The 57,671-nt window shown below is 36.0% G+C and carries 52 protein-coding genes and 2 tRNA genes (2 of these 54 running past the window's edge); 42 read left to right on the top strand and 12 right to left on the bottom strand.

Going from position 1 to position 57,671, the window contains the following annotated elements; translation table 11 throughout:
* Nucleotides 1-76: the final stretch of a hypothetical protein gene (locus tag F5ESL0263_RS08700; RefSeq protein WP_199724288.1), read on the top strand. The gene continues 101 nt to the left of window position 1, outside the view; 76 of the gene's 177 nt are visible here — the last part of the coding sequence; its start codon lies beyond the left edge, outside the window; it ends in the stop codon at nt 74-76.
* A gap of 36 nt (nt 77-112) precedes the next feature.
* On the opposite strand, the gene F5ESL0263_RS03325 is transcribed toward F5ESL0263_RS08700, so the two are convergent.
* Nucleotides 113-1,123 (bottom strand): serine hydrolase, encoded by a 1,011-nt coding sequence (locus tag F5ESL0263_RS03325; protein WP_122034851.1) that lies wholly within the window; start codon nt 1,121-1,123, stop codon nt 113-115.
* 229 nt (nt 1,124-1,352) lie between these two features.
* Here F5ESL0263_RS03325 and F5ESL0263_RS03330 point away from each other — a divergent pair.
* The 7 genes from F5ESL0263_RS03330 to F5ESL0263_RS03365 all read left to right on the top strand — a co-directional run bounded on the left by F5ESL0263_RS03330 (nt 1,353) and on the right by F5ESL0263_RS03365 (nt 10,724).
* Nucleotides 1,353-1,424 (top strand) — tRNA-Glu (locus tag F5ESL0263_RS03330).
* A 7-nt stretch (nt 1,425-1,431) separates the two neighbouring features.
* Nucleotides 1,432-1,503 (top strand) — tRNA-Gln (locus F5ESL0263_RS03335).
* Between the two features lie 520 nt (nt 1,504-2,023).
* Nucleotides 2,024-3,637, top strand: a complete 1,614-nt coding sequence (locus F5ESL0263_RS03340) for an ABC transporter ATP-binding protein (RefSeq protein WP_122034853.1) — start codon at nt 2,024-2,026, stop codon at nt 3,635-3,637.
* A 354-nt stretch (nt 3,638-3,991) separates the two neighbouring features.
* Nucleotides 3,992-5,923, top strand: coding sequence for a beta-glucoside-specific PTS transporter subunit IIABC (locus F5ESL0263_RS03350; RefSeq protein WP_122034857.1), 1,932 nt, complete (start codon nt 3,992-3,994; stop codon nt 5,921-5,923).
* Between the two features lie 37 nt (nt 5,924-5,960).
* The gene (locus F5ESL0263_RS03355) at nt 5,961-7,367 is read left to right on the top strand and encodes a glycoside hydrolase family 1 protein (protein WP_122034859.1); all 1,407 of its coding nucleotides are present in this window, start codon (nt 5,961-5,963) and stop codon (nt 7,365-7,367) included.
* A gap of 27 nt (nt 7,368-7,394) precedes the next feature.
* Nucleotides 7,395-8,246: a PRD domain-containing protein gene (locus F5ESL0263_RS03360; RefSeq protein WP_122034860.1), complete on the top strand. Its 852-nt coding sequence runs from the start codon at nt 7,395-7,397 to the stop codon at nt 8,244-8,246.
* Nucleotides 8,247-8,567: 321 nt separating this feature from the next.
* Entirely contained in the window at nt 8,568-10,724 is a 2,157-nt protein-coding gene (locus F5ESL0263_RS03365; RefSeq protein ID WP_122034862.1) for an SLAP domain-containing protein, read from the top strand.
* A gap of 153 nt (nt 10,725-10,877) precedes the next feature.
* Here F5ESL0263_RS03365 and F5ESL0263_RS03370 read toward each other — a convergent pair whose 3' ends face one another.
* Nucleotides 10,878-11,492: a DUF3862 domain-containing protein gene (locus F5ESL0263_RS03370; RefSeq protein WP_122034864.1), complete on the bottom strand. Its 615-nt coding sequence runs from the start codon at nt 11,490-11,492 to the stop codon at nt 10,878-10,880.
* A 338-nt stretch (nt 11,493-11,830) separates the two neighbouring features.
* Here F5ESL0263_RS03370 and F5ESL0263_RS03375 point away from each other — a divergent pair, with 338 nt between their 5' ends.
* Nucleotides 11,831-12,502, top strand: coding sequence for a MucBP domain-containing protein (locus F5ESL0263_RS03375; RefSeq protein WP_122034865.1), 672 nt, complete (start codon nt 11,831-11,833; stop codon nt 12,500-12,502).
* 218 nt (nt 12,503-12,720) lie between these two features.
* On the opposite strand, the gene F5ESL0263_RS03380 is transcribed toward F5ESL0263_RS03375, so the two are convergent.
* From F5ESL0263_RS03380 to F5ESL0263_RS03395, 4 genes are all read right to left on the bottom strand, one after another.
* A complete protein-coding gene (locus tag F5ESL0263_RS03380) occupies nt 12,721-14,181 on the bottom strand; it encodes a glycoside hydrolase family 1 protein (RefSeq protein ID WP_122035604.1) in 1,461 nt (486 codons plus the stop codon).
* The gene (locus F5ESL0263_RS03385; RefSeq protein ID WP_122034867.1) at nt 14,174-16,066 is read right to left on the bottom strand and encodes a beta-glucoside-specific PTS transporter subunit IIABC; all 1,893 of its coding nucleotides are present in this window, start codon (nt 16,064-16,066) and stop codon (nt 14,174-14,176) included. The genes F5ESL0263_RS03380 and F5ESL0263_RS03385 overlap by 8 nt, the downstream gene beginning before the upstream one ends.
* 14 nt (nt 16,067-16,080) lie before the next feature.
* Nucleotides 16,081-16,908: a PRD domain-containing protein gene (locus F5ESL0263_RS03390; RefSeq protein ID WP_122034869.1), complete on the bottom strand. Its 828-nt coding sequence runs from the start codon at nt 16,906-16,908 to the stop codon at nt 16,081-16,083.
* Nucleotides 16,909-17,115: 207 nt separating this feature from the next.
* Nucleotides 17,116-18,468: a Mur ligase family protein gene (locus F5ESL0263_RS03395; protein WP_122034871.1), complete on the bottom strand. Its 1,353-nt coding sequence runs from the start codon at nt 18,466-18,468 to the stop codon at nt 17,116-17,118.
* 147 nt (nt 18,469-18,615) lie between these two features.
* On the opposite strand from F5ESL0263_RS03395, the gene F5ESL0263_RS03400 reads away from it, so the two are divergent.
* From F5ESL0263_RS03400 to F5ESL0263_RS03485, 18 genes are all read left to right on the top strand, one after another.
* The gene (locus F5ESL0263_RS03400; protein WP_109715384.1) at nt 18,616-19,215 is read left to right on the top strand and encodes a thymidine kinase; all 600 of its coding nucleotides are present in this window, start codon (nt 18,616-18,618) and stop codon (nt 19,213-19,215) included.
* 17 nt (nt 19,216-19,232) lie between these two features.
* Complete coding sequence (gene prfA / locus F5ESL0263_RS03405; RefSeq protein WP_122034873.1) at nt 19,233-20,321, top strand: peptide chain release factor 1; 1,089 nt, start codon at nt 19,233-19,235, stop codon at nt 20,319-20,321.
* Nucleotides 20,314-21,162, top strand: coding sequence for a peptide chain release factor N(5)-glutamine methyltransferase (gene prmC, locus F5ESL0263_RS03410; RefSeq protein ID WP_122034875.1), 849 nt, complete (start codon nt 20,314-20,316; stop codon nt 21,160-21,162). The genes prfA and prmC overlap by 8 nt, the downstream gene beginning before the upstream one ends.
* Nucleotides 21,162-22,166, top strand: a complete 1,005-nt coding sequence (locus F5ESL0263_RS03415; protein WP_122034877.1) for an L-threonylcarbamoyladenylate synthase — start codon at nt 21,162-21,164, stop codon at nt 22,164-22,166. Before prmC ends, F5ESL0263_RS03415 begins: the two co-directional genes overlap by 1 nt.
* An 84-nt stretch (nt 22,167-22,250) precedes the next feature.
* On the top strand, nt 22,251-22,880 hold the full coding sequence (upp, locus tag F5ESL0263_RS03420; RefSeq protein WP_046306643.1) for a uracil phosphoribosyltransferase: 630 nt from the start codon (nt 22,251-22,253) through the stop codon (nt 22,878-22,880).
* 118 nt (nt 22,881-22,998) lie between these two features.
* Nucleotides 22,999-23,712: a F0F1 ATP synthase subunit A gene (atpB, locus tag F5ESL0263_RS03425; protein WP_122034879.1), complete on the top strand. Its 714-nt coding sequence runs from the start codon at nt 22,999-23,001 to the stop codon at nt 23,710-23,712.
* Nucleotides 23,713-23,730: 18 nt separating this feature from the next.
* Nucleotides 23,731-23,955: a F0F1 ATP synthase subunit C gene (gene atpE, locus F5ESL0263_RS03430; protein ID WP_046306646.1), complete on the top strand. Its 225-nt coding sequence runs from the start codon at nt 23,731-23,733 to the stop codon at nt 23,953-23,955.
* Between the two features lie 41 nt (nt 23,956-23,996).
* Complete coding sequence (atpF, locus tag F5ESL0263_RS03435) at nt 23,997-24,509, top strand: F0F1 ATP synthase subunit B (protein ID WP_046306647.1); 513 nt, start codon at nt 23,997-23,999, stop codon at nt 24,507-24,509.
* Nucleotides 24,509-25,057, top strand: coding sequence for an ATP synthase F1 subunit delta (atpH, locus tag F5ESL0263_RS03440; protein ID WP_074425481.1), 549 nt, complete (start codon nt 24,509-24,511; stop codon nt 25,055-25,057). The genes atpF and atpH overlap by 1 nt, the downstream gene beginning before the upstream one ends.
* A gap of 14 nt (nt 25,058-25,071) precedes the next feature.
* Nucleotides 25,072-26,583: a F0F1 ATP synthase subunit alpha gene (atpA, locus tag F5ESL0263_RS03445; RefSeq protein ID WP_122034881.1), complete on the top strand. Its 1,512-nt coding sequence runs from the start codon at nt 25,072-25,074 to the stop codon at nt 26,581-26,583.
* 10 nt (nt 26,584-26,593) lie between these two features.
* Nucleotides 26,594-27,556, top strand: a complete 963-nt coding sequence (locus F5ESL0263_RS03450) for a F0F1 ATP synthase subunit gamma (protein WP_122034883.1) — start codon at nt 26,594-26,596, stop codon at nt 27,554-27,556.
* A 24-nt stretch (nt 27,557-27,580) separates the two neighbouring features.
* Complete coding sequence (gene atpD, locus F5ESL0263_RS03455) at nt 27,581-29,020, top strand: F0F1 ATP synthase subunit beta (protein WP_109715392.1); 1,440 nt, start codon at nt 27,581-27,583, stop codon at nt 29,018-29,020.
* 11 nt (nt 29,021-29,031) lie between these two features.
* Entirely contained in the window at nt 29,032-29,469 is a 438-nt protein-coding gene (locus F5ESL0263_RS03460; protein WP_046306658.1) for a F0F1 ATP synthase subunit epsilon, read from the top strand.
* Between the two features lie 71 nt (nt 29,470-29,540).
* Nucleotides 29,541-29,771: a DUF1146 family protein gene (locus F5ESL0263_RS03465; RefSeq protein WP_046306660.1), complete on the top strand. Its 231-nt coding sequence runs from the start codon at nt 29,541-29,543 to the stop codon at nt 29,769-29,771.
* 82 nt (nt 29,772-29,853) lie between these two features.
* Complete coding sequence (locus F5ESL0263_RS03470) at nt 29,854-30,843, top strand: rod shape-determining protein (RefSeq protein ID WP_046306663.1); 990 nt, start codon at nt 29,854-29,856, stop codon at nt 30,841-30,843.
* Nucleotides 30,844-30,861: 18 nt separating this feature from the next.
* On the top strand, nt 30,862-31,155 hold the full coding sequence (yidD, locus tag F5ESL0263_RS03475; protein WP_122034885.1) for a membrane protein insertion efficiency factor YidD: 294 nt from the start codon (nt 30,862-30,864) through the stop codon (nt 31,153-31,155).
* An 8-nt stretch (nt 31,156-31,163) separates the two neighbouring features.
* Nucleotides 31,164-31,394, top strand: coding sequence for a DUF2969 family protein (locus tag F5ESL0263_RS03480; RefSeq protein WP_046306667.1), 231 nt, complete (start codon nt 31,164-31,166; stop codon nt 31,392-31,394).
* A gap of 16 nt (nt 31,395-31,410) precedes the next feature.
* Nucleotides 31,411-32,604 (top strand): FtsW/RodA/SpoVE family cell cycle protein, encoded by a 1,194-nt coding sequence (locus tag F5ESL0263_RS03485; protein ID WP_122034887.1) that lies wholly within the window; start codon nt 31,411-31,413, stop codon nt 32,602-32,604.
* Nucleotides 32,605-32,661: 57 nt separating this feature from the next.
* Here the strand turns inward: F5ESL0263_RS03485 and F5ESL0263_RS03490 are convergent, their stop codons facing one another.
* Nucleotides 32,662-33,114 (bottom strand): universal stress protein, encoded by a 453-nt coding sequence (locus F5ESL0263_RS03490; RefSeq protein WP_109715396.1) that lies wholly within the window; start codon nt 33,112-33,114, stop codon nt 32,662-32,664.
* Nucleotides 33,115-34,091: 977 nt separating this feature from the next.
* Here F5ESL0263_RS03490 and F5ESL0263_RS03500 point away from each other — a divergent pair.
* Entirely contained in the window at nt 34,092-44,261 is a 10,170-nt protein-coding gene (locus tag F5ESL0263_RS03500) for an SLAP domain-containing protein (RefSeq protein WP_122034889.1), read from the top strand.
* A gap of 70 nt (nt 44,262-44,331) precedes the next feature.
* Here F5ESL0263_RS03500 and F5ESL0263_RS03505 read toward each other — a convergent pair whose 3' ends face one another.
* The 3 genes from F5ESL0263_RS03505 to rpsD form a co-directional block, all read right to left on the bottom strand.
* On the bottom strand, nt 44,332-45,636 hold the full coding sequence (locus F5ESL0263_RS03505; protein ID WP_122034891.1) for a replication-associated recombination protein A: 1,305 nt from the start codon (nt 45,634-45,636) through the stop codon (nt 44,332-44,334).
* Nucleotides 45,636-46,106, bottom strand: coding sequence for a YueI family protein (locus F5ESL0263_RS03510; protein WP_046306679.1), 471 nt, complete (start codon nt 46,104-46,106; stop codon nt 45,636-45,638). Before F5ESL0263_RS03510 ends, F5ESL0263_RS03505 begins: the two co-directional genes overlap by 1 nt.
* Nucleotides 46,107-46,179: 73 nt before the next feature.
* On the bottom strand, nt 46,180-46,791 hold the full coding sequence (rpsD, locus tag F5ESL0263_RS03515) for a 30S ribosomal protein S4 (RefSeq protein WP_046306681.1): 612 nt from the start codon (nt 46,789-46,791) through the stop codon (nt 46,180-46,182).
* A 420-nt stretch (nt 46,792-47,211) separates the two neighbouring features.
* On the opposite strand from rpsD, the gene ezrA reads away from it, so the two are divergent.
* On the top strand, nt 47,212-48,927 hold the full coding sequence (gene ezrA, locus F5ESL0263_RS03520) for a septation ring formation regulator EzrA (RefSeq protein WP_122034893.1): 1,716 nt from the start codon (nt 47,212-47,214) through the stop codon (nt 48,925-48,927).
* A 316-nt stretch (nt 48,928-49,243) separates the two neighbouring features.
* Here ezrA and F5ESL0263_RS03525 read toward each other — a convergent pair whose 3' ends face one another.
* Both F5ESL0263_RS03525 and F5ESL0263_RS03530 read right to left on the bottom strand, forming a co-directional pair.
* Nucleotides 49,244-50,401, bottom strand: coding sequence for a site-specific integrase (locus tag F5ESL0263_RS03525; protein ID WP_122034894.1), 1,158 nt, complete (start codon nt 50,399-50,401; stop codon nt 49,244-49,246).
* Nucleotides 50,402-50,526: 125 nt separating this feature from the next.
* Nucleotides 50,527-51,183: an XRE family transcriptional regulator gene (locus F5ESL0263_RS03530; RefSeq protein ID WP_122034896.1), complete on the bottom strand. Its 657-nt coding sequence runs from the start codon at nt 51,181-51,183 to the stop codon at nt 50,527-50,529.
* Between the two features lie 160 nt (nt 51,184-51,343).
* Between F5ESL0263_RS03530 and F5ESL0263_RS03535 the strand changes: the two genes are divergently transcribed.
* The 13 genes from F5ESL0263_RS03535 to F5ESL0263_RS03590 form a co-directional block, all read left to right on the top strand.
* Complete coding sequence (locus F5ESL0263_RS03535) at nt 51,344-51,547, top strand: helix-turn-helix transcriptional regulator (protein WP_122034898.1); 204 nt, start codon at nt 51,344-51,346, stop codon at nt 51,545-51,547.
* Nucleotides 51,548-51,594: 47 nt separating this feature from the next.
* On the top strand, nt 51,595-51,801 hold the full coding sequence (locus F5ESL0263_RS03540) for a hypothetical protein (protein ID WP_122034900.1): 207 nt from the start codon (nt 51,595-51,597) through the stop codon (nt 51,799-51,801).
* Between the two features lie 10 nt (nt 51,802-51,811).
* Nucleotides 51,812-51,973 carry a hypothetical protein gene (locus tag F5ESL0263_RS08675; RefSeq protein WP_158593018.1) on the top strand — a complete coding sequence of 54 codons (162 nt, stop codon included), beginning with the start codon at nt 51,812-51,814 and terminating at the stop codon, nt 51,971-51,973.
* Nucleotides 51,974-52,043: 70 nt separating this feature from the next.
* Entirely contained in the window at nt 52,044-52,955 is a 912-nt protein-coding gene (locus F5ESL0263_RS03545; RefSeq protein WP_122034901.1) for a DUF1351 domain-containing protein, read from the top strand.
* Between the two features lie 12 nt (nt 52,956-52,967).
* Nucleotides 52,968-53,642: an ERF family protein gene (locus F5ESL0263_RS03550; RefSeq protein ID WP_122034903.1), complete on the top strand. Its 675-nt coding sequence runs from the start codon at nt 52,968-52,970 to the stop codon at nt 53,640-53,642.
* 44 nt (nt 53,643-53,686) lie between these two features.
* The gene (locus tag F5ESL0263_RS08720; RefSeq protein ID WP_233558446.1) at nt 53,687-54,481 is read left to right on the top strand and encodes an HTH domain-containing protein; all 795 of its coding nucleotides are present in this window, start codon (nt 53,687-53,689) and stop codon (nt 54,479-54,481) included.
* A gap of 10 nt (nt 54,482-54,491) precedes the next feature.
* Nucleotides 54,492-55,331, top strand: coding sequence for an ATP-binding protein (locus tag F5ESL0263_RS03560; RefSeq protein WP_158593019.1), 840 nt, complete (start codon nt 54,492-54,494; stop codon nt 55,329-55,331).
* Complete coding sequence (locus tag F5ESL0263_RS03565; RefSeq protein ID WP_122034907.1) at nt 55,306-55,509, top strand: hypothetical protein; 204 nt, start codon at nt 55,306-55,308, stop codon at nt 55,507-55,509. Before F5ESL0263_RS03560 ends, F5ESL0263_RS03565 begins: the two co-directional genes overlap by 26 nt.
* Nucleotides 55,481-56,287 (top strand): phage regulatory protein/antirepressor Ant, encoded by an 807-nt coding sequence (locus F5ESL0263_RS03570; protein ID WP_122034909.1) that lies wholly within the window; start codon nt 55,481-55,483, stop codon nt 56,285-56,287. The genes F5ESL0263_RS03565 and F5ESL0263_RS03570 overlap by 29 nt, the downstream gene beginning before the upstream one ends.
* A 2-nt stretch (nt 56,288-56,289) precedes the next feature.
* Nucleotides 56,290-56,826, top strand: a complete 537-nt coding sequence (locus F5ESL0263_RS03575) for a helix-turn-helix domain-containing protein (RefSeq protein WP_122034911.1) — start codon at nt 56,290-56,292, stop codon at nt 56,824-56,826.
* Between the two features lie 16 nt (nt 56,827-56,842).
* Nucleotides 56,843-57,043 carry a hypothetical protein gene (locus F5ESL0263_RS03580; RefSeq protein WP_122034912.1) on the top strand — a complete coding sequence of 67 codons (201 nt, stop codon included), beginning with the start codon at nt 56,843-56,845 and terminating at the stop codon, nt 57,041-57,043.
* Nucleotides 57,043-57,228 (top strand): hypothetical protein, encoded by a 186-nt coding sequence (locus F5ESL0263_RS03585; protein ID WP_122034914.1) that lies wholly within the window; start codon nt 57,043-57,045, stop codon nt 57,226-57,228. The genes F5ESL0263_RS03580 and F5ESL0263_RS03585 overlap by 1 nt, the downstream gene beginning before the upstream one ends.
* Nucleotides 57,228-57,671: the 5' portion of a hypothetical protein gene (locus F5ESL0263_RS03590; RefSeq protein ID WP_122034915.1), read on the top strand. It continues 39 nt past the right edge of the window; the window shows 444 of its 483 coding nt (coding positions 1-444); its start codon is at nt 57,228-57,230; its stop codon lies off the right edge, out of view. The genes F5ESL0263_RS03585 and F5ESL0263_RS03590 overlap by 1 nt, the downstream gene beginning before the upstream one ends.

Here is a 57,671-nt window from a genome sequence, read left to right on the forward strand (position 1 = left end):
TTGGATGGCAGGCGGTATGTTTGCTCAAGCCTTAGTTGATCTAATTTATCACTTCTGGCCAAAGAAGAAGTGTTAATACTAAAAAACAGCTTTTTCTATAAAAAGCTGTTTTTTACTGGTCATTTTCTTTTAAAAAGCTCTGAATGATTTTTTCCCGCATGGCAAGAAAAACTTGGTTGTGTCCCGTGGGATGAACACGGTTAGTTAAAACGATCATTCCGGATTTTTTTACTCGATCTAGGAGAATTAGTGTTCCAGTGAAACCTGTATGTAAGATAATTGGGTAATTGAATTCAGGGGCAAAGCGTAAGTCCCAACCCCAAGAACGTGGCTGAACACCGGCAGGATTTTTATTTTCAAAAAGCTTAGTTACAGTCTCTTGGTCATATGGAAGAATATTATCGTCTAAGCCAATGTAACCTTTCGAAATTTTAATTAAATCAGACATTGTAGAAAAGAGGCCAGCAGAGCCACAATCACTCCCAAGTTGTCTTGCTTTAGGGTCATGAGGTACTCCTTGGAGGACAGAACCGTTTACCATTGCTGTTGGGACACAGTTATCCTTATCAGGCGAAAAAGTGGTTTCTGTGAGTTTCATAGGCCTGATAATTTCATCTACTCCAACTTCCTGAACAGGCTTACCATAGATTCTTTTAATTACTAAGCCCAGAAGAATGAAGTTGGTATCAGCATACCGCATTTTATGCTCAAATTCGTCAGTTACAGGTAAGTTAATAATTGCATGTATTAACTCATCATGGTTTAGCTGGTCACGATTCTCAATCCAACCGCGAATTCCACTAGTATGGGTGAGAAGATGAAAAAGGCGAACTCGTTGGTCTTGAAACTCTGGAATAAAATCTTGAAGTGGCTCAGTAAAGTTTAATTCATCGTTTTGATAAAGCTTTAATAAAATATTTTCAGTAATTAGCACTTTAGTTAGACTTGCCAAATCATATTGGGCAAATGGACTGAGTTGAGTTACTTTGGGGTATGTACTAGCAAAACCAATTGTTGAAGTAAAAATTTGCTTGTCTTTAATAAAAGCGTAGTTAACGCCTGGAACAATCCTTTCGGAAACCATTGATTCAATTAAATTTTGTGTGGTTGAATAATCAAGCATAAAAAATTCCTTCATAAAATACTTTACCTACTATTATATACAATTAAAGTAATAAAATTGTAGCGAAAAGACAATAATTGTATTTTTATGCTAAGAAGAAGTTTATCAAAACTTAGAAAGTAAAAAATATTGAGGATATGTGATTTTTAAGCTGAAAATCTTTGGTGTAAATGCGTCAAAAGCACTTGACAACAAGGGCTGTATAAAGCATAATAGTTACTGTTGATTTTGCCCGTTGGTCAAATGGTTAAGACGCCACCCTCTCAAGGTGGAGTTACGAGTTCAATTCTCGTACGGGTGATTAACACTGGGATATAGCCAAATGGTAAGGCACAGGTTTCTGGTTCCTGCATGTTTCGGTTCGAGCCCGGATATCCCAATATAAAAATGGCTTAACAGCAAGTTTTTAACGAATTGAAAAGCTGGTTTGCCTATCAAATGCCCATCAGGGTGTCTAAGTTAAAAAAGCTAGATGAATAAATCATCTGGCTTTTTATTTTTTCGAATTTTCTGTAATTAGTTCAAGACAAGTTAAAAAACTTTATATTTTTAAGTAGACGTGCAAGTGGGCTAATCTTAGATATTTAGCTAAATCGGTACAGTTGGTTAATTGATTTAGACACCAAATGCCAGAACCTATGAGGGTTCCGGCTAGTTTTAGTGCTTTCAGGTTTCATAATATAAATAAAAGTTTATTGACAATTCAAAGTTGCTCAATTAACCTTTAATTAACTTTGTTTTAACTAAATATTAAATTAGTATTTAATATTTTTTGGAAGGTATTTTTTTGCCAAATTATAAAAAAGTAATTCAGTCATAGGTGGCTCTGAAAGAAAATTATAAAAAGAAGTACAATCCTTAGAAGATATTATCCTTTAATTAAATTATGTAGGTGATTTTATGCGTGCTGTTCTAAAAGAGCTTAATAGCAAGTACAAGTTTGAGTATTTTCTCTTTTTAGGAATGAGTATTGTTAGTACGTGCATTGAGACATCTAATGTTATTTTGGAAGGTATGCTTTTAAATTCACTAGTATATAAGGCTGATAGGACATCATTTATACGTAATATAATAGTGATAATAGTTTTAAACCTAATAAGATTGTTTTTATCTTTTTTTATAAACAAAATTCAAATTCTAAAGTTCAGAAAAATAAACATAGAAGTAAACGATATTATAATAAAGAAGCTTTATTCAAAAGATACGTTAGAAGTCTTAAAACTTGATCCTATTCAAACTGCAGATAGAATTACGGAAGATACTAATGAAATCTTAAATTTCTTGTTTCAAACAGTAAATCAAATCGCTTCAGTTATTATTTCCTCGATTATAATTTTTATTTATATTATTAAGGCTAAATCCCACTTTTTCTTGCTAGTAATGATTTTGCTACCAGCCTATATTATTTTGTACCTTTTTTTAAAACCAAAAATATTCAAAATAAACTTAGAATTAAGACGAATTTACAATGAATACTTTTCTGGATTTGCTGAATGGCTGAATAGATATGTTGAAATTAAAGGTAATAAACGGGAAGAGATAGAATCTAGAAGATGGAAAAAGACCAAAGTTTCTCTTTTAAATATTACAAGAAAAAACTTTCTTCTTAATTTGGGTATGTCTACTTGTGAAATCGTCTTACAATTGATTTTCCAGATAATATTGTTTATTAATGGCGGATTGGCCGTAATATCAGGAAGTATGACAATTGGATCTTTTTCTGTTCTTTTTCAATACTTTAATCAATTATTAGGACAAGTGGATGAAATCTTTTCTATTTTATTTAACTTTGAGTCTTTTCGAGTTGCATACATGAGAATTGATCAATTGATGTCTATCCGAAATGAAGTAGACGGAGCAATAGTCATTCCTAATGTTGAAAATATACAAGTTCATAATTTCAATATTAGTTTGGATGCACAAAAGACTTTATTTTCAAATGAACTTACATGTACTTTTAATAATCCTGGTTTTTATGTTATTAGAGGCAAAAATGGAATAGGAAAATCTACTTTTTTAAGGACGATAATTGGACTGTATACGTCAGCAAAAAAAGGGACAATTTTAATAAACAATATAAATATTGACTTAATAAATAAGGAAAAATTGAGAGAAGATAATATGAGCTGTTTATTCCAAGATACGGTTCGTCCAAATTGTCTTGTAAGAGAATATTTAGATATGTATGTAAATGAGAGTAACGAAAACTGTATTTCTGGTGATCAATATTTCCAAAAAGTATTTAGCTCTGCTCAATTTAATATAAAAAAAGTGTTAGATAAGAAAATGACTGAGCTTTCAACGGGTGAAATACAATTAGTAAAGCTTTACTCTGCTATTTTGAAAAAGAAAGCACACTGCTTTTTATTAGATGAGCCACTAGCTAATATTTACCCTGAATTGCAATCAGATTTATTATGCTTATTGGAAAAAATTGCACAAACTAATCTAGTTATAATCATTAGTCATGACCTTGAAATTGAGGAAAAAGCTAAAAACATAAGGATAAGATAACTATGAAATCATATTTAATAATGCTGTAATTCAAAATAAAAATGTAATTAACTATCATACAAATAGAAGCATCATTAGTCTCTTTCTTTATTTTCTCGAATTTTCTATCATTAGCTCAATAAGTACAAACGTCATGTTAAATGTAAAAAATAGTTTAAATGATTTATTTCCTGTAATCGCTTGCACAAAAGGAACAGTAGTGTTAAATTTTAGATTATAAATAAAAATAGTTTTTATTTGACGTGTTACTGGTAATGCAGGCAAGATCAAATGTACGTAAATAATGACCAAAAATTGTTGGTCTATTTTACGCATATTTGGTCTTTTTTTATTTGAGTAAAAGAGGAAAAAGTAATGGATAACCATAAAGTTGCGCTGCAAATCCTGAACGGAGTTGGTGGAAAGGAAAATGTTTCAGGTTTGACTCATTGTTTCACCAGACTAAGATTCGTTTTAAAGGATGAAGCTAAAGCAAACAAAAAAGAAGTGTCTAGTATAGAAGGAGTAATTCAGGTTGTAGAGGCAAGTGGTCAATTTCAAGTCGTTTTAGGAAATAAAGTTGAGGCGGTTTATGATGAAATCATGCCGATGCTTGAAGCTACTGCTGATACTCAAAATGATGAACAAGAAGAAAAAGTTGGCATAGGAACAAAGATTCTAAATATGGTTACAGCTATTTTTACGCCAACTATTCCAGCAATTGCTGCATCGGGAATGTTAAAAGGTATTTTAGCTATAGCTGCAATAATTGGATTAAATATGTATCATGTCGATATCAAGACATTTAATACCTATATAATTTTGAATGCAGCCTCGGATGCACTATTTTATTTTATGCCGGTGATCTTGGCTAAATCCGCTGCCAAAGTTTTCAAAACAAATGAATACATCGCTATGACGCTGGGAGCAACGCTATGTTATCCCACCTTAGTAGAGTTGATGACCGGAAAGAATGCAGTAACGTTATTTGGGATTGGGATTACCAAGGCAAATTATGTTTCCTCAGTTGTGCCCATCATCATAGCAGTTTTTGTATTGGCATACGTTGAAAAATTTGTTAAGAAAATAATGCCAGATGTTCTGAAAATCATTATGGTTCCAACGCTGTCTTTACTTATTATGGTGCCTGCAACTTTAATGATTTTTGGACCAATTGGTATTTACATTGGTAACGCAGTTAACTGGGCATACCACTACATCATGAATTTGAGTCCAATTTTACTAGGTGCTTTCGTCGGTGGCATTTGGTGCGTATTGGTCATTTTTGGTGCTCACAGAGCAATTATTCCGATTGGTATAAACGATGTTGCTAAAACAGGACGCCAAAACTTACTTGCTTTTGCGGGTGCGGCTAATTTTTCGCAAGCAGGTGCAGCATTAGGTGTTTTCTTAAAAACCAAAAACAAAAATCTTAAAACTGTGGCTGCTTCCGCTACAGTTACAGCCTTATTTGGCATAACTGAACCAGCTATTTATGGTGCTAACTTACCTCTGAAAAAACCTATGGTATATGCAGTAATTAGTGGTGCTTTAGGTGGTGCCTTAATGGGCTGGGGTGGCTCTTACGGTAATGCTTTTGCTAATCAAGGAGTTTTAACTATTCCAGTTTATGCTTCTGCAGGAACCAAGGCATTTATTTGCTACATTTTAGGTTGCTTAATTGCATTTGCTGGAGCATGTATTTTAACGGTTATATTTGGTTTCAATGATTTACCTAGTGATACAGTTCCTGAAGGTAAAAATAGTAAAGAAATAAAGCAGGTTGCAGATAACCAGAACGAAAATTCTACTAAAACGATTGACGAAGGTTTGGTTACAAATGATTGTGATTTATTTGTAAATTCTCCGGTTGAGGGTAAGACACTTCCTCTAGCGCAAGTTTCAGATGAAGTTTTTGCATCTGGAGCTTTGGGTAAAGGTATTGCTGTACAACCTACACTAGGAAAAATTGTAGCTCCTGCTGATGCAACAGTTAGCATGATATATCCAACTTTACATGCAATTGGTTTGATTTTGGATAACGGAATTGAAATGATGATTCATATTGGAATTGATACTGTTAAACTGAATGGGCAATACTTTGAAAAGCATGCTCAAGACGGTGATCATGTTAAGAAGGGGCAGCTAATAGTGTCATTTGACATTTCAAAAATTGAGCAGGCAGGGTATGACTTAACAACCACAATTATCGTTACTAATTCAAAAGATTATGCAGCCATTGGTTCAACAAAGAAAAATGCTGTTACTAATAACGATCAGTTGTTGTACCTCTTGTCAAAATCATAAAATTAAGTCTGAAGCATAATTATCGGAGGAGTAAAATATGAAAAAGTTTGACCCTAATTTCTTGTGGGGCGCGTCATCATCGGCATTTCAAATTGAAGGCGGATGGAATGAAGATGGTAAGGGTGAATCAGTAGCAGACTATAATTCTTTTGTTCATGCTGGTCCCGGACAAGCAGATACAAAGGTAGCCAGTGATTTTTATCATCATTATCGAGAAGATATTTCTTTAATGAAAGAGCTAGGTCTTAAAGTTTATCGTTTTTCCGTTGCCTGGTCGAGGATTATTCCTGATGGAGACGGTAAGGTAAATCAGAAGGGCATAGACTTTTACAACAAAGTGATTGATTGTTTAATCGAAAATGGAATTGAACCTTTTGTTACCCTATATCATTTTGATTTGCCACTAGCTTTGGTGGAAAAATACAATGGCTGGGAAAATAGGGCTTGTATTTCAGCTTTTAGAAGATATGCCCAAATATGTTTTAAGGAGTTTGGTGACCGAGTTAAAAATTGGCAAGTATTCAATGAACAAAACCTCATGGTTCGTGTAGACGAACGCATGAACATGTATCATATTGAAGAAAAAAATAAAGAGCGTGTCAGAGCACAAATGGACTACAATATGTTTGTAGCAAGTGCATACGCTATGGAAGATTGTCATAAATTAATTCCGAACAGTAAAATTGGCCCTGCAGTCTCGTCCACAATGACTTATCCGGCTTCTAGCAAACCCTTAGATGTTTGGGCAGCAAAAATGAATGATAATTTTAAAACAAATTATGCACTAGAGATGTATTGTAATGGCCAATATCCCGGTTATTATATTAATTATCTTAAAAAAGCTGGCATTTTCCCATCTATACAAGAAGATGATACTCAAGTATTAAGGGATGCAAAACCAGATTTCATAGCAGTTAATTATTACCGGACGCTCGTTGCTAGTTACTTACCAAGTGATTCTAACCATCCATATGGTACAAGGGAAAATGATGTGGATTTTAACTTGTATGGCTATTTTAAAATTGAACCCAATCCTAACTTGTCAGCTACAGAATATGGTGCTCAAATTGATGCGATGGGGTTAAGAATCGTATTAAATGAATATCATCGTCAGTTTCGTCTACCGATGATTATTACTGAAAATGGTTTGGGTACACCTGATATTTTGGCACAAGATGGCAAAATTCATGACCAATATCGCATAAAATATCTTGCAGATCATATTCAAGCTTGTTATGATGCCATTCAAGACGGAGTAAATCTAGTGGGCTATTGTCCATGGTCAGTTATGGATTTACTAAGTTCTCACCAGGGATTTAAAAAACGTTATGGTTTTATCTATGTAAACAGAACTGATGATGATTTAAAAGATTTACGTCGGATTCCCAAGGACAGTTTTTATTGGTACCAAAAAGTCATTGCAAACAATGGATTGACCAACTAAACAAATATGCAATTAGGCGGTGAGCTGATGAAAGTACTAAAAGTTTTAAATAATTCGCTCATTTTGGCATTAGATGATTCGGGAGCAGAATGTATTTTAATGGGAAAAGGAATTGGCTATCACAAAGCAATTGGTTATCCCGTTAAAAACGAAGAGATTCAGAAAATATTTGTTTTAACTGATAATAAAATGTTAAAAAACTTTATTCAGTTGGCTAGTACAATAGACGAAGTTTATTTAAATATGGTCAAGGAAATAATAGATGTTGCCGCCAAAGAATATCACATTAAAGTGAAAGACTACCTTTATTTATCCTTGGCTGACCATATTTCTTTTGTAGTAAAGCGATTTAAAGAAGGCAATATTGGTGAAAATTTCAACTATCCTGACGTTTTGCTCCATCATAGGGATGAATATCAGGTAGGCTTGTTTGCTGTCAATTTAATCAATAAAAAAATGCATGTTTCATTACCTGATAGTGAAGCAACAGCCATAGGCTTACATTTTGTAGATGCTGAAGTTGACCATAGCAATCAAGAGAAGAATATGAAAATAGCTGATCTGGTAAATAGTCTTGAAAAAATAACTCAAAGGGTTATCGGAGGAAAGATTGATCAAAGTACTTTCACTTATTCTCGCTTTTTAACGCATTTAAATTATTTTTGTGAAAGAGTCTATGAAAACAAACTTTTTTCAGATGAAGACCGAGAAGGACTTTATCAGGATTTGGCCGCAAAAATGCCAAAAGAAGTTGAGATTATTGATGCTTTCGATAAGTTTATTAATAAAAAGTTTGCTTTAAAAATCACTAAGCAGGAAAAAATATACTTGTTGGTTCATTTGCACAAAATAGTTGAAGAAAACTGCAAAAAAGTATAATTGGCTAAAAACATTATCTAAAACCTCTGGATTAAAAAATCTCCAGAGGTTTTTCTTAGACTTATAAATTCTAATCAGTAATAGTAGAATAGGGAAAATCATGTTTGGTGCGTAGGTGACATTTTTAGCAGATATTGTCTTATAAAGTTCTTAGATGTACATATATTATTGAGCTTTTAGTCCTATATCTTTATAGAATGCTGATTAACTATTTTACTAATAGTCAATATCACAAGCTAATTTAAAGGTACTTTTCTTAGTTTGTGCTAAGTTTATTGTAAAGATAATAATTAAGAGTGCCTAGTGCAGAGGAAGCTATATATGAGTACAAGAAGAAAAAGTACAATGTTAGGTAGCAGCTTAACTGTGGCTACACTTAGCTTATTGCTCTTTACAAATAATAATGTGATTAAAGCCGATAGTTTGCCTGTTAACCAGACAAATAGTGAAGAGAGCTCAGACAAAAGGAATTCTGCCACTTCTAATACGCAAGGGCAGGTCAGCAAAAATACTGATAACCCAGGAAAACAAAGTGAACAGGTAGAATCTCAAACTGAGCCGACTATTGTTAAAAGTGGTATGTGGGGTGAAAATGGTCCAAAATGGAGCTATGACAGCAATGACTGCTTAAAGATTAACGGGGGTACAATTACCGGTGAAAATGATAGTAAGGGTGCTTTTGCTGATCAAGACATTTTAAAAAACGTCAAAAAAATTGAGTTTGTAGATCAGATAAAATTGAGCGGCGATTTTCAGTACTGGTTTAGATATGTAAAAGATACGCGGTTAATGAATCTCACGGAAATAAGTGGATTAGATAAAGTAGATACTTCCCAAGTCACTAATATGCGAGGGATGTTCTACGCAAGTAAAATTAAATCACTGGATTTGTCTAGCTGGGATACTTCTTCTGTAACAGATATGAGTTACATGTTTACTGATATGTTTGCAGATGGGGAAGATGGTTTGATAAACATTGGAGGTAAGTTTGGACAAAATTCAAAGAATGTTCAGGATATGACCTTCATGTTCAATGGCTGTGTGGGTTTGAGTAAAATTGAAGGAGTATCAAGCCTTAACACTAGTTCCGTAACTTCGATGAGAAATATGTTTCATGGTGCTTATAATTTAACTGAATTAGATTTAAGTCATTTCAATACTGAAAAAGTGACTAATATGGATGACATGCTAAGTTTTATGCTTAGTCTAGATTATTTAGATTTAAGTTCATTTGATACTGCGAATGTTGTTAGCATGAAAAACATGCTGGCAAATGATGTTGTGGTAAAAGTTGCAGTTATGGATAATGGCAATGTCGTTACTCAGTTCCTTCCTGGTATCACAACGATAGTATTAGGCCCAAAAACTAAGTTAAAAAGTGAAGTGGCCTTGGGCCAGCCTGATCCTATTAAGTTGTCCAACAAGAGCGACTATATCGATAAATGGCGAATGGTGGAAAACGACAATGAACCGCAGCTTACCAGCAGTGAACTACTTCAAAAAACTCAAGCTGGCACACTTATGCCTGGCACCTATACTTGGAAAAAATTTGTACCATCATCAAACGGCAATGACAGTAATAACACAAGCTCCGTTAATTCAGGACAAGGTCAAAGTCCAATCCCAGAGGTTAAACCTGATGATCACACTGATAAAGCAGCCGACAAGAATGAAGATAACCTAAGTAACATGCAAGAATACACTTTGATGCATAATGCTTATTTATACGACGATGCTGGCAAGCGTACTAATGGAGTCATTTTGGGAGTCGGTTCAGTTATTACAACTTATGGTGAAAAGACTATCAATGGGCACGATTTTTATATTGTAATCGATAAAAATGACAACAATATGAAGTACTATGTTCGATTTGGTAATGTTCAGTCTGTTGTTAGAAAGCTAAAGCAAAACGCCTATCTTTATAATCAATATGGAGAAAAAACTAACAATACTGGCAAGCTCAAAAGGGGGCAAAGCATTAAAACGTATGGTTCACCTGTTCGTATTCGAGGCATTAAATACTACATTATTGCTAAAAATCGCTATGTCAAATTGAGCAACTTACTAGTAAATACTCAGAAAACTGCATCTACTTCTGAAACTGTATTAAAATCTTCGCAGATTTTTGATGGAAAACTGCTAATGCATAATGCCTATCTATATGATAAAAATGGAACCCGCGCTAATCGTTTAATTCTTACTTCTGGATCAATAGTTAAAGTTGTCGGTAAAAAGATAAATAATGAAAGAAGCTATTATGAACTGTCAAATGGTTTGTATATTGCAGCGGGAAACATTGACGCAAAGCAATCTAATTTGAAACATAATGCATATCTTTATAATCGATATGGCAACCGCACAAAAACAAAAATAAAGAAAAACAGACTGGTAAAGACTTATGGTGCGCCTATTAGAATAAAGAATAAGGAGTACTACATTGTGAATGTGAACAGCTTTATAAAGAAAGCAACTTTGTAAGTCCTACTAAGCAATGTTGTCATAAAAAATAATCAGGGCATATTAAAAGGTCGCAGTCCACAATTAAATTGTTGGAATGCGACCTTTTTGATTGAATAATTATTAATGCTTAAATTTTGAATTTAAAGCTAGTTTATTTGGTCATACTTTAAATTACTTATCCAGTTCAACTTGTGTTTTTGAGATAAGTTTGTTGTCTGAGAAAACAAAAGTGGCACGGTTACTGTTGTTATCGGATTCTGACTTGGTTTTGGTTTGGTAAAGAGCAACTTTGTTCTTTTTACCCATTACGATATTATCGTTTAATGTATCCGGTTGACCGTACTTTTTAACTAAACTGGTATAAGAACTATTTTCTTTGATTTTATTATATGTTTTTAGAGTTAATTTATTAGGCGCTTTTTCCCATTTAAAATTATTAATGGTCTTTGTGATTGCCTTTTTATTATAGAATTGGACTACAAGTATAGCACCTGATGTTTTCCAACCTATGGTTTTAACTTTAAGTCCGTTGACTGAAGTTGTTTCAGTAGATTTTGGCTTTCCTAAAAGCTCAGTAGTTTCTGTAATAGAAGCACCGCCGTTGCCTTTTTCGGAAATATCTCCAAGTTTAATTTCGTCATACTTTTCCTTGAAAGCTTTCTTCTGCTGTTCAGTCTTAGTGAGTGTGTTGGAGTCGCTCGACTTGTTATTAGAAGAGCATCCAGCCAATGTAATTGCTAAAAAGCTGATTCCAACAACTGATAGTACTTTTTTTATTTTGATCATTAAGATCTCCCTTCAAAAATATGCCATAGGTTTAGTGTCACTGGCGTTGTGGACAATAAAAATATATGACCGTAGCTATTATATATGTATATTTAAATTTTTGGAAGATATTATTTTTTGCACCGCTAAATCTACGCCATTTTAATCATATTACGTACGGTATGATTAAAATAAAACAATAGTGATAGGCTTTTGACAGAACATTTCTCATACCTGAAATAATAAAGAAATAAGAAATGACCGGTTTAAATTAGACTTAGAAAATTTCTAGGTATGGGGAACAAGTTGTGATATTATAATTGTATTAAAGAATAGAAAACGCTATTAGGAGAGTAATTATGAAGAAAATTGAAAGCTTAAAAATCAAGAAAAGCTCTGCTTTATTGACTGCCGGAGCTGCAGCACTATTTGCTTTTGCTGGTGTTAATGGAACTAATGTTGTTAAAGCTGATGCTACCAATCCTGCTGCTACAGTAGTTAACGATGGAAGAACTGCTACAGTTGTTGCTCATTATCAAGATGAAGCAGGAAATAAGATTGCTGACGATCAAACTATTGCCGGCCATACACAAGTTAGCTACGGAACAATGCGTAAGGCAATTCCTGGATACACTTTAAAGGATTGGCAAGGACCAACTGAAGGTTACTTTGAAGACACACCTAAAGAGGTAATCTACATTTATACTAAGGACAATGGCTCAAATGAGACCAATGTAACTGACAATTCAGGACAAATTCAAAACCCAATTGAAAAGCCTGGTACAAGTTCTGATCAAAAGGATCCTAGCAAAGATAAGAAGGACCCAGCAGCTTCAACTGATACTGCCAAAAAAGATGAGAACAAGAGTGACAATGTAAATACAACAACTAAGGATCCTGCCGCTAAACCAGCTGTTTTGCCACAAACTGGTTCTGATAAAACTAACTCTTTAAAGATGTTATTAGCTGGTATTTCTGCCGTTGCAGTTTCATTTCTAGGAATGGTTGCAGCATTTAAAAAGCGTATCTAATCTGTTAAGCAGCAAAATATTTGTATAACTGAATAACATTTAAATACACGATTTGGATTTAACCGAATCGTGTATTTTAGTTTGCTCAAAAATGTAATTACTCTGTTGCATCTGAATTAGCGGATTTCACAAAATATTAGCATATTTGCTCATGAAAAAAGAGCTCCAAATAGCCAGATTGAAAACCAACTATTATGAAGCTCTTTTATTTTGTGTTGTTAATCGTCTATTGCATTGCTTGCAATAACATTTTTGTACCAATTAAATGATTTCTTTTTGTATCTGTTATAAGTTCCAGTACCATCATCATTTTTATCAACATAGATAAAGCCATAGCGTTTAGTCATTTCACCTGTACTTGCTGATACAAGATCAATACAGCCCCAAGGGGTGTAGCCAACTAAGTTAACGCCGTCCTCAATTGCTTTAGCCATTTCAACAATATGATCATGAAGATAATCAATCCGATAATCATCTTCGACAGTATATTGACCATCTTTTTCAATTAGTTGATCAGCTGCTCCCAGCCCATTCTCAACGACCATTAGTGGAATTTCATAACGTTCGTATATTTGATTTAGTGCTGTTCGAAGTCCAACAGGATCGATTTCCCAACCCCAAGCACTACGTTCAACATATGGATTTTTAACACCGTTAAAGAAGTTACCAGCTGCTTTTTCAGCATCGTCTTGGGTAACAGTGACAGTAGATGACTGATAATAAGAAAAAGTATAAAAATCAACTTTTCCTTTTTGTAACAATTTTAAATCATCGTCAGTGATATCTAACTTAAGATTGTGGTCATTCCAGAACTTTTGCGCAAAGTAAGGATATTTTCCCTTAACCTGTACGTCACCACAGTAAAAATTATTAATTTCAGTCATATATTGAGCATAGCGAACATCGTCAGGATGGCTGGTTAGAGGATAGATCATGCGGTAGGCCATCATGCAGCCCATTTTTAATGAAGAATCATAGTGATGTGCCCAATCAACAATTTCGGCGCTCGCTAAGAACTGATAATGTAGTGCTTGATAACGTAGTTGGGTAGAGTCTTCCTCAGTATTATTGAAAATCTCTGAATCACCTAAGTACATTCCGCCGCCCATATACGCCCCAAGCGGTTTGGCAAGCATGTTGATTTCATTAAATGTAAGCCAGTATTTAACATCTTTGTGATAACGTTTGATTATAGTCTTAGCAAATTTAGCATACTGGGGAATCATTTTACGAGAGGCCCAAGCATTGAACTCTTGTGTTAATCCAATGGGATTTTCAAAATGTGAGATGGTTACTAACGGTTCAATATGATATTTTTTCAATTCAGCAATTAAGTTATCGTAAAACTCTAAACCTTTTTCATTAGGCTCGTTTTCTAAACCATTAGGGTAAATTCTTGACCAAGCAATTGAAAAACGGTATGTTTTGAAACCCATTTCGGCAAATAACTTAACATCTTCTTTGTAATGATGATAGTGATCAACGGCCATATGATTAGGGTAGAGGGTGTTGTCTTCGATTTGACGTGTGATTCTTCGCGGTGTCTGATGATCACCACCAGTAAGTAAATCCATCGTGGATAACCCTTTACCGTCTTCATTGTAGGCACCCTCAAGTTGATTAGCGGCTGTTGCTCCGCCCCATAAAAAGTCTTTGGGAAACGAATAAGTTTTACTCATTATCATCTTGTCCTTTAATTCTAGTGCTGAAGATTCGATCATCAACAGTTACCTGATCTACTGAGTCATAGTTTAACTGGTTGTCTGGTTTATTGAGCGCAATTATTAAAACAGTCGGATCATATCCTGCTTGTTTAATTTTAGCAAAGTCAACTTGAACCAAAGGATCTCCCTGTTTTACTTCTTGTTGCTCTTTAACTTGAACGTTGAAACCTTCACCCTTTAAGTTAACTGTGTTAATTCCAATATGAATCAGATATTCATTACCATTATCTGATGTGATTCCAATTGCATGACCAGTTTGATAGGTCATAGTAACTTTACCGGCTAGAGGAGAAACAATTAGATTAGTTTCAGGGTCAATCCCGCGACCTGAACCAAGCGATCCACTTGCGAACACTTCATCGTTAACTTGATCTAGAGGAATAACTTTACCATCAACTGGAGCGTTAACAGCTTCAAATTCAGCGTAATTTTCAGTATTAGATGAATTTAATGTATCTGATGTTTTTGACGCACTTGAATCAATTTTTTCAACTTTTGCGAGTATAAAGGTGAAGATAAAACCTAAAACAAAGGCAATAATAGCAGTAATAATGGCATTTAAAAAATTGCCAGGCTTACCAATGAAGTTAACAATAGTGAAGATACCAGGTGAACCGAATGAATATCTAACAACTTGAGTGATACCAGCATAAAAACCAGCTAGTCCACCGGCAGCCATAACTGCGTAAATTGCTCGTTGGTATTTTAAGGTAACACCGTAAAGAGCGGGTTCAGTGATTCCTGATAGGGCAGTTACACCAGCAGAAAGTGCCAATTGACGATTTTGTGAGCGTTTATCCTTTAAAGCAATAGCAAATGAACAGCCAGCTTGAGCGATATTCGAGGCTAGCATACCAGGTCCAAGAATATTTTCACTTCTTGCAGGGCTAGCAATACCTAAAGATGCTATTGGCACTAGTGCTACGTGCATACCTATCATAACTAGAAGAGGTGAGAAGGCACCCATTAAAGTTGGAACTAGCCAAGGTGCGTATTTGTTTAAACTATTGATTAGTAATGCTAATAAGTCACCTAACCATGAGCCAATTGGTCCAATAACAATTAAAGCAAGAGGAGCCATGATGATAAAAATTAAAAGTGGCTTAAGCATTGTTTTAATGACGTTAGGGGAGACTTGTTCAGCGAATTTTTCAACATAGGATTGAATCCAAACACACAAAATGATTGGAATAACAGTGCTGCTGTATGTAGCTAAAGTTATTGGTGCCCCAAACAGTGTTACAGGCTTGCCTGCAGCAACTAACGTTGCCCAGTTGGGATGTAAAAGCACACCTGCAATAGCAATTGACAAAAATTTATTTGTCTTAAAGTGTTCTGCAGCACTAACTGCCAGCATCATCGGTAGGAAGTAAAAGACGGCATCAGCCATAAAGCTTAAAATAGCATAGTTCTGGGACTTGACTGAGATTAGATTAAAAGTAGTTAAAAGTGAAATAACCACTTTAAACATACCGCCAGCAATTAATGGCGTGATGATTGGTGCCATAATTGTAACGATAATATTAATTAGGTTTCTGAAAAAGCCAACTTTTTCCTTATCGGCTGAAGGCTCCGAAGGATTATCTCCAGAAATGTGATAATCACTTTGAATCTGTTTAAAGTATTCACCAACTTTTGCGCCAATGATAACTTGCGATTCTTCACCAGCTTGAACAGCACCCAAGATTTCAGGTTGTTGTTTTAAAAACTCAGCATTAAATTTGCTTTTATCCTTTAATGTGAAGCGAATTCGCGTCGCACAATGATAAAAGCTAGAAATGTTATCGGGACCGCCAACATTTTTGACGATCATATCGGTAACTTCTTTGTTACTTCTCATTTGTTCTTTTCCTTTCAATACATGGTCACACGGTGAATATGAATAATTAAATAAGCAAGCTCTTCCTTAGTAATAGGCTTACTATAAATAATTTCAATTGTTTGCTTAAGCTTCATGGCAATTTTACTAGCCTCAGGATAAAGATTCATCACTTGTTCTAGTAATTCTGGATCATTTGAAAGCATCTGATCACTGATATATCTTTCAGCAAAAAACTTAATATGAGTAACGAAGCGCTCATAATTTAAACCTTCCGTTGCGAGGTTACCGTGGCAAAGAACACGCAGTGTTTGCAAGATATTATCAATTAGACGAGAAACTTCAAGCACATTGCTGCTTTCCTGATTACTGGAAGCATTAATAATGTGAAAAGCAATGTTAGCAGCTTCTTCTTGAGGTAACTTTACGCCTAAATTGTCTTCGATAATATCAAGTGCATGTAATCCTACTTTGAACTCAGGCTGATAATAAGTTTTCATTTCCAGATATATACGGTTGCCTAACGATAAGTTATTCTGCAAACGTTGAATTGCAAAATATAAATGGTCAGACAAAGCATAATAAATACTTGCATCGAGCTTTTCGTGCAGACTTCGCTCTGCATATTCAACTATTTCAGTTGTTGTTTCAATAATCTTGGCTGGAATTTTTTGTAGTGACTGAACGAGCTCGTTTTGTTTGTTATCATCAACCGGAATATACTTCCGACTAATTTTTTCTTCAGGCACTTCGCTACCAACTTTAGCGTGGTAGCCAATCCCTTTACCAAAAGCAATATATTCATTTCCATCGTGATCAATAATTACAACATTAACATTTAGTATCTTTTTAATTTTATTCATTCTTGTACCCATCAAAAAATGCAGACAGGACGACAAAAATAACTAATACTTAAAAAAGCAAAATGTTAGTTATCAATGTAGTCTTGCCTGCATTACCAGTAACATGCGCTATCATTAACTCTTTTAAAGTTAACAAAAAATTTATCTTTTTGCAAGCGCTATCTTTAAAAACTTTACAAAAATAGTTTTAGCTGTTAATTATGTCAATTACATGCCAGCTTTAATTATCTTTTTCTCTGCCATTGTCTTGCGGAGTGAAAGAAGGGCAGTGTAGGTAGATAAAATGTAAACCTTTTTAGTTGGAAGCTTGGCAATTTCTTCAATTACTGCTTCGTTATCCGGACAGGTAGTCGTTTGTTCTGGTGAAAAGCCAGCAACTTCTAAGCGAAATCCCATGTCATGCCAACGCTGTCCACCAACTAGAATTTGTTTAATTTGCTCGTGATTTAAATCTTCAAACTGACCATCCCAAATCCATGAAGTATCAATTCCATCAGCATGATTAGCATTAAGTAGGGCAACTAGAGAATAGTCATCCTTTTCGGTGTTAAGCATATGTAAAACTTCGTCTAGACCAACTGGATTTTTAACCAAAATGAGATCAATGTCCTTATCAGCGTATTGAATTAACTCTTGGCGACCAAAAACGCGTTTGTTTTTGGCAAAGGCACTAGCAATTTCTTCATCGTCAAGATCAAAATGACGTGCGACAGAATAGGCTGCTAAGGCATTGTAAATGTTATATGTTCCACCAATATTGATGTGATAATCTTTGGTTCCCATTCGAAAGCTGAGGTGGTTCGGATCCTGAGCGATAATCTTGCTGACTGAATAAGTTAACTCCGGACGGCGATAGCCACAGTTGGGGCAGAAAAAGTCGCCTAAGTTAGCATAAATTCGGTCATGGTAGTGTAATATATGGTCGCATTCAGGGCAAAGGACACCATCAGTATTAACCGGAGCTTTAACATCATTTTGTGAATGGTCACTTGGAAGTTTGAAGCCGTAAAAAATTTTTGGATTTGGCAGATCAACTGATGAAAAAATACTAGCATCACCGTTAGCAATGACGGTTGCATCAGGAGCTAACTTAATACCTTCAATAATTTTATTATAGGTAGTATAAATTTCGCCGTAGCGATCCATTTGATCACGAAAGATATTAGTTAAAACAAAAACACTCGGCTTAACTAGTTTAGTAACCATTTTGACATTGGCTTCATCAACTTCTAAAACAGCAATGGGTCGCTTAGCTTTGCTCTTTTTATTAGCTAAAAAAGCAGTAACAATTCCTTGTTGCATGTTAGAACCAGACGGATTGGTCAAAACCTCACCGTATTTTTCTCGTAAGGCTTCAACTATCAATGCAGTGGTCATAGTTTTACCATTTGTCCCGGTTACAATAACTGTTTCGTAATTTTGAGCAAGTGTGTTCAAAATATCTGGATCAAGTTTCATTGCAATTTTTCCTGGGAAGCTAGTTCCACCTTTTAGTACATTGTGAAGAAACCAGTAACTTGATTTTCCGGCAAATTTGGCAACATCAGATTTTAGATTCATGTTTATCCCTCGCTTTAAAATCTGTAACAACTATAGCATAGCACGCAAACGAAAACGAGTTTTTAACTACTATTTTAACTGCACTTATTTTGATTTTCATCTATACTAGATAAAGTCAGGTGGATATAATTATACAAAGGAGCAAAAATGGCACAATTATTTTTTCACTACGGCACAATGAGTAGTGGCAAAACGCTTGAAATTCTGAAAGACGCACATAACTATGAGGCTCAGGGTCGAAAAATTGTGCTGATGACAAGTGGCGTAGATAATCGGAGTGGGGTAGGAACTGTTGCTTCCCGAATAGGTCTTCATCGCAAGGCTATTCCAATTGAGCATGACATGGATATTTTTGCTTATATCGAAAAAATCAATGATCAGGAAAAAAAGCTTGGTGATGGTCCAATTGCGTGCGTTTTTGTTGATGAAGCACAGTTTTTGGAACGGCACCATGTTTTTGAGTGTGCTAGAATTGTTGACGAATTAGGCATTCCAGTAATGGCTTTTGGATTAAAAAATGATTTTCAGAATAACCTATTTGAAGGGTCAAAAAATCTGTTGATTGTTGCTGATAAAATCAACGAAATAAAAACCATTTGCCACTATTGTGGACGTAAGGCTACAATGAACTTGCGTATTCACGAAGGGAAACCAGTTTATGAAGGTGAGCAGGTCCAAATTGGTGGTGATGAAAGTTACTATCCGGTTTGTCGCTTTCATTATTTTCACCCAAATGAACAAAGATAGAGAGGGACTGATAAAATATGGATAAAATTATGGCACAGCTTGAAGGACTTGTGGCTCATTATGATGAATTGCAAGAAATGATGGCCGATCCAGAGGTTATCAACGATACCAAACGGTATATGGAAATTTCCAAAGAAGCATCTGACTTACATGATGTTGTAGAAAAATATCAAAAATACAAAGCAGATAAAAAAGAAATAGCAGACAATAAAGAAATTATTTCAAGCGAAAGCGACTCTGATTTAGTTGAAATGGCTAAAGAAGAAAATAGTAGCCTAGAGCAGGAAATAGTTGATTTGGAAGACGAAATCAAAATTTTAATGCTTCCTAAAGATCCTAATGATGATAAAGATATCATTATGGAAATCAGAGGTGCAGCTGGTGGTGACGAAGCCTCACTTTTTGCTGGTGACTTACTCAGAATGTATGAAAAATATGCTGAACGACAAAATTGGCAAGTCTCCATTGTTGATAGTGAACCTACTGAAGTTGGTGGCTATAAGCGTGTTGCAATCATGATTACAGGTGACAAAGTTTACTCTAAATTAAAGTATGAAAATGGTGCTCACCGTGTACAACGTATCCCTGTAACTGAATCTCAAGGGCGAGTACATACTTCAACTGCAACTGTTGCTGTAATGCCAGAATATGAGCAAGTTGATTTTGAGCTTGATCCAAAGGACATCAGAGTTGATGTTTACCGTTCTAGTGGTGCAGGTGGTCAGCACATTAACAAGACCTCTAGTGCTGTTAGAATGACTCACTTACCTACTGGAATTGTGGTGGCAATGCAGGATCAACGTAGTCAGCAACAAAACCGTGAAAAAGCAATGCAAATTTTAACCTCACGTGTTTATGATTACTATGAAAGTGAAAATCGTGATCAATATGACGAAAAGAGGAAAAATGCGGTTGGTACGGGGGATCGTTCTGAAAGAATTAGAACCTATAACTATCCGCAAAACCGTGTAACTGACCACCGAATTGGTTTAACACTCAACAAGTTAGATCGAATTATGAATGGTGAGTTGGACGAAGTCATTGATGCATTGATTTTATATAACCAAACTAAGCAATTAGAGGAGTTGGCTGATCAAAATGGCTAAAATTGCTACTTTGAAGGACTTAAGTATTTGGGCAACCGAAACGGCTGCTGATCAGCGTCAAGAAGACGTTGATTTTCTTTTAGCTGAAAGACTTGGACTAAGTCCAAGCGAATTTGAGTTAAAACAAGAAATGGCGCTAACCGACGCTCAAATTAAGCAAGCCCAAAAAGATGTCAAAAAACTTGCTAAAGGAATTTCACCTCAATACATTTTGGGTTATTCCTGGTTTTATGGTTACAAGATATTAGTTGAACAAGGTGTTTTAATTCCGCGATTTGAAACTGAAGAACTAGTTGCTTGGACGGTTGAAGAATTAAAGAGCGGTGAAACAGTACTTGATTTAGGTACTGGTTCAGGCTGTATTACTGTTGCTTTAGCAAAAGAAGCAGCTAAAAAAGGAATTACGGATTTAAATTTGTTTGCTTCTGATGTGACAGATGCTGCTTTAAGAACAGCGGAAGAAAACTTTTTAGTCTATGATTTAGACGTCACTGTGCGCAAAGCTAACGTTTTAATTGGATTAGAAAAGTTTGATAAGATAATTTCTAATCCACCATATATCAAAGAATCTGAAAAAGATGTGATGGATCAGAATGTTTTACAAAATGAACCTAAAGAAGCATTATTTGGTGGTGAAAGTGGTATTGCATTTTATCAAAAATTTGCCAAGCAGGTACGTGAACATTTGAATCCAGGTGGAGAATTCTTCTTAGAATTTGGCTTTAGTGAGAAACAGCAATTACAAGAACTATTTGCTAAAGAATTACCTGATTTTACAATTGAATTTAAGGATGATATGGCAAGTAAACCACGAATGGTATTTGGGAAGTGGAATAAGTAATGGAAACGAAAATTTTTCAGCAAGACCAAATTGACGAAGCCGTTAAACTTTTAGGAGCTGGTGAATTAGTGGCATTTCCAACCGAAACAGTTTATGGCCTTGGCGCTATCGCAACTAATGAAAAAGCTGTGAAAAGTGTTTATGCCGCTAAGGGAAGACCTAGTGATAATCCGTTAATTGTAACTGTTTCAGATGAAGCAATGGTTTCGGATTATGCAAAAGAAATTCCTGAACGTGCGCAAAAATTAATGAAGCATTTTTGGCCGGGTCCGCTGACTATTTTGCTTTTTGTTAAACCTAATGCTTTGCCAAAAGCTGTTACTGGTGGGTTAGATACTGTAGCTTTTCGTTGCCCAGATGATAAGTTGACACACGATTTGATTTCTAAACTGGGCTATCCAATAGTTGGGCCTTCTGCGAATACTTCTACTAAACCAAGCCCAACCACTGCACAGCACGTTTATCATGATTTAAATGGTAAAATTGCGGGCATAATCGATGGTGGACCAACAAGAGTAGGTTTGGAATCAACTATTATTGATTTGTCCGTCGAAACGCCGGTTGTCTTACGACCTGGTGAAATTACACCACAAGAGCTAAGCGAAGTACTTGGTGAAAAGGTCTTGATTAACAGTGGACAAGTGAAAGATCAAGATGTACCAAAGGCTCCGGGGATGAAGTATCGTCATTATGCTCCAAGTGAACCAGTAATAATTGTTGATGACACGAGTGATTTTGCAAAAATTGAGTTTAATGAGCATACTGGCGTAGCAGCCTTAGATTCTGTTTTAGTTGGGTTGAATGTATCAGAGCAAAATAAGTATAGTTTGGGTAAAAATCTGGTAGATGCCGATCATAACTTATTTGGTGCATTGCGCTATTTTGATGATAAGCGGTCAATTGATCAAATTTATGTTCAAGGTTTTAGTGGCAGCGAGGCCACCTTGGCATATATGAATCGTTTAAATAAAGCTGCGGCTGAGAACCATTTTCATGTAAAGTAAAAAAATAAAGCAAAGGGCTTTAAACCCTCTGCTTTTTTGATTAAAATAAGCGAGAAAGTATATTTGTTTTATAGGAGGAAAAGAATGGGTAAATTTACAGTGTTAGATCATCCGTTGATTCAACACAAATTAACAATCATTAGACGTAAGGAGACAAGCTCCAATGAGTTTCGTCAAATTGTTGGTGAGATTGGCGGATTGATGACATATGAAATTACTAGGGATTTACCATTAAAGGATGTTGAAATTGAAACACCAATGGGCAAAACAACGCAAAAGGAAATAGCTGGTAAAAAGATGACGATTGTTCCTATTTTGCGTGCAGGTATTGGTATGCTCAATGGTGTGATGGAAATGATTCCTTCAGCTAAAGTTGGTGTCATTGGGATGTACCGTGATGAAGAAACATTAGAACCACACGAATACTTCTGCAAGATGCCTAAGGATGTAGCAGATCGTGAGTGTTTAGTAGTTGACCCAATGCTTGCCACTGGTGGCTCAGCTAATATGGCTATTGGCGCCTTGAAAAAACGTGGTGTTAAGGACATTAAACTTGCAGTTTTAGTTGCTGCACCTGAAGGCGTAAAAGCTATTCAGGAAGAAAATCCTGATGTAGACATTTATGCCGCAGCAGAAGATGAGAAGTTATTACCAAATGGCTACATCACCCCAGGTCTTGGTGATGCCGGTGACCGCTTGTTTGGCACTAAATAGCGATATTTTTACAAATAGTATACGGAATTCGCTTACAATTTTTCACAAAAGGTTTGTTTGGTGTTAATATTGTAGGAGTGTTCGATAAACTGGGCACAAGAAGGGAGGTCACGAAGTAATGGAGAAATCATTTGTTTTTAAATTTTTGGGTTTAAACTTTGATCTCGCTGGGATGATTGGCTCAACTTTAATGGCTGCAGTGGTTTTATTCGTCTGCATTTGGCTCTCGCGCAAAGTTGAATTGAGACCGAACAAGAAGCAAAATGTGATTGAATACTTATTGGATTTCACTGATGGCATTGTTAAAGATAATGTCAGTGATCCTGATGCACGTAAGCATCTATCACTTTATGCTTTTGTTTTGTTCCTATTTATCTTTTGCATGAATCAATTGGGACTCTTCTTAGAAGTCAAAGTTGGTGACAATATGTTTGTTAAGTCACCAACAGCTGATCCAGTAACGACGATGTCGTTTGCAATGATGACCTTGCTTCTATCATTCACATTTGGAATGCAAAAATTTGGCGTAGGTGGCTATTGGCGCAATTATGCAGAGCCAGTTAGCTTTTTGTTCCCAATCAATATGATTGAGGAAATAACTAACTTTTTGACTTTGTCTTTACGTTTATACGGCAATATTTATGCTGGGGAAGTTCTATTGACATTGATTGGAAATAGTTTAGCTCCTAGCTTTGGTATTACAACCATGGTTTTGGCTGCCCCACTTGCGATGATTTGGCAAGGTTTCTCTGTCTTCATTGGCTCTATCCAGGCATATGTTTTCGTAACCTTATCAATGGTTTATATTGGTAAGAAAGTTACAAAAGAATAATTTTTCGGAGGTTTAAATATGTCACAAGCATTTAAATATATTTCTGCAGCGTTAGCCGCTGGTATTGCTGCTTTAGCTGCTTCTTGGGGTAACGGTAAAGTTATTACTAAGACTGTCGAAAGTATGGCTCGTCAACCTGAAAGTGCAGGTAACTTGAGATCAACAATGTTCATCGGTGTTGGTTTGATTGAAGCCGTTCCAATTTTGGCAATTGTTGTTGCTTTTCTGATTCTCTTCCTTTAATTTTTAAAAGTAATTAAGTTGAAAAGAGAGAAGGGCAGTAAATGACATTTCAAACTTTATTTGCAGCCTCATCAGGTCATATTTACATTGGTAATACCATTTGGTATTTGATTGTTTTTGCAATTTTGCTTGTCTTGGTTAAGCACTATGCTTGGGGACCAGTTTCCGAAATGATGGAAAAAAGACGGCAAAAAGTAATTAGCGATTTAGATTCAGCTGCAGACAACCGCAAAAAAGCCGAAGTTTTGGCTAATGAACGTGAAGCTGCCTTGAAAAATTCAAGACAAGAAGCAACACAAATTCTCTCTGATGCAAAAGCTAATGCGCAGAAGACAAGTAGTCAAATCGTAGCTGAAGCTAACGATGACGCTGCTTCGATTCATGAAAAGGCAAAAGCAGATGCTGCACAAGCCAAAGCAGATGCATTAGATGAAGCACGTGCGCAGGTAGCTGACATATCAGTTACAATTGCTGAAAAGGTAATTGCTAAAAACTTATCTGCTGATGATCAAAAAGATTTGGTTGATCAGTTTATTAAGGGGCTGAATAAATAATGGCCTTAAGTAGAGAAGAAATTGTTGCACGTTATGGAACTGCGCTATTTAATTATGCGCAAGATATGAACGCTTTGGATACTGTTAAAGAAGAATTATGTGAATTAAGAAAAGCCGTTTGTACAAATCCACAGATCCTTAGTGTTTTTAGTGATCCAATTTTAAACAGTGATGAAAAGAAAAAATCGTTGTCAGCAATTGAACAGGGCTTCAGTACAGAAGTTCAAACTTTTTTAAATTTGCTGCTAGATTATAATCATTTTCTTGAACTTGTTGATATTATCGATTTCTTTAATAAATTGTATAATGACAGCAAAAAAATAATGGTTGGAACTGCAATAACTGCGGTTAAACTCGATGAAGATCAATTAAGTGCTCTAGGAGATAGTTATGCCAAAAAATTTGGTTTAGCCAGTGTTACCCTAGAAAACAAAGTAGATCCAGAGATAATCGGCGGTGTAATTCTAAAAGTTGGCGATTGCGTTATCGACGGTTCAGTAAAGAACAAACTGAAAAAGATTCGTGCGCAGTTAATTAGTAAAAATTAAAAGAGGTGAAACCATTGAGCATTAAAGCAGAAGAAATTAGCTCTTTAATCAAGCAACAGCTTGAACACTATGATGACAAACTCGACATTAATGAGGTTGGGGTTGTAACTTACATAGGTGATGGTATCGCCCGGGCTCACGGATTGGACAATGTTCTATCTAATGAATTGTTGGAATTTGACAACGGTTCGTATGGTATTGCTCAAAACCTTGAGTCAAATGATGTTGGTATCATTATCTTGGGTAACTTTGATGATATTCGCGAAGGTGACCAAGTAAAAAGAACCGGTGAAATCATGCGTGTGCCAGTTGGCGAAGAACTGATTGGTCGTGTAGTTAATCCTCTGGGTCAGCCAGTTGACGGACTTGGTGAAATTAAAACCACTAAGACTCGTCCAATTGAAGATGCTGCACCTGGAGTTATGCAACGACAATCAGTTAATCAACCACTTCAAACTGGTATCAAAGCAATCGATGCATTGGTTCCAATTGGTCGAGGTCAGCGTGAATTAATCATTGGTGACCGTAAAACTGGTAAAACAAGCTTGGCTGTTGACACTATTTTGAATCAAAAAGGACAAGATGTAATTTGTATTTACGTCTTTATTGGTCAAAAGGAGTCAACTGTTAGAACGCAAGTAGAAACTTTGAAACGCTTTGGCGCAATGGATTATACAATTGTTGTCGAAGCTGGACCAAGTGAACCGGCCCCAATGCTTTATATAGCACCATATGCTGGTACGGCAATGGGTGAAGAATTTATGTACAACGGTAAGGATGTTTTAGTCATTTTTGATGACCTATCCAAACAAGCCGTTGCTTATCGTGAACTCTCTTTGCTCCTTCGTCGTCCGCCTGGTCGTGAAGCTTATCCTGGTGACGTTTTCTACCTGCATTCCCGTCTGTTGGAGCGTAGTGCGAAGTTGAGTGATGAACTTGGTGGAGGTTCAATGACTGCCATTCCGTTTATCCAAACTGAAGCGGGAGATATTTCAGCGTATATTCCAACCAACGTAATTTCAATTACGGATGGTCAGATTTTCTTGCAAAGTGATTTGTTCTTTGCAGGAACTCGTCCAGCTATTGACGCTGGTAATTCTGTTTCCCGTGTTGGTGGTAGCGCTCAGATAAAAGCAATGAAAAAAGTTGCCGGTACGTTACGTACTGATTTGGCAGCTTATCATGAATTAGAGAGTTTCGCTCAATTTGGCAGTGATTTGGATCAGGCAACCCAGGCTAAATTAAACCGTGGTCGTAGAGTTGTTGAAGTTTTAAAACAACCATTACATGACCCAATTCCAGTTGAAAAGCAAGTTGTCTTACTATACTCACTAACTCATGGCTATTTGGATTCTGTTCCTGTTGAAGATATCAGCCGATTTGAAAAAGAATTGTATGATAACTTTGATAGTCAACATTCAGATTTATTGGATCACATCCGTGAGACAGGTGAACTGCCGGATGAAAGTGAGTTAAAGACTGCAATTTCTAAATTTGCAGATAGTTTTTCACCAAGTAATAAATAGGAGGTAGCTTATGCCTGCATCTTTACTTGAGTTGAAGAAGAAAATTGCTTCAGTTAAGCAAACTGGTAAAATCACAGAAGCAATGAGAATGGTTTCTGCGTCAAAACTAAATCAAACAGAAAAAAGAGATGAAGGATATACGGTTTATAATGACCATGTTCGACAAACTCTTTCGCGTTTGATGAGTGCACAAGTGGTTAGTCACTTGCACAAAGAAAATGTTGCAATTGATGAAGACAGCATCAGTAAGATTGATTATGAAAGTGTTTTTGGCTTAGGTGTCATTTCAGACATGGTTCAAGCTCGTAAAGAAGTAAAGTCTACTGGTTATCTTGTAATTACGGGTGATCGAGGACTTGTTGGATCATATAATAGTGCCGTCATTAAAAATATGATGGGCTTAGCTGAAGATGCGAAAGCAGAAAATAAAGACATTAAAATTCTTGCTGTTGGCTCAGTTGGAGCTGAATTTTTTAAGAAAAACAACTTGAATGTTGTTTATGAAAATGCTGCAATTTCCGATGTGCCAACTTTTGACGAAGTTTTACCAATTGTTTCAACTGCAATCAAAATGTACTTAAACGGAGTTTATGATGAGCTATACGTTTGTTATACGCACCACATAAACTCTTTATCATCAGCATTTCGTGTTGAAAAAATGCTTCCTATTGTTGATATTGATATCGGCCTTAAAGAAGCAAAGGAACACCGAGATCTAGAATATGATATTGAGCCAGACATTAATACCGTGTTGACTACACTAATTCCTCAATATGCCCGTTCAACTATTTATGGGGCAATTTTGGATGCTAAAACTGCAGAACATGCTAGTTCAATGACAGCAATGCAGAGTGCAACCGACAACGTAAATGACTTGGTTTCAAGTTTAACTACAAAATTAAACCGTGCAAGACAAGCTGAGATCACTACTGAAATTACTGAAATTGTCAGTGGTGCAAATGCTTTGAAATAATTAAGAGAAAAGGAGGTAGATGTTTTGAGTGAAGGTGAAGTTGTTCAAGTAATCGGCCCTGTAGTCGATGTGAAATTTCCACTTGACAAAAACCTACCTGATATTAACAATGCTTTGCGCGTCGTTAAGTCGGATGATGAATCAATTGTTCTTGAAGTTACACTTGAACTCGGTGATGGTGTATTAAGAACAATCGCGATGGAATCTACCAACGGACTCCGGCGCGGAATGAAGGTCCAAGATACTGGAGGTCCTATTTCAGTACCTGTTGGTTCCGATACCTTAGGACGTGTTTTTAACGTTTTAGGTGAACCAATCGATAATGGTCCAAAATTTGATAAGGATCATCCTCGTAACAGTATCCATCGAAATGCACCAAAGTATGATGAATTAACTACCAGCCAAGAAATTCTGGAAACAGGGATTAAGGTTATTGATTTACTTGAACCTTATGTTCGTGGTGGTAAAGTTGGTTTGTTTGGTGGTGCCGGAGTTGGTAAGACTACTATTATCCAAGAGTTAATTCACAATATTGCTCAAGAGCATGGTGGTATTTCGGTCTTTACTGGTGTTGGTGAAAGAACACGTGAAGGTAATGACCTTTACTTTGAAATGAAGGCATCTGGTGTTTTAAGCAAAACAGCGATGGTCTTTGGTCAAATGAACGAGCCGCCTGGTGCCAGAATGCGTGTAGCTTTAACTGGTTTAACCCTAGCTGAGTACTTTAGAGATGTTGAAGGTCAAGACGTTTTGCTCTTTATCGACAACATTTTCCGGTTTACTCAAGCTGGTTCTGAGGTTTCTGCTCTGTTAGGAAGAATGCCTAGTGCCGTTGGTTATCAACCAACATTGGCAACTGAAATGGGTCAATTGCAGGAAAGAATTACTTCAACTAAGAAGGGTTCAATTACTTCAATTCAAGCCGTTTATGTTCCTGCCGATGACTATACCGATCCAGCCCCAGCTACAACTTTTGCTCACCTTGATGCTACAACCAACTTGGAACGTAGCTTAGTTGAGCAGGGTATTTATCCAGCCGTTGATCCACTGGAATCAACTTCTAGTGCGTTGGATCCTGAAGTAGTTGGTCAAGAACATTACGAAGTTGCTACACGTGTACAGCACATTTTGCAACGCTACCACGAATTACAAGACATTATCTCAGTGTTAGGTATGGATGAATTATCTGATGAAGAGAAGGTAATTGTTAGTCGTGCTCGTAAAATTCAGTTCTTCTTATCCCAAAACTTCTTTGTTGCTGAACAATTTACTGGTGTACCTGGTTCATATGTTCCAATCAAAGAGACAATTAAGGGCTTTAAGATGATTTTGGATGGTCATTTAGACGATTTGCCAGAAGATGCTTTCCGTAGCGTGGGTCCTATCGAAGATGTTTTGAAAAAAGCTCAAGATATGGGTGTAACCGCCAGTGATCCTGAAGCAAAAGCATTATTAGAAAAGTAGGGTGATGTCAAATGGCAGATCCAGAAAAACTTTTCATGGTAAATGTTGTAACACCTGATGGCGTAGTTTTTTCTCATCATTGTAGTATTGTTGAGATGCGTGCAATCGATGGACAACGCTCAATCATGTATAATCACTTGCCTATTTTAACTCCACTTTCAATTGGTGAAATTAGGGTTAAAAGAAGTCGTGAGATGAATGAAGTTGTTAATCACATAGCAGTAAGCGGTGGCTACTTTGAGTTTTCTGATAATGTAGCAACGATTATTGCTGATAGTGCGGAACGTTCAAATAAAATTGATGTGTCTCGTGCTGAAGCAGCTCGAAAGCGTGCTCAAGATGCTTTGAAGGAAGCAAAAGCAACGCATGATCAAAGATCGCTCGAAAGAGCACAAGTTGCATTGAGAAGGGCTGTCAACCGGATTAGTGTTTACAATTCAGGTAAATAGTATTAAAGTTTAACGGATACACAAAAGTGTGTATCCGTTTTTTATTTGACTAAAGAAAAGTGGGAAATTAAATGTTTCAACTTGGTGTTCATGCTCTGATCAGTATTATTATTTACCTGATAACAATAGGGCTATCATTTCAAATTATGAAGAGTGTTAGAATCGAAAAAATTATTAGAACTAATAAGGTTTTTGAAGCGCAATTGCTACTGATTTTTGCGGCAATTGCGTTAGGCTTTTTAGTGGGTAATTTTTTCATTACGCTGATAGATACTTCTTTACAATTAAGTAATTTCTTTTAAGACTTGTTAAAACGCCTGAAGAGTGCAGCAAACTAGCTTTCTTTATGGTAAAATGTACAATGAATATTTATGGAGGATTATCGTGGCACGAGATATAGGAATTGATTTAGGGACAGCCAACGTGCTCATCAACGTTTCTGGTAAGGGAATCGTTTTGAATGAACCATCAGTAGTTGCTGTCAATACAAGTACAAATAAAGTAGTAGCTGTTGGAACTGAAGCATACAAAATGGTAGGTAGAACGCCTGGTAATATTCGTGTGATTCGCCCATTAAAGAATGGGGTAATTGCCGATTTTGACATTACAGAAGCGATGCTATCTTACTTCATTGAAAAATTAAATGTTAAGGGCTTTATGTCAAAACCTAACATTTTGATTTGTGCTCCAACTGGAGTAACTTCAATTGAACAAAAAGCTATTATTCAGGCAGCTGAAAAATCAGGTGGTGGTAAGGTTTACCTTGATTTTGAACCTAAGGTTGCAGCTGTTGGTGCAGGGCTAGATATTTTTAAGCCACAAGGTAATATTGTTATCGATATTGGTGGTGGTACTACTGATATTGCTGTTTTATCAATGGGTGAAATTGTTACTAGCCAATCTCTTCGCTATGCTGGAGATCATATGAACCAAGCTGTTGTTTCTTACATTAAAAACAAGCATAACTTGCTTATTGGTTCAAGAACAGCTGAACAAATTAAAATTGAAATTGGTAGTGCCTTTGAGCCGGATAAGGATCAGACGATTACTGTCCGTGGACGTGATGTAGTGGATGGCCTTCCTAAACAGGCAACTGTTTCTGCTCCTGAAATTCAAGAGGCTTTGCATGATGGTTTGATGACAATTATTGCAGCTACTAAAGATGTTTTAGAGAAGACTCCACCTGAGTTATCTGCCGACATTATTGATCGCGGTATTATGTTAACTGGTGGTGGTGCGATGTTAAAGAACTTGGATAAATTAATTTCGTACTATCTTAAGGTTCCAGTTTTGACTGCTGATCATCCTCTTGAAGCTGTTGCATTGGGAACAGGCATTTTGCTTAAAAATATCGAAAAGCATCAACGTCATTAATTCAACTGGAGGTGTGGTTTGCGTAAGATTTTAATTTATCTAGTTAGAATTTATCAGAAATTTATTTCGCCGGCTTTACCTAAGTCTTGCCGTTATTATCCTACTTGCTCAACTTACATGATTGATGCGTTGACCAAATTTGGTCCTTTTTTAGGATTAATTATGGGTATTAGCAGGATTTTGCGTTGCAATCCCTTTGTTCGCGGAGGGGTTGATCCGGTACCTGATAATTTTACTATTTTCCGTAACCCCCACCCAGAGAGATATGAAGATGAAATTATTGCTAAAAAATTTCATCCTGATGTGAAATAGGAGTATTTATGTCAAAGAAACCAGAGAATATTAATATTGAAATTAATGAAATCAACGGGAAAGATAATCCGACTTGGGAAGTAGTCATTCCACAGAAGAAAAAAGCTATTGGTTTAATTGAAAAAATTGATGGACGTTATCGTGCAACTACTAATAAAACTAATAGTGTTCTATATGCAAAGACGTTAGAAAGTAGCATCAATGATTTGCTATCGTACTTTGCTTTACATGAAAAATAGTGGACAGTGATGATTAATGGTAAAAGTACAAAATAAAACTGATTTGTATGATCAAATAGCCTGGAACATTGTTGTTCCTGTGCTGATTCTGGCAGCTGTTGGTTTATACTCGATTTACTTTGCTGCAATAGATGATCCAAGTCATATGGGAAGTCCAGTAAAAGCGGTTTTAATGCAAGGGCTTTGGTATCTGATTTCTTTAGTAATAGTTGTTTTTGTAATTCAATTTGATGCAGAACAGTTATTTCGAATTGCACCATATGCCTACGGTCTAGGAATTGTCCTTTTGATTGCAGTTTTATTCTTTTATAATCGAAGTATAGCTGCTGATGCTGGTGCCAAAAGTTGGTTTAAGCTAGGGCCGATTTCCTTTCAGCCATCCGAGGTAATGAAACCAGCATTTATTCTAATGTTAGCTAGAGTAGTTCGAGAGCACAATCAGAAGTTCGCACACACAATTCGAAATGACTGGGTTTTAATTGGCAAAATAGTTGGTTGGATGCTACCAATTGCAATTCTACTGAAATTACAAAATGACTTTGGTACGATGCTTGTCTTTTTCGCTATAGTTGGTGGAGTAATTATTGTTTCGGGAATTTCTTGGAAGATAATAACACCAATGTTCATCATAGTTGCAATTATTGGTGTGATAGTGATTTTTATGGTCACTACACCAGGCGGCCAAGTTATTCTAAGTCATTCTTTTCAACCGTACCAATTTGCTCGTATTATGTCCTGGTTGAATCCATCTACGGATACATCTAAGGCAGCATATCAGTTGTGGCAGAGTATGCAAGCGATTGGATCTGGACAGATTTTTGGTAATGGGTTTGGGAATCTAAGTGTTTACGTACCAGTTCGTGGCTCAGATATGGTTTATTCAGTAATTGGTGAATCATTTGGTTTTGTTGGTAGTGTAGCAGTTATCTTGCTTTACTTATACCTGATTATTCAGATGGTGCGTATTACATTTGATACCAAAAATGCATTTTACTCATATGTATCGACTGGGGTCATTATGATGATCTTGTTCCATGTTTTTGAAAATATAGGAATGAGTATTGATCTCTTGCCATTGACAGGTATACCATTACCATTTATTTCCCAAGGTGGTTCAGCCTTAATTGGGAATATGATTGGTATTGGTATGATTTTATCGATGAAGTTTCATAATAAAGATTATATGTTTAGCCAGGCAGGCGACTTTTAATTAAAAATAAAAAGCACTTCTTTTAAAAGAAGTGCTTTTTTGTATGCCCAGTTTATTTTAATTTTGATTTTCTGCGGTACGACAAACTAGTACATCACAATCTGCTGTTCTGGTGACATACTCGGTTACGCTACCGACTAAAATTCGTTCTACAGCATTTAAGCCAGTTGCACCAACTACGATTAAATCAATTTGATGCTTTTTAGGAAAGTCGTGTGCAATGATTGCCTTAGGAGAACCGAATTCAATTGAAAAGTGAACATCGTCAATTCCCGCTTCTTTTGCATCATTGTAATATTTTTGCAGCTTTTCCTTAGCATCATTTGAAACTTGCTCAACCATTTCGGAGTCAAAGCTTGAAACATTTTGGAAGGATCTAGTATCAATGACATGCAAAATTTCTAAGCCTGCATTATTACCCTTAGCTAGTAAAATTGCTTTTTTAAAAGCTAAATCTGCTTCTTTTGATCCATCAACGGCGACTTGTATGCGGTGATATTGTTTCATCATTTAAAACACCTCTCTTATATATTCATTTTACCAAACTTTTGGCCAATTAATCATTTTCGTGATTAATTAATAAGCTAAAAATTAGAATAGTAATTGAACTAAGAAGTAGGGTAACCAAATTCAAATACTTATTACTTTGGAATAAGATGATGATCCCAATAATGCATTCCAACAATAAGATAATTGCTGTCCAAGACATAATAGGGCGGAAATTCGTATTACTTTTACTACTAAAAACCAAAAAGTGTCTATCTCGGTTATGCCAAAGATAAAAGGCGGTTAGAAGAAGCACGGCTAAATACAGAATAATAACAATTTTTAAGATCATAAAAGTCTCCAAATAAAAAAGCGGTCAATAGACCGCTTCCTAAATTTCTAAAGAAATCCGAGTCGACCGAATATAGCAAAAGAATGCTTGTTGAACCCGCAGTGTTCAAAAAAATGAGACGTATCGCAATGAATATGGATCCTATTAACTAAATAATAGTATTCCGATTCAAAAGTTATTTACAATCTCGCATGTCTTATGTTTGACCGGTCAACTATATACAATTAAGCTAGTCGATCAACTCAGATCAATTATTATACTACCTACCATTAAAGCATTTGTCAAGATTTAAACAGTAGGCAGATAGTATTGCGAAAAAATCACAATGTTATGGGTTAAACTGTTACTTTTATTCATATTTTAATATTTATACATAATAAAGCTGTTAAAATAAAATTTAAGCAAACGAGTAATTGTCAAATAAAATGCACTTTTTTATATTTGAAGTATTAAGCATCAATCCCGAAGTATAGTAACAAATCCTTATATAATAGTAATTACTTGCAGAACGCACAGCGCAATTTCCCTTTTGAAAAATCACTTAACTCATTATTTATAAAATACATATCAAGTGTAAGCACTATATTAGCAAATTATTAATAGTGGTCATACAATGTAGTTGTAACATAGATTTTGAGAAAGGAATATCATGCTAGGGAAAAATAATAACAATGAAAGATTAAAGAAAATGGAAATGCAAGATAAGCAGGACCACTTTTCAATTCGAAAATTGACAATTGGTACTGCTTCTGTGCTATTGGGCTTTACCTTTTTTGGCCTAAATACCCAAACGGCTAAAGCAGATACGGTAGATGCTTCTCAAGAAGTTAGCAAGAAGACAGATAGTTTGAGTACTTCTGATAGTCAAAAGGCTAACTCCCAAGATGATAACACTCAAAATGCTAATCACTTGGTTGATGTAAGTACCTATTCAGGTTTAAGTTCATTTTTAAGAGATGGCAGTGTACCTCCAACCACTAATTCAAGTTCTTCAACTAGTCAGACAGGAAAGACCAATGCAACAAATGGTTCTGACACAGCTGATTCTAAGGATCAAACTAGTACAGGCAATTCTGATACCAATCAAACTGGTGGAACCACTGACACCTCAGGTAAAGGAGGTACGACGACTAAACCCGTTGATCCAACTGATCCAGCGGCTAAAGTTCCAGATACTGCTAAAACGACAGAAATTAAAACTAAGGATGCTAGTGTAGCGCAGGTCCATAGCTTTACTGAACTTATAGCTGCTTTTCAGAATGAGTCAATTTCAGAAATTGATGTCATGAACGATATTACAGACGGACCAGAGAATGGATCACAAGCCTTCTACTTTTACGGAAGAAAAATGTTGATCAAATCCGGTGGCACCGGTAATACCAGATTTAAAGTTGATTTGAAAGGTAATCACCTTCAATTAAATGGTGGAAGTACGAAAGACTTAGATATTACTTACGATAACCTTGATTTATGGAGTGCTGATATTTGGGGCGTAATCATGACTGATGATTACAATCAAGACGGCCATTTTTCAAAAATCACCTTTAATAATGTTAATTTCCATGGATCGCAAATGGTTCACTGTGGTAATAATACTAAAATTTACTTCACAGGGACTAACTACGGTGAAGTAACGCATACACCGTATCCAGGGATCACAATTTCAAGTGGTGACGTTCAACAACTATTTGAATTTACTGGTTCAAATAACTCAATCGATTTTAGCGGTACTTTTACCGGTAAAACTGTTGGTGGTAATGTGCTCGAAATGGCAGGCAGCAACAACGTTGTTAATATTGCTAAGGACGCTAAGGTTACACTTTCGCCGCGAATCTATTTTCCTAATAATGGTTTAGGCTCAAATGCGGCTGAGCATACTGGGCTTCCGTTGGCTATTGCCATGTTAGGTAATAATGAAGCAGTGAATGTTGATGGTGAATTAAACATCATAGTTGGTAGTGATCACTATAATGGTACAAATGACAATGATCAGTCTAGTGCGATTCTTATCAATGATGGCAATTCTGTTTTCAATATTAATAGCGATGCGAAAGTCAATATTACTACTAACGGTGATATAGCCAATAACTGGGGTAACAGAAATCTGATTTATGATGGTGGTAACTTTAACATCTTGCCGCGAGGTTCGTTAAACATTAATGGCTCAAATATGGGTGACTATTCTGGCACGTTAGTTCTTATTAAGGGTACGGCTAATATAGAAAACGGTGGTTTCAATATTATTCTTGGTCAGCCAGATCCAAGTGGCAAATATGTAAATGGTGGTACTGGTCAAATACTACTGGTAGATGTCCAAGGTGGAAAACTAGTTGTTAATAATCCTACTTCATTAATTTTAAATGCTCAAGGTAATACTAATCCTAATACCAGTATCATTGGCACAATGCCAATTACCTTAACTAATGTTCGGCAGCAGTTTGATTTGAGCTCAATTCAAAGCGGGCTAGGTAAAGTAACTTTGCCGCCATTTCACGTTTTAACTGTTAGGAAAACTGATAGCACGATTGCGGTGGATAATATCGAATTGCTTAATGGCCAAGAGAAGTTAACTGCAGATAGATTGGCAGAAATTAAGGCGCAAGCGGCTAAAGCTAATATTTCATTCGATAAACTGCCTGAAGACGTTCAAACTTCATTGGCTGATGGTATCAAAAACGGTTGGACTTACGATCAGATTTTTTCAGATATTATTCAAAAGGCATTTAATAATAGAAGCAATTTTGGTTATAACAACATTAGTTTTGTTCCAGCCAATCCAAGCGGCTTTTTAGATATCGATCCTGGTAAGGTTAAAATAACTAGAAATTCTGATGGTTCACAAACAATTTCTGGTGAGCCAGGCAGCGTAATTAATTATAATTCTGCTGTTGATGGTCCTGATTCAGATCCACAAAATTTGAAAAATCCATTTAGTTTAATTTTACCTGTTGCAACTAAAGCATACATTATGGCTAATTTGATTGATAGCATGGGTAGAAAGACAGCATGGACACCAAAGGATCAAGATGGTAAGAACATAATTGACAATCCATATGCGCAAACAAAAGACACTATAAGAGACTCAAGTAACAGTTCTTTGAATCCTTTACCAACACAGTATGCTGCAATTGTAAATGATGATGGTTCATTTAGTTTTACTATTCCCGCAGACCAAACTATTAAGTTTGATAAGGGTTACTCTGTAGAACTAGCGCCAAATGCTAACTTTGTTAGCTACGATCCATCTAGTGTAGCTATGGGACGTCGCCCAATTATTAAAAATTTGGATATCTTAACTTTATCTGATGCACAAGATCAAGCTGCTAAGGCAATTACCGACGCAATTAGTGATGCGAAAATTCATAGACCTAACAACCTATCTGAAGCTCAAGTTAGCGACTTTAATAATCAATTAGATAAAGTTGCAACAGCAGCATCTAAAACAATTAATGCCGATAATGAAAAAACTTCAGTTTATGCCTCAAGCTCAAACACGCTAACAGAGATTAACAACCGTAAGAATGCTGCCCTTGATGCAATTAAGAACATCATAAGCCAAGCACAAAGTTCTTCAACGATTGAGACATCTCGTGATAGTGCGATAACGAATTTAAATAATGAAGCTACATTGCAGTCAAAGAGATTTCCTACAATGACAGATACAATTAATGCTGCTCGTGACAAAGCAATTAATACTGTGAAAGCTTTTCAAACTGATAAAGATATTACAGAAGCAGAGAAGAATGGTATTAATGCGATTGATCAAGCAGCTTATGGCTATAAAAAGAATATTGAAACTGACCTTAAGCAAAAAATTGATCAAGTTTATGTTGATGCCTACAAACTTGCAAACGATCCTAACTTGAGTAAAGAAGAGAAGGACGAAGTAGGCAATTTACCTAGTCGTTTGGCTCGCGCTCAGGCTATCGCTCAACCGGAAGGTGATATTGAAAAAGATCTTGATCAAGTATCAGTGGATGGGCACCAAAAGGAAGCTCAAGATATAATTGATAAAGTTAATAAAACAATTCAGGCTCTAAAAGACTTACAGGCTGTTGCTCAAGACGAAATTAAAAACCATGCTGATAAAACTGCACAAATAAAAGATTCTTATAATCAAGCAGTTCATAACATTATCACTGGTGATGATCCTGACGGTTCTAAGGGTAAGGAGTCTATTAAGGATATAAATGCTGATCAAGAAGCAAGTAAAATTAATGCTGCAGCTGAAGCTGCAAAAAAGCGAGTACAGAACTCAGGTATTAGTTCGGATCAGCAGGTTCCTCTATTAGACGCAATTGATCAGGCTGCCCAAGTTGCAACTGCTAAACCTGGAAGCTCTATGTATGATGAGCAAAAGTCAATATATGGAACTACTGATAATACTGTAATCAGCCAAAGAGAAGCAGCTGCACAAACTATTTTTGATCAAAATGCTGCAAAGGCAGAGATTTTGGGCTATGCAAACGCTAATGAGAATTCGTTAGGTATTGCTTCAAACTCTGATATAGAGAAAACAGTAAATGATGGTTTGGCTAATATTAGTAAAGCAAGCGATTCCGCAACTGTTTCAACTACTGAAGAGGCTGCTAAGAGGTCAATTTTAAGACAGCTTTCTAAGATTAAACTAGCTAAATCTGAAAGCGATATTGAAACCCAATTGCGTAGTTTGCCTGGCTTATCTGCAAATGATATTGACGATAGCGTGGCAGCTGCGCAGAAGCTGCTCAATAATTCAACTACTCCTCTTGGTTATAACCAGTGCATTGACCAAGCAGATAGTTTAACCGCAATCGACTCAGCACGAAATGATGGTATTGCCGCCCTGAACAACCTGCTGCTTTCGGCTAAAGCTAAGGGTGAGCGTAACACCTCCTTAAATGATGCTATCAAGCAGATTAGACAAGAGCAAACTAATGCTAATTCAAGAATTGATCAAACAAGCAATCTAACTGATGAACAAAGGAAAGCATATCATGATCAAATTAGTAAGGTAGTTAATGATAGTATAGATACCTTAAACAAGGTTGATAGTTCAAAAATTGCTGAGACAGTAACTAATGCTAAAAATAGTATTGGGAATATCGTAAGCGATGCTCAAGGCACTGCAGATAAGGAGGTAGAAGAAGCTAGAACCAAGGCAACTCAAGACATTGATACAGCTGTTAATGATGCAAAAGCTAAAATTGAAAGCATTGGAGATAATTACCTCAGTCCTTCAAATAAGAAATACTATGAAGACCAAATTGATCAAGATGCACAAGCTGCAAAGGCAAAAATTAATTCAGCGCATAGTATCTCTGATATCACTTCAGCTAAACAAGAAGGCCAAAACAACATTCTAAAAGATTTAAGTGCTGCTCAAATCACGGCCACTAGAGCACAAGCAATTAATAGATTGCAACAAGCTAAAGCTAAAGCTAAAGATGCTCTTGCAAATGCCCAACTTGGTTCTGCAACAGTTCAAGCTAAAAGGGATCAAATTGATGCAGGGTATGATCAAGCAATCCAAGCTATTACTAATGATCATACAGTAACTGACATTAACAGCGATGCTCAAACAGGAATTGATGCCATTAATTCTGTTATTAATTCTCTTTCATCAGATATCAACGCCCAAGCTCTAGAAAAGCAACGTAATTCCGCAATCGAGAAATTAAAAGATGCACGCGATTCTGCAAATAGTCAAATTACTAATGATCCTAATTTGGGAGTAACAGAAAAGAATGACTACTATAACCAGATTACCAGTGCCTTTAATCAAGCTCAAAGTGCTATTCAGGGTGCAAGTAAAGATGATATAGACGCAGTACTAACTAAAGGTAAAAACGATATAGCAAGTATTCAAGCTTCTGCCAACTTGCAGTCTGCAAAAGACCAAGCTTTAGCAACTCTAATGGCTGAGCGAAATAAAGTTAAAGAACAAATTGGCAATATGGATCAGATTACCAGTGCCAACAAAGCAGAGTTACGTGCAAAAGTGGATGCTACATATGATATTGGTGTTAATGGAGTTAATAATAAAAACACCACTACCAATGAGCAACTTAATGAAATTGTCCAAAATGGCAAGTCATTAATTGACAATGTGATTAGTGATGTGAATGTTAACAAGATTCTTAATAAGCAAAAGCTTGACGATTATGCCCAAAAAGCGATTGAGCGAATTAATAATTCTTCAGACATTACCACTGATGCTAAGACAGCAACCATTAATAACATTACAGCTGCACGTGATAATGCTAAATCAATAATTGGTTCCACAGATGCCATTTCCGACGCTAACACAGCTGAGAAAAAAGGTGAATCAGCTATTGATGCTGCAGAAGCCACAGGTAATGGTTTTAATGCATCTAAAACGGATATTAAGAATAGTATTGCTAATGCTGCTAACAGTGCCAAGAACCGTTTAAGTGACATTTATAGCAAATTATCGACAGACCAAAGAAATGAAGTAAAAGATAAATTTACTGATGCAATTAATCAACTTGGCACAATTCCAACAGATGCAAATACTAAAATTGATGCTACAACAAACAAAGATCAGCTAACTGGGATTTATCAAGATACATTAAATAAAATTAATGATATCGAATCAGGTGCAAAGTTGGCTAGTGACAAAGTTATTGCCAAAGATTTGATTCAAAAGACAGCACTTGAAACTCGCGACAAACTTAATGATTCGCGAGACCAAAATGCAGTTTTCGAAGTGGCTGATTTAGGTATTAAAGATATCTATGCTGCAAATGACAGCGATACAGTTGAAAAAATCAAAAATAATACTTTGCAGGGAATTAGTAATGTTGTCACAAATGCAAGTAAGAGTGATGCAGATGATATCCGTAATCAAAGAGATCAAGCAATTAAAGAACTTGATAAAGCTCTTGGAAAGGGTTCAACTGATACTGGTGTTATACCAGAAATAAATGGTTTACCAGGCTTAACTTCAGATCAGTTAGCTAAGTTTAAACAGCAAGCTCAAGATGCTTATAATCATGCCATTGCAGGCGTTAATGGTGCTCTTGCGGAAAATATTGATACAGAGAAAAATGCTGGTCTAAGCAATATTTACCAGGCTTTGGCTGATGCTAAATTGCAAGCAGCTAAAAATAAGGCAAATTCATTTTTAGATGAGTATGCTAAAGGAGCCATTCAAAATGACCCTAGAGATGCGGACATGATTAATAGCGAGCGTGATAAGGCGAAGGCCAAGGTAGACAATGCTAAAAACCAAGATGATGTTCAAAAAGCTCAAGATGAGGGCCACGACATTATGAAAGGAATCATTGATACCGTCAATGATAAGAACATGAACGCTGCTAAAGACTCTGCTAAGAATGATTTGGCTGACTCAATTGGTAAATTACAACAACAAATTGATCAAGATTTAGCTAATAAAAAGTTAGGTCAAGATCAATATAACGATTTGAAGAATAAACTTGAGCAAGTTCGGCAATCTGGTGAGTCAAGAATTAACTCCACTGTAAATAAAGATCAATTATCTGATGCTAAAGATCAGAATAATGCTGATTTGAATAAAGTTAATAATGAAATTATTAAGGCTGAATCAGTTAATACTGCATTGACTAAGTTGCAAGATGCAGTTAATAAGGCAAACGAATCTGCCGATAAGATTGCCAAAGACAATCCTAGTCTTGCAGATCAGATGAGAGACCGAATTAAGTCAGAGCGTGATAAAGCTGCCCAAAATATTCAAGCCGCTCAAAACAATTCGACTGATGCAAATAGTGCAATGAATCAAGCAGCACAAGCTGGTAATGATGCAATTACTGGTTTAACTCAGAGATTCGAAGAAAAGAACAAACAAATTAATACTCTGAAAGAATATGCTGAAGCTGCTAAGGCAAAATTGCCAAATTCAGGTCTTGATCCAACCGAGATAAGCAAAAATGAAGCTGCAATAAATGACGCAATGCAAAAAGGTGTTAGCGATTTATATGGTGCTGACGATAATGCAAACTTAGATCAAGTTGAAAAAGCTGGTGAAGCTGCGATAGACCAAGCCGGTATTCCAGCTAATTTACTAAGCGAAAAGAACAAGCAAATTGCCGCTATTGATAAATATGTCAAAGATAAGGGCAGTATTGGTCAAGTTGCAAGTCACTTAACTGATCAACAAAAGGCTGATTTACAGGATCAACTTAATCAGCTGGTTCAAAAGACCAAGGATGAAATTAGTAAGGTTACTTTACCAAGCAATCCAACAACAACTGATCTGGAAAATGCTAAACAGAAATTGCAGACCATTGAAAAGGGACTAGATAAAGATGGTCATGCAAATAATTTAGGTGAAGCTGGAATTAATCAGCTCTATCAAACAGCCCAAAATAAAGAAGAAATCTATCAAATTAAGCAAAATGCTATTAATAATCTTCTTGAGCAAAAAACAGAAGCTGATAAAAAGCTTGAGGATTCCGGTTTAGTAAACTCTGATTTACAAAAACAGAAGCAGAAACTTCAAGACATTTATGATCAGAGCAAAGCAAAGATTAATGCAGTTCCAACAACAGATAAGAATGGAAATGATCGTTCTACTGATGACATCAAAAAGGACGTTGATCAGATAGTCAACAATGCAACTCAAGGATATTCTGATAGCGATTCTGGCAGTCACGTTCCTGGATTTGCTGATGTTGAAAAAGATACTGATCTTTCTGCTGCGAAAGCAAAAGCAGAGGATATTTTACAAAGAAAATATTCAACAACTCACAACATTATTGGGTTATCTCAGCTAACTGCTGATCAAAAGAAAGCATTAAACAAGATAGTTGATGATTTATATGCAAATGAAAAAGCAAGCATAGAGCAGCAAACTGATATCAACAAAATCCCGACTGACGAAAATCAAATCGGTACTAAGTTAACTGATATTTATCAAAATACTTCTGAGTGGTTTGATTATAATCAAGCTAATGCCTTAAAAGGTGCTGAAAATGAAATAACAGGTCTAGAAGCTGGATACAATGGATTAACTGAAGAACAAAAAGCTAATTCTGCTTATCAAAGGAATATTCAAGCTATCCAGGATGCAATTAATGCAATTAAGCATTCAACAAATATTGGCTCCACTACTCAAGCGTATAGCAACGGAATCAATGCTTATAACGAACTAATGGGTAAAGAAAAAGTTAATGATATGTTTAATAATGCAAAGAACAAGCTTAATGATATAGATAGCCTACTTCCTCAAGATAGAGATCATTTCAAAAATAGACTTGATGGCATACATGGAAGTGTAGATAATGTGATTACCCAAGATGCTCAAGCTGATGCATCTTACGAAAGTATTGCCAATCAGATGAACCATGATATTGACATGGCAAGGCAAGCAATTGATCAGTTAATGCAGCAAGCATTGTATGCAGTTAAGAGTTCTGCCAATAGGGATATTGAGGGTGAATACAAAGGTGCAGTTGCCCAGAACCAGAAATATTTTGGTGATTCCGCATGGATTTATGCAACTAATAGTGAGCATGACAAATACAAAGACATCTCTGGTAATTCTTATGATGAAGTTTTGAATAATAGAATAACTGGGATACGTGAAATTGCAAAAGCCGCTGTTTCTGATGCAGCTACTAATGCTAAGAAGAAAATTGATAATAACAAGATAAAGCATGAAAATGGTGATAACTATACTGATGATGAAAAAGCTGCGATTAAGACTGAAATCGACCGCATTCTAGCAGAAGCTCAGAAAAAGATTGATCAAAATAATACTCTTACTGATGTTGACGGTAAGCGTGACGATGGTATTGAAGCGATTAATAAAGCCTCTTCAGATACAACTGTCATTGATAAAATTATTAAAGATAGTGCCAACAACAATAACAACGGCAATAACGGAAATAATGGCAACAATGATAATTCTAACAACGGTGGAGGTAATTCTACTTCTAACGGTAATGGTGATATAACTTCTAACCCTGCAAATCCAGCTAAGCAACCAACTACTGATAAAGAAAATGGTGCAGCAAATGATTTAGGCGAAAGTACTAATGTAACCTTAATGCATAATGCTTATCTATATGATAATTCAGGAAAGCGTGCTAACAAAGTTACACTTGGTGCTGGCTCAATTCTTTCAACTTATGGTACTGTTACTATTGTAGGTAATGAATACTATGTACTAATTGACACACATGATAACAATAAGAAATATTATGTTGCTGTTGGCAACGGATTAGCAATTGAGCAAAAGTTAAAGCATAATGCTTATGTTTATAACAAATTCGGACAGCGTGTAAAGAAAGCTGGTGTTCTAAAGAAGGGTAGTATTGTTAAAACTTTTGGTGATAGTGTTAAACTTCGTGGCGAGAAATACTTTATCATCGATAAGAATCGCTATGTTAAAGCTACAAATGTTGCAGTGATTGTTTCTAATCAATCTGCAAAGGTTGAAGCAATATCTGCTAATGGGCCTAAGGAAAAATCCGAGACAAACATTGAAAAAACGTTGATGCACAATGCATACCTTTATGATGAAAATGGTCATCGTGCTAACCAATTGATTTATCTAGCTGGCTCAATAATTAGCGTAACCGGGCAAAAGGCAATTAGTGGATCTAACTACTATATTTTGCAAAATGGTTTACTAGTTAATGCAGGCAACATTGATGGTAAGAACTTAAAGCTGAGACATAATGCTTATCTTTATAGCCAATATGGTAATCGTTTAGGTAAAAAGGTATTGAAAAAGAACCAATCAATTTCGACCTACGGTGATCCTATTTCTATTAAGAACAAAAAGTATTATATCGTTGCTCAAAATAAATATGTTAAAAAGGCTAACTTTTAAATTAGAGAGTTAACTTTTAGACAAAAATAAAAGTGGCACAATTGTTAGAAATAACAGTTGTGTCACTTTTTTATTTTTTTAATCCTTTTTCTTGCATTTCATGTAGAATCTCGTACTGTTTTTTAAGGCCACTTTCGATTTTAGAATTGCCTTTAGGATTGAAATACTGCGTTCCCATCAAGTTGTCCGGCAGATATTGCTGCGCAATCCAATCATTAGCAAATGAATGAGGGTATGCATATCCTTTACCATGGCCCAGTTTCTTGGCACCTTTATAGTGAGTGTCCTTAAGGTCATCAGGAATTGGACCGTAGTTTTTATTTTTAACATCGTCTAGTGCTTGATCAATTGCACCGATTGCACTATTGCTTTTTGGCGAAAGTGCAAGTTCAATTACAGCGTTTGCTAGAGGAATCCGTGCTTCAGGGAAGCCTAGGCTCTGTGCTGCCTGTATTGCAAGCTGTGCGTGTTGCACGGCTGCTGGATTTGCTAAGCCAATATCTTCATATGCAATTACACTCAGTCTGCGGCAAATTGAAATAAGGTCACCGGATTCAATCAAGCGAGCCAAATAATGCAGAGCAGCATCAGTATCGGAACCGCGAATTGATTTTTGAAAAGCAGAGACTAAGTCATAATGTCCATCGCCTTTGGCATCAAAGTTCTGGCTTCGCATCTGAATTGAATTTGCCATTTCTTCTTGGTCAATTACTAGTTCATTATCTTCACTTTTTCCTGCAGCAATTTTTTCTTGCTTAGTTGAGCGAACGGCCAACTCTAAACCGTTTAAGGTGGTTCGTAAGTCACCATTTCCTTTTTGAATTAATAATTTTCTTGCATCGTCTGTAAGCTTAACATGGTATGAGCCCAAGCCATTTTCTGAGTCATTGAGTGCCCGGCTAATTGCCTGGTTGACATCCTTTTCGGCTAAAGGTTTTAATTCAAAAATCTGGCAACGTGATCTTATCGCTGGAGAAATTGCAATATATGGATTTTCGGTTGTCGCACCTATCAGAATAATTTCGCCAGACTCAAGCAGAGGTAAAAGGAAGTCTTGTTTAGTTTTATCCAACCGATGAATTTCATCTAGTAAAAGGATAACGGTTCCACTTAATTTACCTTCTGCAGCTACTTGCTCCAATTGTTTTTTACTATCAGTAGCAGCATTAAGCATGCGAAAAGCATATTTAGTCGAACCAGCGATTGCACTTGCGATACTAGTTTTTCCAATGCCTGGTGGACCATATAAAATCATGGATGACAACAGTTTGGCTTCAACCATTCGTCTAATAATTTTTCCAGGACCAATTAAGTGCTGTTGACCCACAACCTCATCTAGTGTACGTGGACGCATACGATAAGCTAATGGTTTCATTATTTATCTCCATGGAATAAGCGATGCCAAAAACCATTTTTATCTTTTTTAGCATCATGAGTTAACTCAGTTTTAGGAATTTCGGGCGGGTAAACTTGGGCTATTTCTATTCGCATTTTGTTAATTGCTGTGTTTGAAACTACTAAAATTGCCGTATCCTCAGGACCAGTTTTAGCGGTCTCGTTAGTAACAATCGTAAAAGGAATGTTTGTTTTTCCACATTGTGCCTCAACCTGATTTAAAAATTCATCATTTAAATTACCGTTAATCAGGATCGAAAATCCAGTGTAATCATTGAAGTGCGTTAAAAATAATTGGGTTAGAGCAGGGTCTTTAACTTCAGTGTTATTCATTCTGACAAAGACGCGCTCTCGCAGTGAACCGAGATATCTTCTACGTTCATCAGGCTTTGTTTGTGGGGTAATTCCCTGGGCTGCATTTGCAACTCGTGTGTTTAAATCGTCTGACATAGTTATTATTTTTTCCTTTCAAGTAACAAAAAACCCTTCCCAAGTAGGAAAGGGCTTTTGCGAATAAAAGAAATTAAAGTAACTTGTTGTAGTATTCAACAACCAAAGCTTCGTTAATTTCTGGTTCCATTTCATCACGTTCTGGAAGACGTACAAGAGAACCTTCAAGCTTATTGTCATCAAATGTAACAAATGATGGACGAGAAACAACTGCTTCAAGTGCATCTTTAACTTGTTGTAAGTTCTTTGACTTTTCTCTAAGACCGATTACTTGGCCAACCTTAACGTCGTATGAAGGAATATCAACACGTTTACCATCAACAGTAATGTGACCATGGTTAACTAATTGTCTAGCTTGTTCTCTAGTAGTAGCTAAACCTAGGCGGTAAACAAGACTGTCTAAGCGGCATTCAAGTAAAATCATGAAGTTAGTACCGTGTTCACCTTCACGGATTTTACCAGCACGTTTGAACAAAGTTCTAAATTGGCGTTCGTTTAAGCCGTACATCCAACGTAGCTTTTGCTTTTCGTGTAATTGTTCACCATATTCTGATAAACGACCACGTGAATTGGGACCGTGTTGACCTGGTGCATAGTTACGACGACTAAGTTCTTTACCAGTACCTGAAAGTGAAATTCCTAATCTTCTGGAACGTTTCCAGCTTGGACCTGTATATCTTGACATAAAATCCTCCAATAAAATCTGATAACAGTTTTTGGAGTAAAATAGTTACGTATAAGTTTAGCATTCGTGCATCTTAATTTTCATTTTCGCCTCTTGCAGCGTCGGTTACTCGTTCACTAAAACGTATTAAGATGTTGACGTTCTTGCCACTTATAGCTGCAAATATTTTACACGAAGTCTATTATAGCTACCTTGGGCTATTTAAGCAAGGAAAACCGGATGTTTCTAAGCGGTTTTTAAAAAAATAAGTTAAATTTAGGCAAATTTGGTAATTATTATATTGATAAATTAAAAACGTCAGGAAAAGGTCATATTAATGGTAGATTTTAGCATTCAATTAAGATAGTTAACTTCTTTCAAATCAATCCGCACTCCGTTAAAGAAGTTTGGTATAATTGAGGGTAGTTTTGGAGGAAAAATATGACATCAACTCAGTCCATAATTGTAATAATTGCAATTTTAATTATCATTCTTATTGTAGCATTTATGCTCATCATTAATCGGAGGCAATTGCGAGAAATTATTGAGCTTGACGATATGATTACCAAGATTGACAAAATGGACTTGGGCAATGATATTGCTAAGCTTGATAAGATTGATCTTGCGGGTGAAAGTCTAACAACTTTAACAACATGGCGTAAGAACTATGAACAAGCAACTAGTAAGAAAATTCCGGAAGTTCAGGAATTACTAGAGCAAGCTGCAGAACAAAACGCACATTATCAGCTTTTTAAGGCAAACAAAAATATTAAGCAGGCTCAAGAAATTATGAAGCCAACTTATGATGATGCCAAAAACACAAAAGACGTTTTTACAGAATTGCTTGAGTCAAATCGCGAAAATCAAATGGAATATGATGATTTGAATAAGAGCTACCAGGAGATGCGTAAAGAGGTTTTAGCAGATTCCTTTAAATATGGTGTTGCGCTCGATCAAATTGAAACTGAACTTGGTGCAATTGAAACTGATTTTACTGAGGCTAAAAGCTTAACTGCGCAAGGGGATCAGGTTGAAGCTAAGCGCGTTTTATCCAAAATAAAAGCAGCAATTAATTCGATTGGTACAAAATTACCTGAAGTTCGCGAGGCCCAGCATGAGCTTGACACGGTTTTTCGTGAACAGTTAAGTGAACTAACTGATACCTACAAAAAAATGGCTTCTTCAAAATATTGCATTACTAAGGTAAATGTTTTAGAAGAAATTAAACAAATTCGTGTTCAAGTTGATGATGCTGAAAAGCTATTAGCTGAATTAACAATGGCAGATCTCAAGAAGGAACTTAAGCAAATTAAGTCTGAAATAGATGGCCTGTATGATGTTTTAACGCTAGAATACAAAGCTCGTCCGTTTGTTGAAAAGAATCAAGATAAAATTCAACGCTTACTTGCTCATGCACAAGTTGAATCCAAAAAGCTAGTTGAGAAATTGCGTCATATCGATGAAAGCTATGAGCTAACTCATGGCGAACTAGCTGAAAGTCGAAAATTGGAACAAGAAGTAAACGATATGAATCGGCAATATACTGTAGATACTCAGAATATTGCTGATGGAAAGGGCGTTTATTCCGAAGTCAAAACTTCTTGGCTCAGCATGATAGAGCGATTACGTGAAATTAGTGATGAACAGAAGAGAATGTCACAAGACGTTGATGGGCTTTACGATGCTGAAAACGTAGCTAATGATTCAATTAATCGCTTTAAGCAAGAAGTTTCGTTAGTCTATCGCCGTTTGGAACGTAAGAAGTTACCTGGTAATCCTGATACATTTATTCAAATGTACACGTTGGTAGTTAATGAAATTGGTCATGTTGCAAAAGAGCTGAGTGAAGTTAGAATTAATATGGAAAAAATTTCTAACGAATTAATTCAGATTTCAGACGACGTTGAACGACTAAAAAGAGAGGCAGATGAAATCATCAATTGTGCTGACTTAGTTGAGTTAACCTTGCAATATTCGAACAAGTACTCTAATCATGATTCAATTAAACAGGCACAAAAGAAAACAATGCAACTTTACAGTATGGATTATAACTATAAGGATGCACTTGATACGATTGCAACAGCAATTGAAAAGGTCGAGCCTGGATCATATCAACGACTTGAAAATCTTTATTATTCTGACAAGAAGAACAATTAGGCAATCTGATATAAATAAAAAGCTGTATTTATCTAAATACGGCTTTTTACTTACAAATGTTTTTATAGCGAGGCTATTTTATTGATTTAAATAGAAGTGCTAGCAATGAACACCTTGTATTTAAATTATTGCATTGAAGCTAGATTTGATTTAAGCTACAATTTATTAGTTAATGGACATTCAAGCCAATTGGGTTTGGAAGGGAGTAAAGCTTGTGATATATTTTGACATTAGAGCAACAATTTATCAAAAGCTCTCTAATAAAGTGTTTTTGGGAACTTTAAACGAAAATAGGGACAAGAAAGGGACAAAATTTTTAAAATTTGAATTTTTTTATCTTTGAATCATATGTCTTTTGCGCTTGCTCTGTGACATGTAGATAAATTTGTCGAGTAATTCCCTCGCTTTCATGTCCAACACGTTTAGAAATATAGTCTAAAGGAAAGCCAAGCTCTGCAAGTTTTGACACATGTGTGTGGCGAAAGATATGTGAAGTGACCTTTTTATTAATATTAGTATAAGGTCTTATTCTTCTCAAGAAAGCTTCAGCAGTTCGGCTATTAATAACATAAGTACTTGTTTTGCTGTTTTTGCTTGTGAATAAAAAATCGTCAGGTTCCTTGTTTTTAGAATGCAATTGAAAAATTTGAACTGCTTGTTCAGGTAGTGAGATTGTTCTATAGCTTTTTTCTGTCTTGGTAGCATGTTGCTTTACTTCTCCTTGACCAACTACGGAAATCATTGTACCTGTTATATCTACATAATATGTTTCATTTTCAATATGTATATTTTTTATCTGAATAGCGCATGCTTCACCAATTCTCATTCCAGTAAGACACATCCAGAGAAATAAATCTGCATATTCTGGACGATTTTTTTCAGTACACTTATCTAATATTATTTTTATTTCATCATCTGTTAGATACCAATTTTCGACTCGATATCTTTTTTTGGCTTTTTCATCTTTATAGTTAACTTTGACGTCTTCCATAATATTTGTTTTTGCATAGCCAAATTGTTTAGCGTAACTGAAAATTTGAGAGAAAACATTAAAATAAACATGGGCTGTACTGTTTGAGAGATTGGATTTGTATAATAAATCATTGATATATCTGTTGATTTGAACAGCAGTTGCCTGCGAAACTAGCATTTTACCAAATGTCTTATTAATATTATTTAAAGTTGACCTGTAGCCTCTTTTAGTCTTATACGATATGCCGTTTTTTTCCCACAAATCAATCATTTTTTCTCCAAGCTCATCAAAAGTTATTGGAGTGTAGCTATATTGACTTAGCTGTTCTTCAATTTTTTTCTTTACAACCTTTTCAGCATTTGTTCTAGCAAAAGTGGTGTTTTTGGAGATTGTAATTGATTTTTTGTGTATACCTTCAAAAGAAGGATCTCTGTATCTAATGGAATACTTATATTTTCCATTTTGCAACTTTGTAACTTGAGGTGAATAATACTTAACCATGTTACTTCTCTTTCATATGCTATAATGAAGAAGACAAGGGTTACCTTTGTCTTCAATATAGCTCTTAGAATTTGTCCGCAAAGCCAATTCTAAGAGCTTTTTTGTCTATTTAAATATAATGAGTGTTAAGAAAATTTTCTTCGAGACTCAATTACTTTACCGAGTATTTTACCTGGATTTTTTGAATTCAAAACAATTGGACTATAACCACTGGTATTGTCTGGCATAAGCAACACATCTTTACCCACATGTTTAATACGTTTAAGTGTGGCTTCTTCATTATCATCTACAAGTACAGCAGCAATTTCACCGTCTTCGACCGTAGGCTGCTGTTTAACAAAAACAATGTCGCCATCCTTAAATGTTGGTTCCATCGAGTTGCCTTTGCATGTTAAGGCGAAAATAACGTCATTTTTGTGTTCCTTGTTATAGAACATAGGAACATATCCTTCAATATTTTCCTCGGCTAATGTCGGGGTACCACAAGCAATAGTACCAACTAAGGGGACATTTCTAAATGCTTCTTTATCAATAGGGAAAACGTTTTTAGGAAAGGGATCTTTACTGAGCCCAATTAAATAGTCCAGAGAAACGTTAAAATAGTCAGCTAAAATTTTAAGTGAAGAAAGCTTAGGCTCTTCTTTATTATTTTCCCAACGTGATAATCTTCCTTTTGTGATTTTTAGGTTAGGGTCGCTTTTATTTAAAACGCTGGCTAATTGGTCTAGAGTCATATTTCGACTTTTACGATAACTTTTAAGTTTTGTGCCTAAATCGGACATGTTTAATACCTCTTTTCGCTTAATAACTATTATAGTTTATTTTGTTTCGAAAACAATACATTTTTGCATTTTTCGAAACAAAGTATTGACATCGAAACTTAATGAACTTATTATTAGTTTTGAAAAGTTTCGAATTCGAAACATGAAAGGAGGATGAAATATGGAATATGATCGACCATATTATGGCCTAATTAAAGTGTTGAAAGAACACAAAATTAATCAGGAGAATGCTGCTAAAATCATACACGTGAGCAGAAACACATTTAATCAGAAGCTCAACCGCAACGCTGGGAGAGACTTCAAGCTAAGTGAGGCAAAAAAACTGGCACAAAGTCTTAATATTACTACATCAGACTTTTTTTAAATTAAAAAGTTGCGAATTCGAAACTAAATTAGAAAGGAGGTGAAACCATGACACTATTAACTGCTGAGGAAGTAATGGACAAATACCATTACAAAAAGTCCACCTTTTATGAAAGAAGAAAGGAGTGCCTACTGTCAGACTATCAAGATGCAGTAATCATTGATGGTAAGACGTTAATAAAGGAAAGCAGATGGGATGAATTTATTGAAAGCAGAAGCGAAAACAAAAAACGTAAGTTAATGGGTATTGATTGAGGTATGAATTATGGAAAGGATTTTGAAAAAATGGCAGCACTTTTTAGACACTTACACAGACATCGAGCTGAGAAGCGAAAGCTTACTGCTAATCTCATTAATTGTAGCAATTGCTGGACTGGTATTAACGATTATCGTTTTAAGCCTACCAGAGAGATTGCCGGGAACATAAAAAAGCCCGACGGCCATCGGACTTTCAAAATAACAGTTTATTAAAAAATAGTTCAAGGAGATTATAACACATGAATAATGCAGTTAACAATTCTGAAAAAAAGGAAATTATTACTTTAGCGGATAGCGACTATGGTATTGCTTACCACCCGGCAAAAATTGATTTTCCTGAGTACGGACAATTAAAAGCAAAAGTTCAAGAAATTAGTGAATTTTTTAAATATCAAGTAACTGCTGACAATATTAGTCAGGCTAAAAAAGATAGAGCCAATCTTAATAAATTAAAGAAAGCTCTAAACGACAGAAAAATTAGCATTGTAAAAGATGTTGATCAACCAGTTATTCATTTTAAAAGCCAAATAAAAGAGTTGACTGATGACATTGGTCAAACGACAGATTTAATTAGCAAGCAAATAAAAGGCTATGAAGACCATGCACGTGAGGAGCGTGAGCAACTTTTTAAGAATGAAATCAAGCGCAGATGTGAGATTGCTGATATTGACCCTCAGAAGATTGTTATAAATCCTAAATGGTTAAATAAGTCAGCGTCTTATGCAGTGTTTGAAAATGAATTGCAAGCTCAAATTGATTCTCTGGTAAAAGAAAAAGAACAACTAGCCGAGAACATCAAAGTGGTTAGTGCACGTGCAAAAGAACTGGGACTGCCTTACCAACATTGGGCACAGTTGCTTGAGAGCACAAAACTAAGCAGTGTGTTAGAGCAAATGTCAGATTACGCAAACGACATCAAGAAAGAAGCAGAGCGTAACAAAATGGCTAGGCAAGAAGCTCAGGAGAAAATTGTAAATCACAATGGGACAGCTATTAACAAGGACACTGGGGAGATTATAGACACATACCAGGAAGCAATGCTGATAACTAAAACAACTAAGCTCAAATTAACAGCTACCAATACTCAATTTAAACAGTTATGGCAAGCAATTAACAATATCGGAATTAAGCACGAAAGAATAACTGATTAGGGGGGCAAAATCATGACAGACGAAAAACCAAAGCCTAAGAACTATATTCCCCTAGCCATTAAAATTTCTAATGCTAACAAAAACATTGGTGCAATAGCAAAAGACCGCAATAACGTTTATCAAAAATACGCATTTCAGTCAGAAGCGGCAATAAAAGCTGCAGTGCAAAGGGTTATTTGGGAAAACCAATTCGCAATTATTCCTAAATTTGAAATTCTAGAGCGCGAACAGCAAAAGACGCAAAAAGGTGGCATCAATAACTTTGTGTACGTTCAAGGCACATTCACTATCACTGACGGTGTTGAAACTATTGTCGGAACGATGCCTGGTGCAGGTTCGGATACGGGGGAAAAAGCAGTACAAAAAGCATGTACGAGCGCTCAAAAATATTTTTACAAACAGCTTTTTAACATAACGGATAAAGACGAAGACCCAGATGCACAAGATAGCAGTTCGAGTGGTGGCTATGTTAATAGAGATAATCGCAAGCCTGTTAAGCCTAATACTGGTAATAGTCAAAGCCTAAGGAATTATCAAATTAACTATAAGGGTCAAATGGTACCGATGTACATAGTGGTTAAACATGCATCTGAAGGCAATCAGGAAGCAAAGGATTTTGCTAACACTCTTCAGGGTAAAGATATGGACGTCTTTAAGCAACTTGCAAAAGAAGGCATAACTTCTTAGGAGGAAAGATGAAACCTGAATTTAAAGGTTCGAAAGCATTTTTGATGATACCAACAAGTATTGCACATGATTCAGAACTTTTGGAGAAATGTCCTAAAGCAATATTGTTATTGGGCGAGATAGTATCAATGCTAAACGTAACTGGAGAATTTTACATCAACAATGCCAATCTCGCCAAACGTTTACATTGTTCGACTAGGACAGTTGTTCGCTACTTGGAAATACTTGAAGAAAAAGAGCTAATTAGCCGGGAAAACATCAAAGATGCTTCTGGAAACATTGCTTATCGAAAAATTCATGCAGGTAAGCAGTTAGGTCAAGCATTTTCAAAAGGTTGGGGAGACGATACACCTGATGACATGGATGTCACCCCTCATGACACACATGACAGGAGCCTCATGACATCTGATGACATGACCCCCATGACACATGTGTCACCTAAAAAGAACAATAATAATAGAACAATTAATAAAACAATATATAGGTCAAATGACCAACCGTTAGAAGATCGTTTTGAAAAGATTTGGGCTGAATACCCTAGAAAACAAGGTAAGAAAGATGCTCTAAGACACTATAAAGCTTGGATTAAGGCTTCTTCAAAGCATACTGATGAGTATCTTATGGATAGACTGGAGAAATATAAGGCTTATCTCAAAGCCAATAATACTGAATTAAGGTATGTCCAAAAAGGGAGCACCTGGTTTAATGGCAGCTTTGATGACGACTGGGATATTAAGCCTAACCGTAACTACAGTAACTATAGCCAACCAGCTGAATTACCACCAGAAGCTTTTGATACTAGCCGGCTAAATGTTAATGAAGAGGATTTACCATTCTAGGAGGAGCGCTATGGCAGGAATAACCAAAGATACAGTGCTCGCAATTGGTAACAAAATCAGAAGAAGCGATAAAACGTGTTCTAAGCACCCTAAATGCCACCTAGTGTATCTGGACGGTGTGGCAAAAATAAAGCCATTCTGCCCTGCATGTGTCCAACAAGGCAACATTAAACAGCAAGAGCAGATGTTGAGTAATTTAAAAGAAAAAGAAACCAGAGGTTACCTAAAAGGACAATCATTGGTGGATAGGGATGAGGTATTTACTTACACCTTTGACAACTTTAAGACTAAGGACAACAGTCCTGAAGCTGTTTTGAAGGGAAAAGCACGGCTGATTGCAGGCTTGTATCTAAAAGAACCATACCAAAAAAGCAACAGTTTGCTGTACGGCAACGCAGGAGCAGGTAAGACACACTTGGCCATGGCAATGCTCAACGCTGTTAACGACAACGCTGATCCAATGGTTAGATGTTTATTCATCAGTGTTAACAAGCTGATTCGAGAGATGAAAAACTGGTTTAACGACAAAACAAGCTTATGGTCGCCAAAGCATGTAACAGATGTTGTCAGCAAAGCAAACCTTGTTGTACTTGATGACCTAGGCGCAGAAAGTGCCACCGGTACAGCCACTAGCTTTGTACAAGACACTATATTTGATATTTACGAAAGCAATCAACGCATTATCACGACAACTAATCTAAGTATGGATGAGCTATACAGCACATATCACTCAAGATTGGTTAGTCGTATGCAAGAAGGCTACGGTGGCAAAGTTATCGACTTTACCAAAGTGCAAGATAAGCGACCGTTTATTGGAGGAGCCAATGGCAGCAGTGACCGATTGGGATAGGATTAACGCTCAAAGCTTAAAAGGGCGGTTAAAAGAGCAGTATGAATACGACTGTGAACACGGGATAGGTGCATACAGGACGCAAGAAAAACAAGAGTGTGAAGAGTTACATGAATTTTTTAAAAAAATAGAAAAGGAGAATGATAACAATGCAAGATGTCCAGTTATTTACATTTGATGGCGAAGAAGTGATTGATAGTCGAGACGTGGCCAACATGATTGGCAAATCTCATGCACACCTGAGCAGAGACATAGACAGATATATTAGAGACATAGATGAGCCCAATCCAAAATTGGATTCGGCTCAAAAAGCTAGTAATAGCAATGCTTCGACAAACTTTTTTATCAAATCAACTTACACAGATAAAAATAACCAAATTAGACCCTGCTATTTGCTAACTAAGCAAGGATGTGAGTTCGTTGCAAACAAGCTGACAGGCAAAAAAGGGAATCAGTTTACCGCTGAATACGTGACATTGTTTAATCGCATGAAGCAACGAGAGAACAACCGCATTGAAAAAGTGTATAGAGAATGGAATATCCCAACGACCTTCGCAGGTGCTTTAAAACTTGCCACCGAGCAAGCAGAGCAACTGGAAAAGCAACAGCCTAAAGTTGACTACTTTGACTCACAAATGAGAAATCCTGGACTAATGACAACAACCGAAATTGCAAAAGACTATGGTTGGAGCGCTACTAAGCTAAATCAAGAGTTGCAAAAACGTGGCGTCATTTACCAACAAGGAAAAAGGAACCGCAAGGTATGGGTAGTATATCGCGACTATGATCATCAGGGTTATACACAATATGAGCCATTCACTTTTCAAAATGGCGGCAAGCAGGGAATGCATAACAACTTGAAATGGACACAAAAAGGTAAAAAGTTCATTTACGATTTGCTAGCTAAAGATGGCATTAGACCAACATTAGAGCAGTTGGATTTGATAGAGGACTAATTATGAAAAACCGAATTAAAGAATTAAGAAACAAAAAAGCAATGTCACAAAGTCAATTCGTTCAAACGTTCAATGAACTACTAGTTAGTGAAAAAATGAAACCTATAACAGTTCCAACACTTTCAAGATGGGAAAATTCACTGAATAGTCCGACCGATGATATGTGGAGACAATTGGCAGACTACTTTAACGTATCTGTTTCATACATTAAAGGTGAAATTGATGAGGAATATTTAGAAAGCTTAATCGAATTAGCAATATTATTCATTTTTCCAGAAATGATATTAACTTATGGAGAAATAGAACTTGATGATGATTGTAAGCCGTTTATAGTCATTGGAATTTTAAGCCAAATCTTAAAACAACTGGGCTATGAACCTAAAAGAGAATTTCAAGAAGTTTACATAAAGGCAGTTAATTTGGCGGGAGATCCAATAACAAAAAGTCATTTGAATGATTTCGAAGCTGTTGTTGATAAATTTATGCCTAAATTTCAAGGAATCACTGATAACCTGCTAAAAGCATATAACAGTTTATAAAAGATGGAGAAACAAAATGAACAGAGTTAAAGAATTACGAGAAGAGCAAGGTATTAGCAAGGAAGAAATAGATATGAAAAAAGAAATTAAATGCCATGCCTGCGATCGCTCACTAACAGATAAGGTAGTGGTGTACCGCAATCACGGCTATGAGGATTACTACTGCACGATTGACTGCTTAAAGAGCAGGGTATTCCAAGAAAGTGTGAATCAGTAATGACGAAAATTGTTTACAAATTTAATAGCAAAGGAACACTTAGCTATATAGGTCATGCGCCAGATGAGTATGAGTTACGTGATGGGGAACATTTTTACCCCAAGCCTGATGATGCTGAAGTTATTGAAGATAAAGAAACGTTAGAAATTCTAAAACAATTCAATAAATATCGGAGGAAAGGTTGATGAAAGTAAAAGACACCGATGGTGTCATTTATAAATTTTATGATTATCAAATCGGTAAACCTCATTCTGATGTAGTAATTAATGGAAAAAAGGCTTTTCGAATTGCTACTCCCAAGGGGGATATCACTGTTTACGCTGACTATTGGGCAAAATTGAGTAGAAGAAACCAAATAAAAGATTGGATATTTCGAATTCTATATTATCTTTTCTGCTTAGTACCTCAAGCGATACTAATCGTATGTGCTATATGTGTAGCTATTGCTATATATGTTTTTGTATTAATTTTTCCGGCTTTTGTGGTTTGGAAATACACCAAATGGCTACGCTGGTTAGTAATACCTTTCTTAGCAGCTATAAACGTTTTAGTCATAGTTTGGGGGATATGTGAGCTTTATGATGAGTGGGAAGACAAAGTTACGCCAAAAATAATTGATTTTAGAAAT

The sequence above is a fragment of the Lactobacillus sp. ESL0263 genome, from assembly GCF_003692845.1.
GTDB classification, from domain to species: Bacteria; Bacillota; Bacilli; order Lactobacillales; family Lactobacillaceae; genus Lactobacillus; species Lactobacillus apis.

Excerpts from the sequence above, each read along its gene's own strand:
- F5ESL0263_RS03325 (WP_122034851.1), bottom strand. The coding sequence starts at position 1,123 with ATGCTTGATTATTCAACCACACAAAATTTAATTGAATCAATGGTTTCC.
- F5ESL0263_RS03340 (WP_122034853.1), top strand. The coding sequence starts at position 2,024 with ATGCGTGCTGTTCTAAAAGAGCTTAATAGCAAGTACAAGTTTGAGTAT.
- F5ESL0263_RS03350 (WP_122034857.1), top strand. The coding sequence starts at position 3,992 with ATGGATAACCATAAAGTTGCGCTGCAAATCCTGAACGGAGTTGGTGGA.
- F5ESL0263_RS03355 (WP_122034859.1), top strand. The coding sequence starts at position 5,961 with ATGAAAAAGTTTGACCCTAATTTCTTGTGGGGCGCGTCATCATCGGCA.
- F5ESL0263_RS03360 (WP_122034860.1), top strand. The coding sequence starts at position 7,395 with ATGAAAGTACTAAAAGTTTTAAATAATTCGCTCATTTTGGCATTAGAT.
- F5ESL0263_RS03365 (WP_122034862.1), top strand. The coding sequence starts at position 8,568 with ATGAGTACAAGAAGAAAAAGTACAATGTTAGGTAGCAGCTTAACTGTG.
- F5ESL0263_RS03370 (WP_122034864.1), bottom strand. The coding sequence starts at position 11,492 with ATGATCAAAATAAAAAAAGTACTATCAGTTGTTGGAATCAGCTTTTTA.
- F5ESL0263_RS03375 (WP_122034865.1), top strand. The coding sequence starts at position 11,831 with ATGAAGAAAATTGAAAGCTTAAAAATCAAGAAAAGCTCTGCTTTATTG.
- F5ESL0263_RS03380 (WP_122035604.1), bottom strand. The coding sequence starts at position 14,181 with ATGAGTAAAACTTATTCGTTTCCCAAAGACTTTTTATGGGGCGGAGCA.
- F5ESL0263_RS03385 (WP_122034867.1), bottom strand. The coding sequence starts at position 16,066 with ATGAGAAGTAACAAAGAAGTTACCGATATGATCGTCAAAAATGTTGGC.
- F5ESL0263_RS03390 (WP_122034869.1), bottom strand. The coding sequence starts at position 16,908 with ATGAATAAAATTAAAAAGATACTAAATGTTAATGTTGTAATTATTGAT.
- F5ESL0263_RS03395 (WP_122034871.1), bottom strand. The coding sequence starts at position 18,468 with ATGAATCTAAAATCTGATGTTGCCAAATTTGCCGGAAAATCAAGTTAC.
- F5ESL0263_RS03400 (WP_109715384.1), top strand. The coding sequence starts at position 18,616 with ATGGCACAATTATTTTTTCACTACGGCACAATGAGTAGTGGCAAAACG.
- prfA (WP_122034873.1), top strand. The coding sequence starts at position 19,233 with ATGGATAAAATTATGGCACAGCTTGAAGGACTTGTGGCTCATTATGAT.
- prmC (WP_122034875.1), top strand. The coding sequence starts at position 20,314 with ATGGCTAAAATTGCTACTTTGAAGGACTTAAGTATTTGGGCAACCGAA.
- F5ESL0263_RS03415 (WP_122034877.1), top strand. The coding sequence starts at position 21,162 with ATGGAAACGAAAATTTTTCAGCAAGACCAAATTGACGAAGCCGTTAAA.
- upp (WP_046306643.1), top strand. The coding sequence starts at position 22,251 with ATGGGTAAATTTACAGTGTTAGATCATCCGTTGATTCAACACAAATTA.
- atpB (WP_122034879.1), top strand. The coding sequence starts at position 22,999 with ATGGAGAAATCATTTGTTTTTAAATTTTTGGGTTTAAACTTTGATCTC.
- atpE (WP_046306646.1), top strand. The coding sequence starts at position 23,731 with ATGTCACAAGCATTTAAATATATTTCTGCAGCGTTAGCCGCTGGTATT.
- atpF (WP_046306647.1), top strand. The coding sequence starts at position 23,997 with ATGACATTTCAAACTTTATTTGCAGCCTCATCAGGTCATATTTACATT.
- atpH (WP_074425481.1), top strand. The coding sequence starts at position 24,509 with ATGGCCTTAAGTAGAGAAGAAATTGTTGCACGTTATGGAACTGCGCTA.
- F5ESL0263_RS03450 (WP_122034883.1), top strand. The coding sequence starts at position 26,594 with ATGCCTGCATCTTTACTTGAGTTGAAGAAGAAAATTGCTTCAGTTAAG.
- F5ESL0263_RS03460 (WP_046306658.1), top strand. The coding sequence starts at position 29,032 with ATGGCAGATCCAGAAAAACTTTTCATGGTAAATGTTGTAACACCTGAT.
- F5ESL0263_RS03465 (WP_046306660.1), top strand. The coding sequence starts at position 29,541 with ATGTTTCAACTTGGTGTTCATGCTCTGATCAGTATTATTATTTACCTG.
- F5ESL0263_RS03480 (WP_046306667.1), top strand. The coding sequence starts at position 31,164 with ATGTCAAAGAAACCAGAGAATATTAATATTGAAATTAATGAAATCAAC.
- F5ESL0263_RS03485 (WP_122034887.1), top strand. The coding sequence starts at position 31,411 with ATGGTAAAAGTACAAAATAAAACTGATTTGTATGATCAAATAGCCTGG.
- F5ESL0263_RS03490 (WP_109715396.1), bottom strand. The coding sequence starts at position 33,114 with ATGATGAAACAATATCACCGCATACAAGTCGCCGTTGATGGATCAAAA.
- F5ESL0263_RS03500 (WP_122034889.1), top strand. The coding sequence starts at position 34,092 with ATGCTAGGGAAAAATAATAACAATGAAAGATTAAAGAAAATGGAAATG.
- F5ESL0263_RS03505 (WP_122034891.1), bottom strand. The coding sequence starts at position 45,636 with ATGAAACCATTAGCTTATCGTATGCGTCCACGTACACTAGATGAGGTT.
- F5ESL0263_RS03510 (WP_046306679.1), bottom strand. The coding sequence starts at position 46,106 with ATGTCAGACGATTTAAACACACGAGTTGCAAATGCAGCCCAGGGAATT.
- rpsD (WP_046306681.1), bottom strand. The coding sequence starts at position 46,791 with ATGTCAAGATATACAGGTCCAAGCTGGAAACGTTCCAGAAGATTAGGA.
- ezrA (WP_122034893.1), top strand. The coding sequence starts at position 47,212 with ATGACATCAACTCAGTCCATAATTGTAATAATTGCAATTTTAATTATC.
- F5ESL0263_RS03525 (WP_122034894.1), bottom strand. The coding sequence starts at position 50,401 with ATGGTTAAGTATTATTCACCTCAAGTTACAAAGTTGCAAAATGGAAAA.
- F5ESL0263_RS03530 (WP_122034896.1), bottom strand. The coding sequence starts at position 51,183 with ATGTCCGATTTAGGCACAAAACTTAAAAGTTATCGTAAAAGTCGAAAT.
- F5ESL0263_RS03535 (WP_122034898.1), top strand. The coding sequence starts at position 51,344 with ATGGAATATGATCGACCATATTATGGCCTAATTAAAGTGTTGAAAGAA.
- F5ESL0263_RS03540 (WP_122034900.1), top strand. The coding sequence starts at position 51,595 with ATGACACTATTAACTGCTGAGGAAGTAATGGACAAATACCATTACAAA.
- F5ESL0263_RS08675 (WP_158593018.1), top strand. The coding sequence starts at position 51,812 with ATGGAAAGGATTTTGAAAAAATGGCAGCACTTTTTAGACACTTACACA.
- F5ESL0263_RS03545 (WP_122034901.1), top strand. The coding sequence starts at position 52,044 with ATGAATAATGCAGTTAACAATTCTGAAAAAAAGGAAATTATTACTTTA.
- F5ESL0263_RS03550 (WP_122034903.1), top strand. The coding sequence starts at position 52,968 with ATGACAGACGAAAAACCAAAGCCTAAGAACTATATTCCCCTAGCCATT.
- F5ESL0263_RS08720 (WP_233558446.1), top strand. The coding sequence starts at position 53,687 with ATGATACCAACAAGTATTGCACATGATTCAGAACTTTTGGAGAAATGT.
- F5ESL0263_RS03560 (WP_158593019.1), top strand. The coding sequence starts at position 54,492 with ATGGCAGGAATAACCAAAGATACAGTGCTCGCAATTGGTAACAAAATC.
- F5ESL0263_RS03565 (WP_122034907.1), top strand. The coding sequence starts at position 55,306 with ATGGCAGCAGTGACCGATTGGGATAGGATTAACGCTCAAAGCTTAAAA.
- F5ESL0263_RS03570 (WP_122034909.1), top strand. The coding sequence starts at position 55,481 with ATGCAAGATGTCCAGTTATTTACATTTGATGGCGAAGAAGTGATTGAT.
- F5ESL0263_RS03575 (WP_122034911.1), top strand. The coding sequence starts at position 56,290 with ATGAAAAACCGAATTAAAGAATTAAGAAACAAAAAAGCAATGTCACAA.
- F5ESL0263_RS03580 (WP_122034912.1), top strand. The coding sequence starts at position 56,843 with ATGAACAGAGTTAAAGAATTACGAGAAGAGCAAGGTATTAGCAAGGAA.
- F5ESL0263_RS03585 (WP_122034914.1), top strand. The coding sequence starts at position 57,043 with ATGACGAAAATTGTTTACAAATTTAATAGCAAAGGAACACTTAGCTAT.